Below are 57,671 nucleotides of genomic sequence, written 5' to 3' on the forward strand. Positions count from 1 at the left end.
CCCCACCCGGCTCTAAATAAACCCGCCCCACCCGGTCATTAATTATTCATTATTAATTATTAATTATTAATTGTAGGGAGGGACTGACGCACCTGTGTTAATTAGCTTTTGCTAATCTCAGGGAGAATTAAATTTTCACCCCCCGAATAGAATCATCTAATAACTCCATAGGATGCTTGAGAGTAACCCGCTTTCCTTGTAATTCCAGATGCTTCTTAATTTGCAAAGAACACCCTGGGTTAGCCGAAGCAATTACAGTCGCCCCAGTATTGAGCAGATTTTGTACCTTTTGCTGTCCCAACTCATCCGCCACTTCTGGCTGTAACATATTATAAACCCCGGCGCTACCACAACACAAAGCCGCATCGACAGGTTCTCGCAATTTCACCCCAGGAATTTTGGTTAATAACTCCCTCGGTTGACTGCTAATTTTTTGTCCGTGTAACAGGTGACAAGCATCCTGATATACAATAGTTAAATCCTCCCCTTCCACCAAAGGAGATAAGTGCGCCGTTAACCCCACTTCCGCTAAAAACTCCTGTACATCGCGGACTTTACCTGCAAATTCTTTCGCCTTGTCTCGATATTCGGGATCATCCCTCATAATGTGACCATATTCTTTTAAAGTATGACCACAACCGGCGGCATTAATAATAATAGCATCAACCCCAGTGTCGGCAAAACTATCAATCATTTGTTTAATCAAAACATGGGATTGTTCCGTTTGTCCTTGGTGTTCAGGAAGTGCGGCACAACAGCCTTGAGATTTAGGGATAATCACCTCGCAACCATTAGCCGTTAATACCCTAGCGGTGGCTTCATTTACCGGAGAGAAAAATAGCCTTTGTACACAACCTAAAATCATCCCGACTCGATAGCGTTTTTCCCCTTGTGCGGGAATTACTGTGGGTAAATTGTCCTGAAAAGCACTAGAGTTAATTTCCGGCAAAATTGATTCCATCGCCGCCAGTCTGGGGGAGATTTTGGGCAATAATCCGGTAGACCGCACTAGGTTTTTAATCCCCAATTTTTGATATAAATACAGGGGAACTAACAGGGGACGCAGACGGTCGGGATAGGGAAATAAGCTGAAAATCAATGTGCGAATTAAGCGATCGCCTAAATTTCGGGGAACATTTCTTTCCACCTGGGGACGGGTGGCGGCGATGAGACGGTCATATTGAACCCCAGAAGGACAGGTGGTGACGCAGGCTAAACAACCTAAGCAACTATCAAAATGTTCGCTGGTGGCTTTAGCAAGGGGTGCTTCTCCCTTATTAATAGCATCCATCAGGTAAATTCTACCCCTGGGGGAGTCCATTTCTTTACCTATTACCCGATAACTAGGACAGGTGGCTAAACAAAACCCACAATGAACACAGGTATTAATTAAGTCTGGCGGCGGCGGATTATTCTTGTCAAATCCGGGAAAATTTGCCGAGGGTTCTAGGTGGGGGTTTTGGTCTAAAAAGTTGCTTTCTTTCGCGGGAATTTGATTTAAATTAGCCTCGGAAGACTTATCAAAAGTTTGCATCTTATAAATGGTATGAATGATTAAACTACGGAGTGAATTCGCCTAAACAATCCAGAAGTTAAAGACCAGCAATAAATCGCTGATGATTCAGAAGATTTTGGGGGTCAAATTGCTGCTTAATCTTAGCCATGAGGTCTAAGGCGTTTCCCCGGTATCCCCAAACTTCTATTTGTTGTTTAATGGTTAATGGTGCTTCTAAAACCGACAGGAAACCACCTTGATTATTACACAACTGCCGCAGATTTTGCAACGGCTCTGGTTGAGTCTCATCAAATCGCATTAATCCCAAACCACTGCTACCATGAATGACGGCGGGAGTTTGACATTTCGCCAAAGTGGTGGCTGCGTCCGTGGGAGTGATACCGACTTTACAAATAATGCGATCGCCTTGGGAACCTTGCCAAATTTGCTGTTTTAATTGCTGCCAAAAATCCCCGTCATTTTCCCGAATTATAGTTGAGTTTAAATTGAGTTGATTACCGACTTCTACCAGGCGATCGCCTTGTAGTTCCACACTTTCCCGGATACTTTGAAATCTGACAGCCAAACCCATGGATTTTTCCCCAGAGAGGCGAGCCACTAATTCCGGGGAAATCAAATCCATAGCCACCGGAGTCAAAGCCGAGGCTAAGATAGTTGCAAAACAGGTAGCGATCGCATCTGAATCTCCTGTTAACAGGACCGTATGGGATGCTTCTAAACAGGGATATAAACGCAGGGTAACTTGAGTAATAATGCCCAAAGTTCCGTAGGAACCCGTTAGCAACTTCATCAAGTCATAACCCGCGACATTTTTAACTACCCGACCCCCAGCTTTAGCAATTTTACCATCAGACCGGACAAAAGAAATTCCCAGCAGCATATCGCGGATACCTCGATATCGATGACGCAGAGAACCACTATCTCCAGTAGCAATAATTCCGCCAATAGTAGCATCATCCTGATAGCAGGGGTCAAAGCCTAGGAACTGTCCTTGTTTAGCCAAAATTTGCTGAAGTTCCCGATATTGCATACCAGCTTCTACCGTTACAGTCAGGTCTCCCACCGCGTGTTCAACTAAGCGGTTGATTTTCTGGGTACTAATAGCAATAGAGGGGTTTTTCACCGGGTTTCCCCAGGTAATTTTGCTACCTTTCCCAAAGGGTAAAATTCCTAACTGGTGCCGTGCCGCATAGGTGGTTATTGCAGCTAGTTCCTCCTGAGTGGGGGGATACAGAACGCATTGGATAGCTGAACCTGGGGCGATCGCTGCTTCCAGGTTAGCACGGACAGATTGATCCAGGTCGTCCCAAGTACATAGGTTACTGTTGGCGGCGACGGTGGCTATTTCCTCTAAGTTCAGAGGTTTTGATGTCTGGGATAATTCCTGACTAGCTATAGACATCGCACAGATTGAGTGATTTTACACTTCACTATAGCAGTTTTGCGAAAATCTGCCCCCCTACCTCTTCGACAATAGATAATGGATCTAGCGACGGGTTCCACTGTCAATTACATCTGGCCACGACGGTTTTTCTGGACCCGCCCTAAACCCACCAAACAATCAATCATTGATAATACTGGCGGCGCGGGTTTACCATGACTAGGACCAGGCTATCACCGACCCTACCAACTCTACGGACTCTACCGACGGGGGAGCGATCGCCTTTACCGGATATATGAATAAATATTAAGCATCGTTAAATTTTTATTAAATTTTTGCGGTAGCCAAAGCATCAATTAGCCTTTAGACAGTCGATTTCCAGGAAATTATAACTGTTATCAAAATAGGATAAGATGGATCTGAATACTATGTCAGGTCTACTGATTTTGGGGCAATATCTGGCCATCCGACCAGATAGGTATTTTCTGTGAGTAGATAGGGATCACCGATTATTCAAGCCAAACTTAGGGAAATCAGTATTACTGCTAGGGGTTAATAAGTAGATATCGGGAGGTATATCATAATGGGAAATTGTCGATTTTATGCAGGATTGAAGATTACATAAAATTAGCTATAATTATGAAGTTATGAAAATATCAATTCCGCAGCCTAGACGTTATGCGATCGCTTCACTACCATTGGGGGTGAGTTTAGTAGAACCCCTACACCAACTGATTGTTAACCATCAAGAATGGATGGTAATGCAGTTACTACAGTGTTTCGGTCAGACTACCCAACCTTCCATTATAACTCACTTACGGTCAGTGCAGGGTTTAACTTCCCGCATTTCCCTGCTATTAATTGAGATGACTGCAGATCTCACCCCAGGATATCTAGTTTCTGACATGGAGGAACATTTACAGACCCTGGGGGGAATAAGTGCGATCGCTATTTCGGCGGAAACCCAGACCGATATCTCCGCTGCGGAAATGGTGGAAACTCTCCAACAATATAGACAATGCTATTTAAATCTGATTAAGTTAGGAGAATTTAGCAGTGAACAGGAACACCTATTCTCCCAAGTAGTCGGGGATTTATTTACCGCTATTGAGAGGCAATTTTTTGCCCAAGAAAAACAGCGTCAATATCAGACGATTATTGACCAATATCTTGATGAGCATATCGATGATAGTATTAATCATATTAAAGCCAGCCCAATGGAGATGATTTTTAATGCCATTAATCTCCCCATCTTCATAGTTAATCAAGAACATAAAATTATTTTCGCGAATAGGAAAGCCCATGAAACCTTAGTGGTCAATTCTCAAATTCCCCGAGAAATTTACACCTGGCTAAGAGAGCGATCGCCCCAAATCGCGGACACTAATATCTCAGAAATAGTCGCAGAAATTCCGATTACAAAAGATAATATAACCGAATGGTTTTGCCTGAGACTCTACCCAATTGATAGTCAAGATGGGTCGGATTTCAGAGCGATCGCCATCTGTGAAGATATCACCGATTCCAAGCTGAAAGCCCAACGCCAGCAGCTACAGCAGCAGCACCTAGCCCAAGTGCAAGCCCTGACCAAAACGGGGAGTTGGTGTTTAAATATGAACACGGGAGAAATGATTGTATCAGAGCAATTATATCATATTTTAGGATTAACTCCCCAGCCGACATCCATAAATTTTGAGCAATTGTTGAATCAGATCCATGTCGAGGATCTATATGGTTGGGTGCAAAACTATACGACATCGTTATTTATGAAACAAAATTACAGCCTGAACTATCGAATTATACAACCAGATAGTTCCATGCACTGGGTCAGCCAAGAATCGACCCCAGTAAGCGATCGCCATGGTCAAGTCACCCATATAATCAGCACCATAAAAGCGATCGAGAATCAGGAAATCATTAACTCTTCCATCACAGCCGAAGCCGCGTTAAGGGAAAGCGAAGCACGTCTGAGAACCATTATCAGCACCAGTACCAACGGTTTAGTAGTAGTCAACCGTGAAGGACGCGCCCTATTCATTAACCCCGCCGCCGAGGCTTTATTCGGTCGCCCAGCCAGCCAACTGGAAGGGGAACTGATAGGTATTCCCCTAGTCACCAAAGAATCAACCGAATTAGAAATTTTGAGACAGGATGGACAGCTAAAAATCGTCCGTATGCGAGTAGTAGAAATTTCTTGGGAACAGGAAACAGCCTATCTAGCATCCTTAACAGATATTACCGACTTCAAAAAAACCGAAGATCAGCTGAAAATGTTTTCCCGCGCTTGCGATCAAAGTCCGGTCTCTATTGTGATTACCGACTCCGAGGGAGATATTCAGTATGTGAACCCGAAATTTGAAGAAATCACCGGATATAAAGCAGGAGAGGTAATCGGTCAAAATCCTCGCATCCTGAAATCTGGCTACACCACAGAACCGGAATATGATGTGTTATGGAGACAGATTACATCAGGGAAACAGTGGTCTGGGGAGTTTCACAATAAGAAAAAAAACGGAGAACTCTTCTGGGAACACGCTTCTATATGTCCGATGCGAGATGAAGAAGGTTATATTACCCACTTTATCGCAGTTAAAGAAGATATTACTCAACAGAAACATAACGAGGAAATTTTAGCCCATCAAGCCAACTATGACGCTCTGACCGACCTACCGAACCGAACTTTAATTTTTGATAGACTACGACAAGCAATTACCGAGGCTCAAGTTCATCATAGTAACGTCGCGGTGATGTTTATTGACCTAGACCACTTTAAAAATATTAACGATACCCTAGGTCATGAATTAGGAGATTTTTTGTTAAAAGAAGCCGGGATGAGATTAAGAGGATGTATCCGCAAAACTGATACAGTAGGGCGACTTGGTGGTGATGAGTTTTTATTGATTATCCCCAAGTTAGATGACTTAGTACAGGCTGAATATATTGCTAATCAGGTCTTAGATGTATTGGGTGAACCCTTTAATCTGTGCGGTGAAGAAGCATTTATATCAGCCAGTATTGGTATTGCTAGTTATCCCCAAGATGGCAAGAATGTCAGTACATTGGTGAGAAATGCAGATACGGCTATGTATGCAGCGAAGCAGGAAGGCCGTAATGTTTTCGCATTTTTTACTCAAAATATGAATGATGAGGCTCAAAGTCGGATTATCATTGAAAATCAGCTTCGTCATGCCATAAGCAGAAATGAACTATCTGTGGTGTATCAGCCTTTTATTCATCTGAATACCTCTCAAATTGTTGGGGCTGAGGCTTTGATGCGTTGGTATAATCCCGAACTAGGAAATATTAGACCTGACCAGTTTATTGCTATTGCTGAAGAAAGTCGGTTAATTGTAGATTTGGGAGAGTGGATTTTATCACAAGCCTGTCAAGAGGTGGCTAATTGGCATCAACAGGGAAACAATGGGTTATGGGTGGCGGTGAATATGTCTCCCCGTCAGTTACGGACCCCTAACCTGGTTAATGTGATTATAGAGGCGATCGCTAATAATGGTCTGAGTAGTGATTGCTTAGAGTTAGAAATAACGGAACGTTCCCTGGTGGCAGAAGTTCCGGGAGTGCAAAGTTTAATTAAACAACTGAATCACCTCAAAATCCGTTTGGCGATCGATGATTTTGGCACAGGTTATTCCTCCCTTAGTTATCTAAAGCGATTTCCTTTTAGTGTCTTGAAAATTGATAAATCATTTATTTCGGATCTTCCCGATGATCAAGATGCGATCGCTCTAGTCAAAACCATGATTACTATGGCTCATGGGTTAGGCTTAGTCGTGGTAGCAGAAGGCATTGAAACCACCGCCCAACTCGACTTTCTCTGTAATCAAGGATGTGATTACGGTCAGGGATATCTATTTAGTAAACCTCTACCACCCGCCCAATTTAGGGCTTATCTGCAACGGAACAGTTAACCCCAACCGGTTACACTCCCCTACCTCACCTATTGGCTATAATCTCAAAATATCGTGATTCTAACCAAGCCTACTATTTTTGCTAATCCGCAATATACCCACAACCGATGGTTAAAACATCATCCCTGCTAACTCAACAAAATCTCTATCATGTTCCTATTTACACGATAGCCGATACTGCCCGCTATCTTCATATCCCCCTACCTACCCTCAAAACATGGGTAAATGGACGCAGCTACCCCACCCAAAAAGGAGATCAAGACTTCTTACCCCTCATCCAACGCCCTCAACCGAATATTCCCCAACTCTCCTTTACCAACCTAGTTGAAGCTCACGTCCTCAGAGTCATTCGCACCGTTCATAACGTCCCCCTTCGTCAAGTTAGACTCGCCCTCGACTACATAAGCGAACAATTTAAAACAGAACATCCCCTTGTTCAAAAACAATTTAGCACCGATGGGGTTGACATTTTTATCGAACAATTTGAACGGCTAATTAATGCCTCCCGTTCGGGACAATTAGCCATGAAACAGGTCTTAAATAATCTGTTAACTCGCATAGAATGGGATGAACAAGACATCGCCTCCAGACTCTTCCCTATCATCAACGATCATAGCCACAACTTCCGGGATAAAGTCTTAATCATAGATCCTAATATTTCCTTTGGTAAACCTACCATCACCGGAACAGGCATTCCCACCAAAATTGTCACTCAAGCGGCTTTAGCCGCCAGCACCCCCTTGCGGGGTGGAGGGGTATGGTTGCCCCTCCATGGAGCTATGGTTGGCTCCGACTCCCTTGCGGGGTAATGTTTGCTTCGCCAATGTTCAGAGTCGGTACTATCCAAATCGCACGTCCTTAACCCCTTAGAGATGTTTAACGATTCGGTTCTAGGGCCTGGAACTAGCACGCATTCCAGGGTAGGAACTTTAACTCTTGCTCTGAACGTAGCCAGTTAAGGCTTAGGCTGGTCAGCTACCTGAAAGGGGGGCACGAAGCCCCCGTGCTTCAGCCGGGGGTGCTGACTCAACTGTTTGATGCCGGGGACTCTATCGAGGATATTGCTGATGATTATAACTGCCAACCCTGGCAAATTCAACAAGCCATTTTATTTGAATCTAACTCACAGGCTGCTATGGGTTAATTTTACCATAAATCGTTATCTATTATTCCACTGTCACCGACTTAGCGAGGTTGCGAGGTTGGTCTACATCTAAGCCCCGTCGTGCCGCTATGTGGTAAGCTAACAATTGCAGGGGAATAACTGTGAGAATGGGTGATAATAACTCATCCACTTCCGGGACTGATAATAAATCATCAAAAATCTCCGCTGACTCGCCGCTGGTTTTGGGTGTCACTCCAATTAATCTAGCATCCCTCGCTTTAGCTTCCTGAGCATTAGAAATCACCTTTTCATAAACCATACCAGGCATAGCGATCGCCACTACCGGAACCTTATCATCCAACAGGGCGATCGGACCGTGTTTCATCTCTCCCGCCGGATATCCTTCCGCGTGAATGTAGCTAATTTCCTTGAGTTTTAAAGCACCCTCCAAAGCGATGGGAAAATTAATTCCCCGACCCAAGAAAATAAAATCCTGAGTATCACTAAAATCATGGGAAAGTTCCCCAATATCCTGTTCATGACTGCTCAGAATCAACTCAATTTGAGAAGGAATTTGTCGCAAACCCTTAATAATTTCCTCAAGGCGAGATACCGATATAGTCTGCCGTCGCCAAGCCAAATCCAAAGCCAACAAATAAAAGGCTATCAATTGAGCCAAAAAAGTCTTAGTAGCCGCCACCCCAATTTCAATACCCGCCCTAGTATCAATCAAATGTGGAACCATTTGCCCCAAAGAACTTTCCGGGCGATTAGTAATCCCTAATAAACGGGGAGCAAACGCCGCCCCAGCATTAATTCTGCGTTGCTGTTCCATAGCCAACGCCGCCAAAGTATCAGCAGTTTCTCCCGACTGAGTAACCCCAATAGTCATCGTATTAGGTCGCAGTGGAATCGGGGAATAACGAGCCTCGGAAGCATATTGAACTGTTGTTGGTAAATCCGCCAACTGTTCTAATAGATATTTCCCCACCAAACTGGCGTGCCAACTGGTACCACAAGCCAATATTTGCACCTGTTCCACACCCTCACATAAAGCATTAGGGAGGTTCAAATTAATCGGAGATAAACTCTTATTAACAGTCGCAGATTTGGAAGTTTTGCTAGTTTCTGGAACCTGCCAATCATCATGAATATAGGCATTGAGACAGTCTCGCACGACCCCTGGTTGTTCGTGAATTTCTTTGAGCATAAAATGCTTAAAGACTTGCTTTTCTACCAGAGTCGGACTCCAGTTGAGAATACGGGGCTTTTTATTAAGACGTTCCCCGTCAAAACTGTAAACCTCAACCCCCAAAGGAGTCAACCGAGCCATTTCGCCGTTATCTAAACTGACAACAGCTTGGGTATAGGGAACTAAAGCGGGAGTATCAGAAGCGCAGAAAAATTCCCCTTGTCCTAAGCCAATAGAAAGGGGTGCTTGTTGGCGGGCAACAATTAACTCATTGGGATAGTCTGCACATAAAACAGCGATCGCAAAAGCCCCATCCAAACGCTTAACCGCGAGACGCACCGCCTCAAAAAAAACCGAAGGGGAACCCGGTTCCGGCTTAGATAGATGTGATAAAAACTCAGAAATCAGATGAGGAATTACCTCCGTATCGGTATCAGATTTAAACTCATATCCCTTTCCCTTCAACTCTTCCCGCAGTTCCCGATAATTTTCAATAATGCCATTTTGAACCACCGCCACCCGTCCATAGGGGTCCAATTGTGGGTGAGCGTTATATTCTTCTGGTTTCCCATGGGTAGCCCAGCGGGTGTGACCAATACCAATTTGGGCTGGCATTTCCACCTGGCTTAACTTATCGCGTAGATTATAGAGTTTACCCTTAGCCCGAAGATAATTAATTTGACCTTCCCAGACCGTAGCGAGTCCAGCCGAGTCATAACCCCGATACTCCAGTTTTTCCAGCCCAGACATGAGAACATCTGTAGCGGTTTGAGTGCCGATATAACCAACAATTCCACACATTAGTATTTGGTACTCCTCAAACTTAGATCATTGGGGTTCTGCGCGATTATACCATAATTGTAGTTGTAGGTTGGGTGAAGCGCAGCGAAACCCAACTTTACCCGATGTCGTGTTGCACCCAACCTACTCTCTGTTGGGTTGCACCCAACCTACCCCATGTTGGGTTGCACTACTCTCTGTTGGGTTGCACCCAACCTACCCTCTGTTGGGTTGCACCCAACCTACCCCATGTTGGGTTGCACCCAACCTACCCTCTGTTGGGTTGCACTACTCTCTGTTGGGTTGCACACAACCTACCCCTGTTGGGTTGCACCCAACCTACTCCTGTTGGGTTCACACAACCTACTCCTGTTGGGTTCACACAACCTACTCCTGTTGGGTTCACACAACCTACTCCTGTTGGGTTCACACAACCTACCCTCTGTTGGGTTGCACCCAACCTACTCCTGTTGGGTTCACACAACCTACCCTCTGTTGGGTTGCACCCAACCTACTCCTACTCTCTGTTGGGTTGCACCCAACCTACCCATGTTGGGTTGCACCCAACCTACCTCTGTTGGGTTGCACCCAACCTACTCCTGTTGGGTTGCACCCAACCTACTCCTGTTGGGTTGCACCCAACCTACTCCTGTTGGGTTCACACAACCTACTCCTGTTGGGTTCACACAACCTACTCCTGTTGGGTTCACACAACCTACCCTCTGTTGGGTTGCACCCAACCTACTCCTGTTGGGTTGCACACAACCTACCCCTGTTGGGTTCACACAACCTACCCCTGTTAGGTTGCACACAACCTACTCTCTGTTGGGTTGCACACAACCTACCCTCTGTTGGGTGTGGTACATAATACCAATTTATTAAAATTTATTCCCGTCCCACATTCGCATCAAATACAATCTCCGTTTCTGCACCCCAATTAATATCGTAAATACCCTGACGAACATACCTTAAAAAACTTGAATACTGCCAATCCTTTGGGGCTTTGACTAAACCATGCTTAACCGGGTTATAATGAATGTATTCAACATGATTAATAAAATCGGTTTCATCCACAATGCAATGTTCCCAAAAACGACGTTGCCAAATCGCTTTCTCCTGTTTCTGTTGTTTAGATGCCGAAATTTGACCGTGATATTGTCGATCGCATTTTTGGGTAAAATAGTTTTTCACCAAACGCCACCGATTAGAAAAATCGCGATCGCCTTCTGGTAAAGTCCATACGCAGTGTATATGGTTCGGTAAGATAACGCAGGCATTTATATCGAAAGGATATTCCGCCATCACTTCTCGGACAGCCTGCCTTAATAATAAGATATTTTCGGGAAAGCACAAAAACTCTCGTCTCCTGTCTGTTACCACAGTGAAAAAGTATGTGCCACCTTCTATTTTAGCTCTTCGATATTTCATAATTTTAGTGGGTGCGTGCATGGGTTACAGCCTGTTCAGAAATCATCTGATAACCTCTCAAAGTCCCTCTCCCTCTCTGGGATCCAGATTTAGGGTGAGGGCAATGTATTAAGCTACTGGTGAACAAGCTGTAACTGACGGCTTGGGTTCGACTCTCCTTCCACACAAATACAAACCCTATTTGTTGGGTTACGCTGCCCTTCACCTAACCTACTCTACTACACAGAGGGGCTTTGTTGGGCCCGGCTGCGCTTCACCCAACCTACTCCTTTGTTGGGTTGCACCCAACCTACAACTTCACCCAACCTACTCCTTTGTTGGGTTGCACCCAACCTACAGCTTCACCCAACCTACTCCTTTGTTGGGTTGCACCCAACCTACAGCTTCACCCAACCTACTCCTTTGTTGGGTTGCACCCAACCTACAGGGGGACGGAGACAAAAAAAAGAGGGAACAGAGCCCTCTGTGAGTCATCAAATAAATCCGTGAAACTGTGCGGAGGCAGTTTAACCCTAAAAAGATTTGGGTAACTGCCATCAGATCCACTTTAGTAAGCCAGACCCATACTGCGGGTGGTTTCAGCACCCAGGTAAACCCGAACACTGAGGAAGTCAGTAGGACAAGCAGTCTCACACCGCTTACAACCGATGCAGTCTTCGGTACGGGGAGAGGAAGCAATCTGACCAGCTTTACAGCCGTCCCAGGGAACCATCTCTAGGACATCCAGGGGACAAGCACGAACGCACTGGGTGCAACCAATACAGGTATCGTAAATTTTGACGGAATGAGACATTGAATTAAGTTCTCCCAAAGATATCAGGTTTTGACCGTATCTACATATACATGCAGATTAAACGGTTTGCTCAAAGCAGGATTATCGTATATCTTCGATCACTTTAGCTTAGTGTTTGCCTTTCAGGATACACAAGGCGACAAAACTTTAAACTCTGTAATATTTTGCGGACCTAACAGGGAACTGCCAACTTGCTGAATTTCTCCCTAACACGGGAAAAACTACCCCTCACCCACACCTATCTTAGGGGGAGGCAGAATTCTCAATTGTCAATTGTTCATGATCTTCTCTAATACGGGGGTGGTGGAGACAATGTGGTTGTCTAAACCGAGGGCTTGGGGGCTGATACCTAGCGCGATCGCAATGATTTGGGGAAGGTGAAGGACCGGTAAATTGAACGATCGCCCCATAAATTTCGAGATTTCTGGTTGGCGGGAGTCTAGGTTAAGATGACACAGAGGACAGGGGGTGACCATACAATCAGCCCCAGCGGCGATCGCCTCTTCGATATGATTACCCGCCATTTGGAAAGATTCATTGGTAGCATAACTAGAAATCGGCCAACCGCAGCACTGAGTCCGTCCCCGATAATAAACGGGTGTAGCCCCCAGCGCCCGGAACACATTTTCCATAGACTCGGGTTGATGAGGGTCATCATAGATTAACTGATGTTGGGCGCGCAGGAGATAGCAGCCATAGAAAGCCGCACATTTCAAACCGGATAACTTCCTAGTCACCCGGCGCTCAATTTCCGCTAAACCATAATCAGCCACCAAAGCCCATAATAAGTGTTTAACCTCGGTTGCGCCCTTGTAGGGGGTGCAGCTTTCCTTTTGCAGAAGTTGGTTAACCTTTTCCAGATAAGCCGGATCACTATTCTGATAGTCTTTCAGGCGTTCATCAACCCGACCAATCACGCCCTGACAGGTGCTACAGTGAGTGAGTAGGGGTAAGTTCAACTCCTCGGCTAGGGCAAGATTTCGGGCGTTGACAGTATCTTCGAGGAGTTGAGAATCTTCTTTAAAAGTACCCGAACCGCAACAGGAGGCTTTTTTTAACTCGACTAACTCAATTCCCAGAGTTTCGGTCAGCACTTGGGTTGACTGATAAAGTTCCCGACAAGCACCTTGAGCGACACAACCGGGAAAATAGGCATATCTGAGTTTGACAGAAGATGACATAGCAATATTTTTATGAATTGACTGTGGGGGGGGGAAGCACCCATTGTTAATATATCATCTACCCTAGGGAGCGATCGCAGACCTAAAGAAACCATAAAGGTTGCCTCCGCCCCAGGAGCAGAATCTACCAGAAAAGTAGAAAATGATGATCGCGGGGATTACGCTTTCCGATAATATGGAATACGCGGCATCCTATAGAGGAAAAATTCCATGAGTTCAGATACATTTGAAACAGTTAAGAAAATTGTCGCCGAGCAACTAGAAGTTGATGCGGCACAGGTAACACCAGAAGCGAACTTTGTCAATGACTTGGGCGCAGACTCGTTAGATACAGTAGAACTGGTTATGGCATTGGAAGAGGAATTCGATATCGAGATCCCTGACGAAGCAGCCGAAAAAATTACCACAGTCCAAGACGCGGTGAGTTTTATTGATGCTAAGGTAACAGCCTCCGCCTAGGGAGGATTTGCCTGTGTTCTGCATTCTGGGTGGTTAACTTCTGATAGAAAAGTCATGACTGATATGAACCGCAAGCGCGTTGTTGTTACAGGTCTCGGGGCAATTACTCCCATAGGTAATACCATTACTGAGTATTGGGAGGGGTTGTTAACTGGGCGTAATGGAATCGGCCCTATCACTTTATTCGATGCTTCACGCCATGATTGTCGCATTGCTGGAGAGGTGAAGGGATTTGATCCCTGTGACTACATTTCGCGCAAAGAAGCCAAACGCATGGATCGGTTTGCTCAATTTGCAGTGGCGGCGAGTAAACAGGCGATCGCTGATGCGGAATTAGTAATTGATGACCTGAATGCAGACCAGGTGGGAATCATGATTGGTACAGGCATTGGGGGACTCAAAGTTCTCGAGGATCAGCAGGAAGTTTATTTAACTCGTGGCCCAGACCGATGCAGCCCGTTTATGATTCCCATGATGATCGCTAACATGGCGGCTGGACTCACTGCTATACATACGGGAGCTAAAGGACCTAATAGCTGCCCGGTAACAGCCTGTGCAGCCGGGTCTAATGCGGTGGGAGATGCTTTTAGACTAATTCAACGAGGATACGCTCAGGCGATGATCTGTGGCGGTACAGAAGCGGCTGTCACTCCCCTGTCCGTGGCGGGGTTTGCGGCAGCACGAGCCTTGTCTACTCGCAATGATGACCCTCTCCATGCCTGTCGTCCTTTTGATGTGGGACGAGATGGTTTTGTTATGGGTGAAGGTACCGGAATACTGGTTTTGGAAGAGCTGGAATATGCCCTGAGTCGCGGCGCTCGCATTTATGGCGAAATTGTCGGCTATGGTATGACTTGCGACGCTTATCATATGACTTCCCCGGTTCCGGGTGGTATCGGCGCGGCTAAGGCGATCGCTTTGGCGATGAAAGATGGGGGATTAACTCCTGACCAAATTAGCTATATTAACGCTCATGGAACCAGCACCCCCGCTAATGATCCGACGGAAACAGCAGCCATTAAAACGGCTCTGGGTGAACACGCCCATAAAGTGGCGGTGAGTTCCACTAAATCTATGACGGGACACCTGTTAGGAGGTTCTGGGGGTATTGAAGCAGTGGCGGCGGTATTGGCGATCGCCTATGACCAAATTCCCCCCACCATTAACCTGGAAAATCCCGATCCTGAATGTGATTTAGATTATGTTCCTAACCACAGCCGCAGCCAAACTGTCGAGGTGGCTTTATCTAACTCCTTCGGTTTTGGGGGTCATAACATCACCTTAGCATTCCGCAAGTTTAAGGACAGTTAGAACAGGCTACAACCCCCAAAGAAACCCGGTTTCTCTCAGTCAATTTTCTGGTCAACACCAGATTTTTCTGAGCCACCGGGTTTCTCAACTAAATTATCCCATCCCCCACAGAAATGGCTGTTTCCACCCCCGCAGAGGTAAGGGTTGGTAAGGTAATCGACTCGACCGCAGGTGTATATCCTAGCCATTGTACCGACAGATTAGCAAACTGCTCCGCGCAGCCACTTACACAAAAACGGGTCGGTCGCGGTAGGTCGCTATGGCGTAATCCCAGTAATTCTAACTCCTGGACGACTGCTTCGACTAAATGCACTGCTGGATCAACTAATTTTACCGAAGCTGGTAATAGCGATCGCAACACCGGAGCTAAGTGGGGATAGTGGGTGCAACCATAGATTAGGGTATCAATACGCTGCTGTATTAAAGGGGCTAGATATTCTCGCGCCACCTCTAATGTACAAGGGTCATGGATGCGATTTTGTTCAATCAGCGGAACAAAAGCCGGACAACCAACCTGCCAAACTTGCACAGCCGGGTTGATTTCTTGAATCGCCTGACGATAGGCATTGCTCGCCGCCGTCGCTGGGGTCGCAATTACCCCGATCCGCTCACCCTGACTGATAGCTGCCCTGGATCCGGGTAAAATTAAGCCTAAAATTGGTATATCAAACTCAGACCTAACGACTTCTAAAGCCAAGGCGGAACTGGTGTTACAAGCCATCAGCACCATTTTAACATCCTGAGCGACTGCCCAAGTAATAATTTCGCGGACAAATTGCACAATCTCTTCAGGCGATCGTGTCCCGTAAGGTAATCGTGCCGTATCCGCAAAATACAAAATCGATTCATTGGGAAGTTGCCGATACAATTCCCTTAAAACCGTTAAACCCCCCACACCACTATCAAAAATGGCGATTTTCTGTCCTCGTTTATCCCTTGTCATCGGTTGCCTGGCACTTGTTATTATGTTTGATAGGCTAGATGTGCTGTTGTGGAGCACAACTAAGACATCCGACCTGCCTTAACAGATAAATCTGTTCCACTCAAAAGTACATGATCGGGACTAATACGGCGAACACTGTCGCCAAAATTATCATCCTCATCAAGGGTAGCAACAAAAATACTCCCCATTGTTGTTCACGTAAAACTCCTGGGAGGGTTGGAAGCTCCGTGATTGATCGCGGAGAGGAAAACCGACTCAAGCGGCTGACCGCCGCCAGCACCCCCTTGCGGGGTGGAGGGGTATGGTTGCCCCTCCATGGAGCTATGGTTGGCTCCGACTCCCTTGCGGGGTAATGTTTGCGCTTGCGCTAACGCGCACGCTGCGCGAACGCCAATGTTCAGAGTCGGTACTATCCAAATCGCACGTCCTTAACCCCTTAGAGATGTTTAACGATTCGGTTCTAGGGCCTGGAACTAGCACGCATTCCAGGGTAGGAACTTTAACTCTTGCTCTGAACGTAGCCAGTTAAGGCTATAGCTGGTCAGCTACCTGAAAGGGGGGCACGAAGCCCCTGTGCTTCAGCCGGGGGTGCTGACTTCAGCATATTTGTGGTAAGATTATCCCCAGAGTTGAGCGGATGACATCATCAAACTCTGACTTTAGCAATGAGCTGCCTGGCCCTCCTTCGGTATACCTGGGAGGAGCCTACCTCATGACTGGGCTAGGGGTGGGGTGGTTGCTTTCAGTGGGTAGATGTTGGTCAGAAGTTTCTGGAATGACTGCGGGTGTCCGTTCCCAATCAGTCAGGGATGCTATAAAATCTTGTATTCCCTGGAATTCCCGGTAAACTGAGGCGAAGCGAATATAAGCCACTTCACTTATGGGTTTGAGGCGATCGAGTACAAGCTCACTAATTTCTGGGCTGGAAACCTCGCGGGTGGCACGCTGTTGGAGTTCTGCTTCTATGTCTTCGATCATGGTTTCTAGTTCAGAAGAAGCGATGCCAGTTTTTTCGCAGGCACGAACTAAACCCCGTAACAATTTGGAACCATCGAAAGATTCTCGCCGTCCGTCACGCTTAATCACCGTTAAAGGAACCAACTCGATGCGTTCATAAGTGGTAAAACGGTGTTTACAATTGAGACATTCCCGCCGTCGCCGGATGCTTTTCAGTGATTCAGCCCATCGCGATTCTAACACACGGGTACTGGTATGTTGGCAAACGGGACATTGCATAATATACGTCCTTTAAACTCAGATTTTGCCATGGATGCTGATTGATTTACGAAAGCCATATCCAATCGGGTTCTAAGAAGCATACCCCTTACAACCCAATTGGAATCAGAAAATCAAATGCTGTTGGCGACTTATTTACCAATGCGGGGGGGTTCCCGGAAGGCAATGGCAAAGAACAACACGCCGAGAGCCAGCGTCAAAACTAATATGTATGCAACACTTTCCATGTCAATGTTTCCTCATATCCCGGGTTAACTACCAGTCTATCAGTCTTGATGCCACTCTGAAAAACCTGCCCTAACTTAATCCCCAATTTCCCCAGTCTAGGAGAATAGGGAGGGGTTGGATATTTTTTCGGGAGTTTCACCAAAAAAAGGACAGGTCGGATATCTTCACCAGAGGCGATCGCCAACCATTGAGGAAGGCTGCCACCAGTCTTGATATACCCATGAACCTGTCCTGACAACTACTCAACAACTGCCATTAGACAGTCTTTTGAACACGAGTTGTTTGGTCACCAACTTTCTGGAAGTTACCCCACTCAACTTGTTCTTCCAGGTCAGCTTCAACCCCAGCAAATACATCTCGGAAGATGGTGCGGGAACCGTGCCAAATATGACCAAAGAAGAAAAGCAAAGCAAAGCAAGCGTGACCGAAGGTAAACCAGCCACGGGTACTGGTGCGGAATACCCCATCAGAGCCGAGAGTTTCCCGGTCAAAGGCAAAGGGTTCGCCCTGTTGAGCAAAACGGGCATATTTCTTCACAGAGGCGGGATCGGTGAAGGTTTTACCATTCAGTTCACCACCATAGAAGGAAACAGTCACCCCAGTTTGCTCAAAGCTGTAGCGAGACTCAGCGCGACGGAAAGGAATGTCAGCGCGAATCACTCCATCAGCATCAGTCAGAATGACCGGGAAAGTTTCAAAGAAGTTAGGAAGACGACGAACAGTTAATTCGCGACCTTCTGCATCAGTAAATACTGGATGTCCGAACCAACCTTGAGCAATACCATCGCCCTTGTTCATCGGACCAACGCGGAACAAGCCACCTTTGGCGGGACTGTTACCAACATAGTCATAAAATGCCAGTTTTTCAGGAATCTTAGACCATGCTTCTGAGGGGCTGTCGCCCTGAGCAATGCTTGCTTGTACCCGGCGCTGAATTTCCTGTTGGAAGTATCCCTGATCCCACTGATAGCGGGTAGGTCCAAACAGTTCAATCGGGGTAGCAGCCGAACCATACCACATAGTTCCAGCTACCACAAAAGCCGCAAAGAATACCGCTGCAATACTGCTAGATAGTACAGTTTCGATATTTCCCATACGCAGGGCTTTGTAGAGGCGCTGAGGTGGTCTGACGGACAGGTGGAATAGTCCAGCAATAATGCCAACAATTCCCGCCGCAATATGGTGAGCCGCAATACCGCCAGCATTGAAGGGGTTAAATCCTTCAGGTCCCCAGGAAGGCGCGACAGGTTGTATACTTCCCGTCAATCCATAAGGGTCAGAAACCCACATTCCCGGCCCGAATAGTCCGGTCAGGTGGAAGGCTCCGAAGCCAAAGCAAAGTAAACCAGATAGGAATAAATGAATTCCGAACATTTTGGGCAGGTCTAGGGCTGGTTCACCAGTCCGAGGATCGGTAAACAGTTCCAGGTCCCAGTAAACCCAGTGCCAAACTGCTGCCAGGAATAATAGACCTGACAAGATGATATGGGTAGCGGCTACCCCTTCAAAAGACCAAATTCCGGGGTTATCGGCTACTTCTCCAGTTACACTCCAGCCACCCCAGGATTGAGTTACACCCAAACGAGCCATAAAAGGCATGACAAACATACCTTGACGCCACATGGGATTTAGAACTGGGTCTGATGGGTCAAAAACTGCCAATTCGTACAGGGCCATAGAGCCCGCCCAACCTGCGACAAGAGCAGTGTGCATTAGGTGTACAGAAATCAGCCGTCCTGGATCGTTCAGAACTACTGTATGTACGCGGTACCAGGGTAGTCCCATTGACTACGCTCCTCCTAGAATCAATGAATGTGAATTACAGACGTTTAAATGAGAGATTACAAACCAAGCCCGCTATTTGAACCGCCATAGCCTTCACTAGCATCAATCTAGTATCCGGTATTACGGTCGGGTCAGACAAAAACTCTGCCCTCTATAGGCGGCTTCCGATATCCTCCCATGAGCCATGAGATTCTTCGTTAGTTTGCCTGTTTTTTGATTTTAACGCTCGGTTTTGGCGTTTGCAGTTGGTGTCCTAACTTTGGGATCTATTCTACCAACACTTGTTACCGCAATCTATCCCCTACTTCTATCAAAAACTAGAAGCTGAGAATTTTCGCAGATTTTGTTAAAGAATTGTATAGATTATTAGAACCAATTGCAAGCAAAACCCAAGATCTAAACACTGGGGGGCGGCTTTCCTAAAAAAGACCGCCCTGGACTCGGCACTCGGTTGATGCTGTTCCCAGACGGTCCAGAACCTGGTCAGCAGTAATTAGACGGGTGAGAACTACTTGACCGATACCTGTTGATGGGTATTCTGTCCATTGGGGTTTGACTTCTAGCATCAGAACTTCATCTTCAACTCGGTACAGCCACATTTTTTCAGTGTCTGTATCGTTGGACACACATACATCTAGTTTTTGCAGATCTGGAAGTCGCCGCTGGGTGGCCACATCCCACAGGCCACCGATACCCCAAATCCGTCCAATTGTCCACCCTTCTGAGAGAAAGAAGTATTTCACGTAAAACTCCTGGGAGGGTTGGAAGCTCCGTGATTGATCGCGGAGAGGAAAACCGACTCAAGCGGCTGACCGCCGCCAGCACCCCCTTGCGGGGTGGAGGGGTATGGTTGCCCCTCCATGGAGCTATGGTTGGCTCCGACTCCCTTGCGGGGTAATGTTTGCTTCGCTAATGTTCAGAGTCGGTACTTTCCAAATCGCACTGTCTTAACCCCTTAGGACTGTTTAACGATTTGGTTCTAGAGCCTGGAACTAGCACGCATTCCAGGGTAGGAACTTTAACTCTTGCTCTGAACGTAGCCAGTTAAGGCTATAGCTGGTCAGCTACCTGAAAGCGGGGGGCAGGAAGCCCCCGTGCTTCAGCCGGGGGTGCTGACCGAGCCTTTGTTAAGTATGCAACTGATTGGCAATCTTCCATTAGACATCCCATGGTGAGAATTGTCAAGGGTTTTAAGATGACAATAACACTTCTAATAGGCGATCGCATACTTTCGACCAAGTAAATCTCGCCCTGACAAATTCGCAGCCCGCCGATTTATTCTTATTCCTTAAACCCGGGTTTTTGAGGGCATTTTCCATCAATTCCACCAAATGATTACCGTCAGGCTCTAAGTAAAACTTAGTATCACCTTCGGAATCTTGAAAACATTTAAGCTGACTATTAATATAAAAGCTAAAATCTTCTCTAGTAAACTCATCTGTCGGCCCTCCTTTGGTGCAAATAACCGGAGTTCCACAGGCTACGGCTTCCAAAACTGGGAGATTAAAGCCTTCCGCCGAATAAGGAGAAACATATAAATCAGCCGCCTTGTAGAGTCTGGCGATTTCGGTGGCAGATAAATTATCGCCAATATAACTAATCCGGGGTTTTACTAAATCTATTTGGGAATCATTTAAGACTTGTTTACTGGCGGCTTTAATGGATTCTTTGGACTTAAAAATCGCATCTCTACCTTTTAAAACTAACCTCGCTTCTGGATAACTCTCAGCAATTTGTGCAAAGGCTTTTAAAAGCCTAGCGACCCCCTGACGTTCATTCCACATAATGCCAATATTGAGAATCACAAAATAATCATTCCATCCTAACTCACGGCGGAGACTATTGCGGTCTTCTTCATTGAGGGGATAATGCACCTTTGGGTCAAATCCCAAGGGGACGATCGCCATCCTTTCAGGGACTGCGCCACTATTCAAAAAACCTTGGCGCGACCATTCGGAAGCGGTGATAATAATACTATCAGAATTTAAATGAGCCTCCCTCAAAGACTTAACCCCCATTCCCCGCAAAATAGTTTGTGGCACAATTCCCCACTCTGTACAACCAAAAACAAAGGTTTTTTTACTGTCAGAAGATGCCAAGTTAAACGGACAATACATCCTCAAAGTTACATCGGCTTTCAGGTCTTCTGGGGGTATGGGGATACTGTCCAAAATCGCCTCTTCTTCCTGGGTAAATAAACCTCGGCTAGGCTGCCAATCGGTGGTCACATAGGGCATATCCCGATGGAATAGTTTAAGGGGCGATCGCTGATTAAGTTCTAGGAGTTGATGGCTATTAATCAAAGCATAAGAATGGGGCAACCATCGCCAACCTTCGACCACCAGGTTACGGGGGGGAGAATTGATGTGAGCGCCCCCGATATTTAACCCCAGCGCCGCCGGGGGTTTTGACTGGGGGTTAAGAACTTCTAAAATCCGGTCAACGGTATGTTTCCAGGTGAATTTTTGGGCGACAAACTGGGGGACTAACTCCCGCGCCATAGTTCCGATTTGCGGCTGTTCAATAGCCTGCTGCATTAAAGTCAGTAAATGTTCCCAGTTGGGATGTAGCAAAAACCGAGTTTTATAGTCAATCACAAAGGTTCGGAATTGGCTAGAAATCGCCCAGCCAAAATCAGGATGAGTCCATTCTTGGGCGGGACTACCTTCAGAATAAATCACGGGAAGACCGCAAGCGATCGCTTCCAAAATCGGTAAATTTAACCCCGGTGCGACATCAGGGGACACATAAACATCAGCCGCCTGATACAATTTCGCCACCGACTCCAAAGGTAAATTATCGCCAATGTAGGCTAACCTAGGCTGTACTCGTGTAGCTTCCGCATCAGTTAAAATAGCTTGACTGCTTTCGAGGAGTAATTTTTCCCCCTGTGGGGTGCAGCCTTTCAATACCAGTCTAGCATGGGGGTAAACTTCCACCACCCCCGCAAAGGCTTTGAGGAGAGGGCGAAGACCATCGGTATTTTCGAGGTTGCTAACATGGATAAACACAAAATAATAGTCCCAGTCCAGAGATTTACGCAATTCCTGTCTGTCTGGGGAGGTTAACGGGTGGAAAATTTCCGTGTCAACTCCAGGGGGGATAACAGCGACCTGGTGAGGTGGAATACCGCCGCGAAGTAATCCATCCTTACACCACATTGTCGGGGTAATTAGGGTGATATTAGGGGCTAGTGACACATTTTCGGGACTGATATTCAGGAGAGTTCCCCATTGTGGGGCGGTCAAAATCCCAGTTTTTTGGCTATCAGTGGGGGTAAAATCCACTTCTGGGGAAACCCTTAAACAGATATCTGCTGAGTTACTATCCCTAGGGTGGTCTGGGGTGGGAATTGACAACTGACCCAGTAAGCGATCGAGAATTGGGTTAGAATCATGGGGGGCTGAAGGATTGGCTTGATAGGAAACCTGTAAATCCGATCGCCTCAAAAGTTCTTGCCAGATAAAATAAGTGGCGATCGCATAATAATTAGGCGCAAACGGCCATCCTTCCAAGTGAAATCTCATAGAGCAAAATAGGTTCTCAAATATAATAGTGCTAGTAGATACTATATCGATCATGAATCGATCGTCAAAAGTTCCCGGATTTGGGGCGACTCAAGAATAATCACCTCCGAGGCGGCGTTCTAGTTCAGAAATCGACTAAAATCAAAACACTGTCAACCCCTTATCTGTGATTAACTCACGCAATTAACCGCGAAGATGAGCGACCAAAACTCCCCCAGACAGGAAAGACATATCACCCTGTCAGTTTCCAATGTTCCGTTGATTGTTGGTGCTGTTTTACTATTAGTTTTATTATGGCAACTTCAGGGATTAATTATCCTGATCATGATTTCGGTGGTATTAGCAGCCTCCATCATTCCCTTAGTTAACTGGGCGCAAAGCCTGAAAATTCCCCGCTGGTTAGCGGTGATTGTAGTATATTTAACCCTAATTGGCGGCATTACCGGATTAGGTTTAATCATCGGTCCGAGTGTGGTTGATCAAATCAACCTGTTGGTGCGTCAGTTACCAATTTTCGCTGAACGCAGCCTCGATCTAATCAGTAACATAGCCAGCAGTTTGGGGGAAGATATCCCCGACTTAATCGATCGCCTAGTAGATACCCAATCCCTGACCAACTGGACAATTCGTTCATCTCAGCAATTAATTCTCAGATCCTACGGAATCACCAGAGGTATTGTCGGAGGGGTATTTAGTCTGATTCTATCACTATTCGTCTCCGGCTATATGGTAGCAGATAGCAAAACTCTGGTCAAAAGTTTTGTACAATTGTTCCCATACCCGTGGAACGAACGCCTAGCAGCCCAAGCCCAGCCCGTAGGTCGTCGCATGGGCAGTTATATTAGAGGTAGATTAATTGTATCTGCCATATTAGGGGTGAGTATTACTACCTGCTTAGGGTTTTTAGGGCTAAAGGACTATGCTCTAGGCTTGGGTGCGATCGCTGGGTTTACCAATTTAATCCCCTTCCTGGGTCCAATTTTAGGAGCAATTCCCGCCCTCGTGGTAGCCCTAGCCAAAGGTGGATTTCTATTTTTTTGGGTGTTACTACTGTATGTAATCGTGCAGAACCTGGAAACCTACGTTCTCGATCCCTTATTGGTGGGGTCTTCAGTAGGTGTACATCCCCTATATCAGCTTTTATCAGTTTTAGCAGGGGTGCAGCTTTTAGGGCTAATTGGGGCGTTGATAGTTCCACCTTGGTTTGCAGGAATTGCAGCCTTAGTGGAAAACTTGTATTTAGAACCCAAACGCCTAGCGGAACAAAAACTAGCTTACCCCCATGGGTCTGTCTCTGACCCTCCCTCTGGGGTGATCTTAGATTCCAATTCAGATTCTCTTTGATTTCTCACCTAGCATCAACACTGAGTCCCCATTTTTCAATTATGAACCATGATCCACCCTCTGCTTCAACAACAACTCCAAGAAATCGGCTTTCAAATGGACGCGCCACCATCAGACCCCAAGGCTTGGCGGGAGTTTTTAAAAAAGGTTAGTTCAAGTTATCGCGCCGCCGATCAACAAAGAGATTTAGCGGCGCAAACTCTGACATTTTCCTCCGAGGAAATGATCGAAAAATACGAACGCCAACGCCAAGAGTCGGAAGCGCGGTTAGAAGCAGAACGCGATCGCCTACAGGCGGTAATTGGTTCTCTCGGTGCGGGATTATGTATATTAGATGCTCAGGGGAATCTGTTATCGATGAATCCCAAAGCTGAACAACTTTTGGGCTGGTCAGAGTCAGAAATCGCTGGTCAAGATTTATTCCAACTGATTGCTCCCCATTTACAAGAATTTCCCCAACAATTTCAATCACGGCTGAATAGTTATTCCCACTCCCCTGTCAACCAAGGAACCCAGGAAAAGCTGTTAGAACCGCTGAAATCTGCTCAGGATCATTTAGCCTGTCGTGATGGTCAAGTTTTACCAGTTTCGTACATTCTCAACCCGATTGTAGAAAATGGTTGTTGGGTGGGAACGGTTTTAGTGTTTTTTGATATTAGCGATCGCCAACAAGCCGAACAAGAAGCCGCCCGTTCCCTGTCCATGTTACAAGCCACTTTTGACTCAACGGATGCCGGAATTTTAGCCCTAGATCGCAATGGTCAAGTGTGCCATTTTAATCAAAAATTTGTCCAAATGTGGGAGGTGCCAGAATCATTCCTTGAGCCTAATCAAAATCGCTCAACCCTAGCTTTTGTGATGCGACAATTGAAAAACCCCCCCCAGTTTCTCAAAACTATCATGCAACTGTCCGCCCAACCTTACATACCGACATACGATGTGGTAGAATTCAAGGATGGGCGGATTTTTGAGGTTTACTCTCACCCTTCTAAAGTCGGCAATAAACTGGTGGGTAGGGTTTGGAGTTTCCGGGATATTACCGAGCGCAAAAGAGTAGAAAAAGCTCTGCAAAATCGAGTAGAATTTGAGCAGCTAATTACGAATCTTTCCACCTATTTTATTAGTCTAAGCACCGAGGAAATTGATGCAGGAATTAAAGAAGCTCTGCAAAAAATAAGCAAGTTTATCGGAGTAGATAGAAGCTATATTTATCTATTCGCCGATCCTGAATATCATAGCCAATCTATCTACGACTGGCGCTCGAATTTGATGTCTATTAAAGCCGAGAATAACCTGGTATCGGAGTCGTCAGACAATGAACCATTAGACCTGGTTTCCGTGGTCGCAAATCAAGTAAAAGTCACCTCAAGCCAACTTAACTGTGAGGTAATTACGGGAATTTTTTCATGGTTACAAAAGCATGAAGTTATCCATATTAGATCGGCTAATTTATCTGACCAGATTCTTGAGGAACTGGAAGCCTTAGAAAACTTCCATAAAGAGACCGGATTGGTCGGTTATGAATACCCAGAATATATCCAGCACCAACTGCAATTTCTGACGATGATTCCTCTGGTGTGTCGCAAATCTTTGGTGGGTTTTTTGCGCTTTGATAGTCTCAGTTCTCTTGATACCTTGTCTTCGGATACTATTAGCCTGCTGAAAATGGTGGGAGAAATGTTTTCTAACACTATTGAAAGGCGACGCACGGAAGAAGTGCTACGACAAACAGAGGCTAAATATCGCAGTATCTTTGAAAATGCGGCTGAGGGTATCTGTCAAACTACCCCAGACGGTCGCTATATTAGCGCTAACCCAGCTTTAGCTAGGATTTTGGGTTATGACTCCCCGGAAGACTTAATCGCTAATTTGACCGATGTTAGCACCCAGCTTTATGTTAAACCTACCCGACGGGCGGAATTTGTAGCAGCGATCGCCAAGAGTTCAGTTATATCAGGCTTTGAATCCCAAGTATATCGCCAAGATGGGACAACTATCTGGATTTCGGAAAATGCCAGGGCTGTTTTTGATGCTATGGGGGGACTGGTTTGTTATGAAGGAACTGTCGAAGATATCACCGAAGGAAAAAGAGCAGCAGAAGCCTTAGAACGCGCCAAGGAAGCCGCCGAAACCGCTAACCGGGCTAAAAGTACCTTTTTGGCTAATATGAGCCATGAATTGCGTACTCCCCTCAATGCCATTATCGGCTATAGCGAGATTTTATCCGAGGAAGCGGAAGAATTAGGATATGAAGATATTGTGCCTGACCTGGAACGGATCTATACTGCGGGTAAAAATCTACTGACTCTGATTAATGATATCCTGGATATCTCGAAAATTGAAGCGGGACGGATGGACCTGTTTTTAGAGGCTTTTGATATTTCCAGTCTCTTAGAAAGTGTTATGGGTACGGCTCAACCCCTGATGTCCAAAAATAATAACACCCTCACCGTCGATTGTCCTGACAATATCGGGATTATGTATGCTGATGTGACTAAGGTTAGACAGATTCTACTGAATTTGCTCAGTAATGCTGCGAAATTTACAACTAATGGGAAAATTAAGCTAGAGGTCTCTCGTGTATCCTCCCCACCCTATAGTCAAGAGTCGGGTTCGGTCCTAGAATTTAAAGTTCATGATACGGGAATCGGTATGAGTCAGGAACAACAAGAACAACTGTTTCAGCCATTTACCCAGGGGGATGCCTCGACGACTCGACGCTATGGGGGAACTGGTTTGGGACTGGCTATTAGCGATCGCTTCTGTCAAATGATGGGAGGTAATATTCAAGTAGAGAGTACACTGGGAGAAGGGTCAACCTTTAAGGTGGTCATCCCTACCCGAGTCAAGGTGAAAACCTCAGAGGCGATCGCTACAACCCAAGTCCCCGAAGAGTATTTAGGAGTTGATGCTTATACCGAAGGCTGTTTGAGTGAGAATTAACTAGGTAGTTTCCTGGCTTTTTCAGAAAAGATAACTGGTCAAACCCTCAACCTTAAAATTAGATCATGGCTAAGATTCTATTGGTAGAAGATAATGAAATGAATCGCGATATGCTCAAAAGGCGCTTGAGTCGAAAGGGTTATGATGTCTTAATTGCTGAAGATGGGGCGGAAGGGGTGAATTTAGCCCAAACACAAGCCCCCGATTTGATTTTAATGGATATGAGTCTCCCCATTAAAGATGGGTGGCAAGCGACCCGTGAAATTAAGGCTGATACTAAAACTAAGGAAATTCCAGTGATTGCCCTGACGGCCCATGCTATGGCTGGCGATCGCGAAAAATGTCTCGCTGCTGGCTGTGATGATTATGACACTAAACCAGTGGAGTTCCCACGCCTACTTGAGAAAATTGAGACTCACCTCAAAAATAAGGCGACTTCGTGATATCCATCTGTAAGTTCTAAGTTTAGATGAATGCTCACCCGGATCTTGTGTTGATTGTTGATGATAATGAAATCAATCGTGACCTGTTGGCCCGACGTTTACAAAGACAAGGTTACGATGTACTGGTGGCTTCTAATGGCTTTGAAGCCTTGAAAATTATGCGATCGACAGCGCTGGATCTGGTATTGTTGGATATTATGATGCCACAAATGAACGGCTATCAGGTGCTGGAGTCCCTCAAGGCAGATCTCCAGTTGCGCCACATTCCCGTAATTATGATTTCGGCGGTTAATGATATTGATAGCATTGTCCGGTGTATTGAACTCGGTGCAGAGGATTATCTATCTAAACCTTTTAATCATGTTCTATTGCGGGCTAGAATTAATGCCTGTTTGGAAAAAAAACGCCTGCGAGACCAAGAACAAGCCTATCTGCAAAAGTTGGCGGCGGAACAACAAAAGTCGGAACGGTTATTGCTGAATATCCTCCCCGCACCGATCGCACAACGGTTGAAACAGGGAGAAAGCACCATCGCTGATAGCTTCGCTGATGTGACTGTATTATTTGCTGATATTGTCAATTTTACTAAACTATCCGATAATCTATCCCCGGCTGAATTGGTGGAAATTCTTAATCAAATTTTTTCCGCTTTTGACCAGTTGGCGGAAAATTACGGACTGGAAAAGATTAAAACTATCGGTGATGCTTATATGGTGGTGGGGGGACTCCCTACCCCGAGACCAGACCATGCGGAGGCGATCGCTGATATGGCTTTGGAAATGCAAAAGATTGTGACAAATTTTAGCCTAAAACCCGGAGAAACTTTGACTATGAGAATGGGTATCAATACGGGTCCGGTAGAAGCCGGGGTGATTGGAACTCGCAAATTTGCTTATGATTTGTGGGGGGATACTGTCAACACTGCTAACCGCATGGAGTCTCATGGGTTGGCGGGGAAAATTCAAGTCACTGAAACTACCTATCAACGTCTGCGCCATGGTTATGAATTTCAACCCAGAGGTATCATTGACGTGAAAGGAAAGGGGGAAATGAATACTTATTTTCTGATTATGAAAAAGCCTTGACAGGTGACGGTTGATGATTGACAGTTGATAGGTGACGGTTTATTAATCTTTTGGTCTCAGACAGGACTTACCATGTTGACTACCCCTGAATTACTCGATTTTTCTAAGTGGCTGGGTATCGCTACCCTGGCTTTCGCGGCATTAACTGTTTTGGCTTTTGTGCTAAACTGGGGCATTCGTTTTCGCCTGGTGGGGATAACTGCTTTTACCGGAGTCCTCGCTGGCGGCGTGTTCGCTTTGGGGTTGGGATTATTTCAGCGGGTTGAAATTCCTGGAGCCGTCCGCTATACTAGGGTGTTTGATGATGGCGCTCGTCAAATTGTGATTGCTGTGGCTCCAGATATTACTGAGTCACAACTAGAGGCGACTCTCCAACAGGCTGCTAGTGACCTATATTCACCCGGTCGCGGCGGCGCAGGACAAATGCCTTTAGTTATCCGCGCCAGAACTATTGTTCACCCTCAACCTGGGGTTTCGGAACCGATTTTTTTGGGACGGGTGCAACGAGTATCTGGTTTTGATAATCAGGGAGATGTGGCGATCGCTATTAATCAAGAAAGTCTCAATCACCTTCAAACAGTGCGCGAAGCTACTAACTAATTATCGCCCCCAATTCCCCATCTATCTACATGGTGGGGGAAAAGAAACCCCGTTGCTCACAACCGGGTTTCTTGGGGGTATTAGCCTCGGATGTAAATTTAAACAATTGAGAATGCTGGTTTTGATGGGTCTTTTTTCATCCCAGAAAATTAGTGAATTATAAAAAGCGATCGCCTCAGCAGAAGTGATTATTTCAAATATGGCGATCGCCTCCGGTTCAGTGTCGAAGCCCAAAAAATAAACCGTATCATCAAATAAAACAGGTTTTCCCTTGAGGGGACTTATCAATCGAAACTCTAGTTTTTTGTAAAGACCACAAATCGCTATTTTCCACGGTTTAAAGGTATAGTCTCCCACCCCAAAAATAGAAAAACGGGGATGATTTTGATAAATTTTGCTTTGGCGACCATCTAAATTCGCCGCATTCTGTTCAAGATAATTCCAAGTTTGGGGCGCGTGGTTTTGAATTAAAGTCGTGTCTTCCCCCAGAGATTTTTGAGTAACCAGGACATATTTATCAGTTTGGCTAATCTTCCCATTAGCAATATCTGAGCCTTTCAAAAGTGGAAAAATATAATCATCCTCCAAGTTAACTTTTTCTCCCAAACCATTCACTAAATCATCATTAACTTGACGAAGTTCCATAATTTTGGCACAATCGTGTTTGATTCCCGATCGCCATTTAATCAAGGGCTGAGTTTCGGAATAAAGAAAACTCAGTTTTTGAAAAGTGACCATATCCGCAATCAGCCGATTATGAGAGAAACCAATTCTCTGGAAATCCGCACTTTCCATACTGGGGAATACATCACAAAAATAGCGTTTAAATTTACCTCGAAATTCACAGAATAAAAGACAGGATTCAACTGCCGCCTTAAAATACTTTTTAGCATCAATTCCATAGGTAGAAAATTGGCAGACATTTTTTTGGCGATCGCGCAAATAGTGTAAAATTTTTCTAGCCACAGAGGTTTTACAAACCATCCCCAGATAGCTATGTTCATAATTCTGCAACCATTCAATAATTTGAATAAGCATCCATTCCGACAGGTCAAAATTGCTTTTTCCAGTTAAAGCATCTAAGCCTTTATATCCGAGAAAGTTACTTTTTTGCGGCAAATTTTTACCGGATATTAACCCTTGTTGTGAATTGGTAATCCAAGGAAAATTACCTATAACCAAGATTTCCCCCGACTGTTCCAAGTTTGACAACGGGAAATTTAACAAATCTCCATGGTGAATAATAACTCGCTCATCATGTTTAATAATTGGACTATTTTTAGCTGCTTTAATATAATCAGGGTTAATCTCAATTCCCACAATGTTAGCAGCCAAATTAAACTGTTTAATCGATGCTACAATGAAATTACCGACACCACAGGTCGGTTCAACAATCAAATCTGGATTCACCCCTAAACTTGACAATTTTTGGCAAATTCGTTTCGCCAACTCTATAGGGGTTTGAAAATCTCCATATTCTACTTTTAATTTGTTGTTAATAACGGACATAGCTACTCAAAACGATAAACAGTAATTATACCATCTTCCTGACCCGCACGTTCAATTACTCTTCTATACTGTAATCTCCATTGTAAAGCATTGGAAATTGTCAAAAACCCAAGTTCTGGAGGATTAGCCATGATTTCTTCGGCAATATTGGTAGCTTCAATTTCATCAACGGGGAGATTTCGATCCCACATAAACGCAATTAAATCATCAACATTTCCTTCATTTTGCAAAATTTCACGAATTCCGCGAGTCATTTGAAAATCGGCGGTTTTCTCTGCTTGCACATAGATGACATTCAGAATCTTTAAATTAGCCGTTTGATTATCATGATGATCTAGCTTTTCGTAAACAAACACTAATAGAGAATATCCTAAACCAAAAATTTTTTGTCTAGCTGACTTGAAAGGACAGGATGATTGAGGCTGTTTAATACTCGTCACTTTCATATCAACTTGCAGTTCCGGGAAATCAATACCAATGGCTGAATTTCCTTCCCTAAAGTCATAATTTTTTTTCAGGTAGTTTCTAAATTTTTGCTCTAAGTAAGTACCTACCTTTTTACCATCTGTAATTCCATAAAGTGAAGGTTCTAGATGTTGGGATTCTAAGATTGAAAATTTTTCAGCTTCAGAACACAGAGTTTTTATGGTTAAGGCTTGCATAGCAGATAAGACTGATCACAATAAAAAAGGGTAATATAGTTAAGGGCGAAGAGTCTCCGGGAGGGAACAACACACCCGGAAACCGTAACTGCTGTCTGCCGGGTCAACACAGTCGCGGTAGGCACAACGACAGTAACCTGGAAAGCTGTACCACGAACCGCCGCGCACCACCCTTTTGTCTCTGCATTCCAGAAGATTGACCAAATTTTCAACATAAATATGCAGACCATTCCACACTCGACCATCCGAGGGGGAACCGCCAATATAGTTACTATGCCAGGGGTCAGCACACCACTCGCAAACATTCCCGTGGATATCGTACAAGCCAAAGGCGTTGGCGTGTTGGAACTGACCGACGGGGGTGGTTTTTTTGGGGTAGACTCCCTTGAATCCTGAACCATAAGTCCAGTTGCCATCGTAGTTGGCGAGGTCAGTGGTCAGAGTCTCACCGATGTGAAATGGGGTGGTGGTTCCGGCGCGGGCTGCATATTCCCACTCGGCTTCACTGGGTAATCGGTAGTGTTTGCCAATTCTTTTTGAGAGTCGGACGCACCACTCGATCGCATCGTACCATGAAACACAGTCAACGGGAAGATTTAATCCTTTAAAATGTGATGGGTCTAGGTTAAGGTCTCGTTGGAGTTTTGGGAAACTAGCCACTTGTCGCCATTGTGCTTGGGTAACGGGATATTTCCCCATTAGGAATGGTTGAATTGTGACTCGGTGTTGGGGTTCTTCCCTGCCATCATAACCATCCCATCGCTGTTCAGATGGAGGTGAACCCATGATAAAAGTTCCTCCCGGAATTATTACCATTTCCAAAGTTACACCATTTCCCAGATCTTCGACCATACATTCGGCTTGACCCTGACTGCGGCTAGTTTCTTCTCCCCTTTCATTGACTGTAACAATCTCAAAAATATATTTTCCCTCACCCTGCTGGAGGTTCATTTCCACAGCCTCAGTCGCCTCAATTAACCCGGAAGTTGTGCCAGGGATTTCATCCAACTGGGGTAAATTTAGCAATTGCTGCTGATGGGGTTCTGTGTTCAAACAGTCGATTTTTTCGAGAATGCTATCCAACTGGGATTGAAAATCAGCGTGATGTTGATGTTGCGACTCAGTTAACTCAGTTAAATGGTTAATTTGCTGGGTAATTCCATCCAACTGGGATTGAAACTTAGATATAATCAACTTGGCAGACCGTAGCCGAGATTGGGAGAGTTGCCAAACTCGCTTGGCAGCAGCAATGCGTTTTTTCTCCTTTTCGATAAAACCGGAGGGAATCTCTCCCAGCACAAAGGGATATGGTGTCAGGTCATAACCGCAGACGGTACAGGTTTCGACCTGGTTTTCTGTGTATTGGGTTTCACAGATTGGACATTTAGCCATAATTACCAACCCTGATTGGCAGCTAACTAATTATACAACAGATTGATAACCCTCGGTAATCTAAAGAAACCCCGTTTCTCACTGGGTAAGCTAAAGAAACCCGGTTTCTGTGAGAAACCGGGTTTCTAGTAGGGCTGATTTTAAAGAAAAATATGCAGGTCGAAATAGACGATCGCTAAATAGGAAACTAGCCACACAAATAGGCTGATTTTGATGCTGTTATCTTCGATTAAAATGCGATCGGGTTCTTCTCCGGCTGCTAAAACTGTGACGATGCGTTTGTAGTGCATTACCGCATAATAGACAATGGGAACGGTGATAACTAAGGAAGTATTTTTCCCGGAACTGATGGTAAATAGGGAATAACACATGATGGTCATGGTGGCTGTACTGTTTAGCAAAGAGTCGAGATAGGGTAGGGTATAATGGCATAAAACGGGGCGCTGTTGATTATTTTGACCCCGTTGATAAAAGAGTTGCAGATATGACGGTTTTTCGGTGGAATTAAGAGAGTCTGGGGATAATTCTTCTAGGGATTCGATGGGGTTGTGTTTGTGGAGGAGAGAGAGGAGTTCCGATCGCCTTTTGGCGAAACCTTGAAATAAGGTTAAAAAGAAGGTACAAAGGGTAATCCAGGCGGTGGGTGTGTCTCCCACGGCGTAAATTCCGGCGAGGAGACGGAGGACGAAACCGAAGGCGATACAATTGACATCAAAAAGGGGAATATTTTTGAGTTTTAGGGAATAAGCGACATTGTTAATTCCGTACAACAACAGACAGGAAAAGGTGGGGATTCCTAGATGGTAAGAACCGATGAGAGAAACGGTGATTACAAAAATGCCGATCGCTTTGGCGGTTGTTAATTGTACCCGTCCGCTGGCGAGGGGACGAAATCGCTTTTTGGGATGTTGGCGATCGCGATCAATGTCTTGAATGTCGTTGAAAATATAGACGGCTGATGCCATCATGGAAAATAGGACAACCATTAAAATGCCGTTGGCGATCGCATTAATTTCTCCTAACCTACCCCCAAAAATTACCCCCGCCAAACAGAACAGATTTTTCGTCCACTGGTGGGGACGCAGCAACTTGATTATATCCCCAATTTCTCCCGATTTTTCTGGGGTAACTTCTGCCGAATTGGGATTAGATACCCGGGTAGATTCCGGTTTAATTTTTATACCAAATTTAGGTTTCATCACACCCCTTTGCAGAAAGCAGTCGTGTATCATCATTATAACAGTTAAGACAACTGTTTGAGCAGCCAAAGGATTTTTTCTTTGACGGGTTTACGGTGTGCGGAACCTGCCTTTTCTGCCTGAATTTTATCATAGTTTTTCTGAAACCAATCGTAACTTTCCTGGAACATATCATCATTGGAGTATTTGGGTTGCCATCCCAAATTTAACAGGGGTTCAACATCGAAATAAAACTCTTTATGATAGGTGAGATAATGCCAAGGTGCGAGGGGGCTTAAACCGACAATATCCAAGAGTCTCAAGGTGCCAATTGTCAAAGTGGTGGGGAGACTTTTTACCTGAGAATCAGTCCCCGCATAGCTAATTAAATTTTCCAAACCTTCCCTAAGAGTCCCAAAGCGATCGCTTCCGACATTATAAATTCCTGGTTTTCCTAAATCCAAAGCTAATAGGTAAGCGTCCATTAAATCCAGAGCATGAATAAACTGGAATTTGATATTTCCATCCCCGATAACGTAGACATTTCGCCCTTCTTGAATCCACTCAAATAGAATCTGAAAAATGCCTAACCTTCCCTCCCCCAAAATCGTCCGCGGGCGAATTACTATTAAGGGTAAACCTTGGCGATCGCAAACCTCACGGACTGCTAATTCTCCCGCCAATTTTGCGCGTCCGTAAATCTCCACAGGTTGGGGTTGAGTATCGTTAGTAATGGGACATTTTGGGTCGCCAAATAAGGCACTAGAACTCATGTGAATAAAACTGCTAACCCCGGCTTTAGCAGCTTCCTCAGCTGCGATCCGACTCCCTTCGACATTCACTTCCCAAAACTTATTTCCCGACTTGGTAAGGGGAACTAAAGCGACATTATGATGAACGATATCAACCCCTTTCATGGCGGCGGCGACACCTTGGCGATCGCGAATATCGCAGTTAATATATTCAATATCCTGGGGGCGAGTTGGATCTTCCCAAATATCTAGTATTTTGACTTCTTCTCCCCGTTGCGACAACCGACGGGCGATCAGATTTCCTAAAAAGCCGGAACCCCCTGTTACCAGATGTTTCATGGACTACCGCTAACCTTCCAAATAATGACTCTCCCAGCATCGTAAACCAATGTGGCCAATTCGTAAAGGAATTTTAACAGAAACCTTTGGAGGACAACTACTAATATTGGTAAGCTGAAGTTGCACAAAATTATCAAAATTTGCTAAAATCACAGATTAAGATATAGTCAAAGTTATTTCCACAAGGATTAATATGAAATTAATTATCAAAAATTTTGGGCCGATTAAAAACAATAGTAAAGCCATTGATTTGTCAAAAAATTTGTTAGTTTTTGTAGGATATAACAATAGTGGAAAAAGTTATGTATCTCAATTATTATGGACTATTTTTAATCAACGAATCATCAACAATTTTGCTCAAAATAATTTAGACATTATTGAAGATAATCTTCTGAAAAACGCCAAACACTTTGAAGTTAATCAGGAATTAATTGATAAAATCATCATAAGCTATAGTTCCTTTTTAAGGGATGCTTTAAAGAAGCACACTTTTAAAGATTTACAAGCATCCAAATTATTTGATAATATATCACTTGACTTTGAAGCCAGTATTGATGAAATAAAGCGAGGAGATTTACAAGCAAGTTTTACCATAAAAGCCAGTGATGATAATAAGATTGATTCTAATTATTTAGAGATAAAAAAAGACAATAACTCTTTACGATTCCAAATTGAGGAAAAAAAGATTCCTGAAGATTTTTTGGATTTTGTACCTCGCACAATTGTTGATAGATATTTAATTGCAGGCAAAAAAAGCATATTAATTAAAAGTATAATTTTAATTTTGCTACAATATGAGCATGAAACTTTTTTCTTGCCTGCTAGTCGTAGTTTTTTACCTATATTTTATCGTTATATTTATAAGATTGAAAGAAAAGAACGTGAACAAATTGTGGATAAATTGCTAACTTTAATGGAAACTAAACAGGATGATGAAAGAATTAATTTGTCGGAAATTAAAGACTTAAATATTAGTAATAGACCTTATACAGAACCAATTAATAAAATTATTGAAAGTCTCTATTCTCTTAATGAGAAGTTGCCCATAGTAAAACCAGAATTTTATCTAAATCTTGTTCAAAAATTACAGAAAATTATGGGTGGCGAAATTAATCTGATGAGTCAAGAAGGAATAGCACCAATCGAATTTGCTTTTAAGTTAGATGTCAGTAACCTTGATTTACCAATGTATTTAGCGTCTTCTTCTGTCAATCAATTAACGCTTCTATATTTGTATCTGAAATATTGGGTAAATGAAAAGAATAATTTTCTGATCATGGATGAACCGGAGGAAAATTTACATCCTGAAAATCAAATAAATTTATTAAATATACTACTACAGTTTATTAGTGAAAATGATAATAAGGTGTTAATTACGACACACAGTCCAATTTTAGCTAATGCGATTAATAATTATATCTATTTAGATGTTCTGAAAAATGAATATAAAGTTGATGTTGGACAAATCATCGAAGCTGATCAACTTCAATATGTTGATCTATCTATTTCGGTTTCCCAGGAAAAAGTAGGAGTTTATTTTTTTACGGGAGAAAAAATTGTTGATTATCAAAGTGATGACTATGGCATTTATTTTAGAGATTTCCGAAAAGTTGAAGATAATGTAGATAAATCTCTGCGGATTCTGACTGATTATATTTACCGCCAACAGGATGATTTTTAATTTGCTAGTTTAAAGATGAGTAAAAAATCAAAAAATAGGAAACATTATTATTTAAATAATCCTGGCAATCAGGATATATTATTGCTGAGAGATGAAGTACATAAGGCTGTAACTAATGAACAATTTATAGTTGAAATTCCAGTCCGTGATGATGAAATAATAGAAATCGAAGAAAATAAAAATAAGAACTACTCAAATAATCGTCTAGTCTCAATTAAGATTGACCAATTGGATTATCATAATGATAAATCTACAGTTGAAAAAATTTGGAAAGTTGATTTAGAAAAACCTATACCCGGTATCTCAACCCAAAGTAAAACTCCTGAATGTGCTATTTTAGTATTACAAAAATATCAGGATACAACACAAAATTTGATTGATGAAAAAATTTATAGATTGATGATTATTTTAATTGAATTAAAATCCTCCATAAATGTGAAAAATTATCATGACTCTGTTTTAAAAAATATTGAGGGTAAATTTGCCGATGGTATGAGTAGGATGTATATTTTACTGACTTTAAACAATCACTTAAATCCAATTCAAGGTTATCATCAGGAAACCATATATATAGATTTTAAAGGTATTTTGTTTTATCTCAAAAGCAATTTGATAGATAACAATAGTCAATTGTATTCAATTTTAAATAATCAAACTGATTTGTTAACTTGTCGTACTCTTTTAAGGGAACAAGATAAAATCAAGATTAAACACTTGAAAGTTACCAATCAAATGACTATCAGTTTGGAGACTCTCTTATCAAAATAGAAGTTGTTTACAAGTTTTTATGGACTACCGCTAACCTTCCAAATAATGACTCTCCCAGCATCGTAAACTAATGTGGCTAATTCGTAAAGGAATTGGATCGGCGGGTAATTATAAAACCATAATCGAGGGGCGATCGCCATAGAATTATCAACCTTCTCAGGACGACAACCTACTACTTTTTGCACCGGAAAATCACATGATTTAAACATGATCCTACTTCGGAAACTGTGGGGTTTATTGCAGTATAAAATTACTGAGTATAGGGGCCAATATTTTTCCTGCTTTAACCAATAACGCAATACCCGCGCATTATCAAAGGTATCTAAATAGGTTTTATCTCGGACATTTTGGGGAACTAAAACCTGTAAATCTGGGCGCAATTGCTGGAGAAATTCCCCGGCATAATCTTCCTCAGATTGGGAATGTCCGAAGGGATTACCAGGCGCAACAAACACGCGAGAATTGGGTTCAGCATCGGCGGCTAACTGACAGATTACGGCTTTAAAATAAGGGGATAAGTTATCGACGGCTGCAGTGGCTTCTGTAGCGGTTAATCCCTCGGTTACGATGATATAATCAGCCATTAGTTATCAATTCCTCGGTAATTCTCGAACACCCATTTCAGACTACGACGCATTCCTTCTTCTAGGGAAACTGTAGGAGAATAGCCTAATTCTCGTTGGGCTTTGGCGACGGAACAGGCGATAGTTTTATTCATTTCTGATAATACATGAATTTTCTGCTGATATAATCCTAAACTCTGCAAAGTGCCATCAACTAAGGTGGCAATATCTCCGGTAATTCCGGGTAATTTTAAACGTTTGTGGGCGCAAGTTTGGTTAAATTCGGATTCTAGCAGTTTCTCGACTGTATCGATAATTTCATTCATGGAATAGGGGCGATTATCGGCTATCCAGTAGGTTTCACCGTTGGCTTTTTCGGATTCGGCTGATAGCAAAAGTCCTTGACAGAGATTGTCTATATAAGCCATCGATCGCAAATTATTTCCATCTCCTACAATGGGACCTTTTCCATCCCGAATCATTTGGAAAAATAGGGTTTGTCGGGGGGGTTGGTTTGGCCCGTAAAACCAGGGCGGACGGACGATAACGGTTTCTATTTTTCCTGATTCCTGCATGGACATAACGGCTAACTCCATCAGCATTTTGGATTTGCCATAATTCATATAGGGATGGTAGGGGGATTTTTCATCAAATAAATGATCGGGGTGGGGATTGCAACCACAGGGAGAATTAGAAGAGACAATCACAGCCCTTTTGACGCGATTGGTGACGGCGGAATTTAACAGGTTTTGGGTTCCGTTGACATTTATATGATAAAATTCGGAAACGCGCGGAGGGTGAATGATTCCGGCGGTATGAAATAGAATGGCATGATTCGCATTTTCACAAAAGCGATCGCAGTCTTGGGGATTTCGCAAATCTCCGACAATCACTTCAATTTTATCGGAGAGGTTTTTCAAAATTTCGGGGTCTTGACCGGGTAAAATTAGACAGCGAATAATCTGATTATTTCTGGGTTGGGAAAAAGCCTCAATATCTGGGAGTCCTTTAACTAGGGCTTTGACCAAACTGAATCCCAACCAGCCTAATGCACCTGTAACTAAAACTAGATCACTCATGGTCTCTCTCTGGTCCTCCTAGAATAATTAACGGAATTTCTCGTTGTAGGGTGACAAACTCCCCCCTATCAGGATCATAAACCCAAGCGTGAATAGTGGTTTCTCCGGGGGGAATATCCGGCGCGGAAAGTTCAGCGATCCAACCAGATTTTGAGTAGCGATCGCTATGGAAATATTCGGCCACCTGGGGGGTCTCCAAATCGATCGCAGTGTCGGCGAAGAAAAAGTCCTGGTCGCTATATGAAAAAAAGACGCGATCGGGTTGTTGGTCGCGATCGCCAAACGCCGCCCAACCGTTTAGCATAAAGCGATCGCCTGGGTTTAAAGTTAAGGTGGCGAGGGGGAGGTTAATATAGCCGTAAATGCTTTCAGGTTGGCGGTTAAAGCCGGGGTTAGGGATGCCATCAAGAACTACTTTAATCTGAGTTTCTCCCGCCAAAGGTAGTAATTCTGAGGATTCCCCTATCTTGATCCATGCTTGAATTGATGTATTTTCATACAGATTAAAAACTGCTGTTTCTATGGCAGCCCCAAAAAAATGTTGGTCAATCTCTGGGTAAGAAATTGCTGTGGCTTCTGAAGACCTGGAAAGTATCATCAGCTGATTATTGTCATTAACTAGCTGGGGATTAAGTTGTAATTTTCCGTGCAATATAATCCAGCCATTTTCATGGTTTTGGGAAAACACACCTGGGGAATTGTCCCAGACGATCGCACCATAATTTTCGGAACTCTTGATAAATTGTAGTTGAGGACTGTCAATAAATCCCAAATCATTTAAGACGATCGCTGTTTGTTTAAAGCGATCGCGAGAGGGGATAATTTCAAACCAGTGCCAGCAGTGAGGAGAGCGATCGTCCCAAACTTGGATCACCTTCAGACATCTGGTTATCTGCTGAGAAATTTGCCGATATTCTTGACCTTCGTTAATGGCATATACTGAATTAATTGCGGTTAGAAAAATTATCACGATCGCTACACCAGTTAATCCCCGTTTACCGGGAAGAAGGGGAACCTCTCCATTGGCGAAATATAACCCAATTTGTAACACCGCTACCCACAAAAAGAGGGAATTGCTGATATATCTGGAACTCAAAGCAAAATCTAACCCTAAATCGGTAAATAATGCGGCTTCAACCCTGCCAAAAGTGGTAATGGCTGCAAATAGTAAGGCGAACAATGCTAAACTAATCCAGGGGGCGACAGTTTTTAAAAATTGGAACCCGTTTTTTTGATATCCCCAGGCGATCGCACCCCCAAAGCTGAATAATACCAAAACCCCCAAAATATTGGCTAATGGCACAGAATAGAAACCTAGAGGCGCTCCTAATAGGGTGACAAAAAACCGCACCCAAAACACTGGATGATTGAGCAGATACAACAGGTTAAAGTTGCTGGGATTGTTGCTGTCATATCCCAGCAAATAAACGGCGGTAGTAATGGCAAATAATCCTAGCCATATCAGGCTGTTTTTTAATCCTGATTTGATGGGAGTATGGCTTAAAAAAACTGTGGGTAAAATCGCCAACCATGCTATAATGCCTTGGGCTAATGTGAAGCTGGCAATGAGGATGGGTAGAGTCGCCAAAATTAGGCTATTTTTGGCTGGCGGTGAATTGAGAACCCAGAGAGAAGTTGTCACACACAGATTAACTAGAAATATCCCCAATTGTAATCCCCACAGCCAATTTTGATACTGTCCTAGGGAAAACAGAATCAGACAGGATAGACCATTAATAATGTGGAATTGGCGGGAGTGCGAAATATCTGGATAACATTGGCGAGAAATTTTGACAATTAACATCCCGTTAAGGATGGCAAATAACACCCCGATTAAGATTTCATAAATCTTCTCCCAACCGGAAATAAATGCCAAGGGGACGATAATTAATCTCAGGAAAAAGTAGCGATGATCATTGTACATTTCGGCAAAATCGCTTAACCCAGCTTTTCCCTGGGCTATTTTCTCAAAGATGGTGGCGATCGCCCATTCATCCCAGTGGGGAACTCTCACGCCGTAGATGATCACAAATGCTATTAAAATGACAACCGGAATCAGGTAGAAAGCCGTGGTGGGTCTAATTGTTATTTTCCGGGGAATTAACAACATTATTGATGGCATAAATTAGAACAGTTTTGGCAGTTGGTAATTATTCAACAGCTAAAGTTTGTCTAAAAACTGTAACGCATTCCGTCGAGCGATCGCCATAATCGACCCTTGAGGATTCACGCCGGGGGCGGTACATAACAGACTCCCATCAGCAATATAAAGATTCTCAAAGCCATGAATTTTGCCAAAAGAATCGACCGCACACAGGCGACGATTTTCTCCCATAGGACAGGAGGAAAACAGATGAACCGTCATCAAATTGGTACTCGCCGCCGGGAGAATTTCCGGGATGCGATCGCCATCGTCTCTCTTCAACCGCCCAAAACCGGACAAACTGGGATAAACTGCGATCGCCCCCGCCTCAAATAGCAGTTGAGACAATTTCCGCAAACCTTCACCCAAATTTCGCAAATCCTCACCCGTGAGGCGATAGCGCACCAAAGGATCGCGAAAACCGGGGAGGGTACGCACCGACCCCCGACCGGAGGCGGTAATCATGGCATAATAAATCGCCATATTTTCCCAGTGGCGGTGTACCTCCCCCATATACTCAGGATGATCCACCATTCCCACCGACAGGTAAGGGGGGGAACTAATCGAACAGCCAAAACTGAACCGGGGGGCGAACTCCTTAACTTGATGGACGGGAACCCCCATATCAAGGGCGTTAACAGGTTCGGAAAATTGAGCGATCGCCTTAACCGTCGGATGCAGTTGTAGAGAATTCCCAATATTGTCAGTAATCCCACTGCGCCGCAACAAAGCCGGGGTTTGGATAGCCCCGCCACAGATAAACACCGTTTCCGCCTCAATTTCGCCCGTATTAGCCCACATAGTCCACTTTTGACCTCGGCGACCAATTCGGTTAATTCGCGTCTCTGAGCGCAACCTACACCCCGCCCGTAAAGCGCGAGGTATAAAGGTTTTAGTCATTGACTGGCGGGTTCCCTTGGGTGGTAAATTCGGGTCATCCTGGGTTTCATAGCGAAACCAGCGCGGCACTTCTAGGGACTCCCAGCCCAACTTGATAGCGCCTTCGTGGAGTTTCAGAGAGGCGGCGGGGGGTTTTCCTGGTAGGGAACAGACAGTAACAGCCTCTTCGCAGGCTAGAAAATGGGGTAACAGGTCAGCATCTTCTAAGCCTTCCACCTCAAACTCAGTCCGCCACCTCTCCAATATCTGCGCCGGGGTTCGATGGTACAGCCCGCTGTTGATTTCGCTACCTCCCCCCACACAGCGACCTTCGACATATTGAACTTTGGGGGTTCCTAGGGCTGCTGTTAACCCCCCATTGCGATATTTCTGCACCATTTCCTCCTGGGAAAAGGGCGCACAGGACTCTAGGGGAAGAAAAGCGCCTTCTTCGATAAGTAGCACATCCCGTCCGGCTTCGGCTAATAAACAGGCGGTAATTGCACCCCCAGGACCGGAACCAATGACGGCAATTTCACAGGATTGGGGTTCAAACATGGCGATCGCATTGATTGGAATTAACCAAAGATTGCCAACACAGTACCACTAAACTCTCATAAAAGCGCATCAAATCCCGACAGGGGCTAAAAGGGGAATTTTTCCAGGCTTCGATTTGTTGGCGACGAAGCTGGTGGGGTTGACGATGAAAGGGTGAGGCGTTTAGCCATCCCCAGCAGTCGAAAATAACGGTTAATAGCCAGATGGGAAATTGCAGATAATCGGGCATTCGCCTATGTTGTTCCAGGACAAATCGCACGACATCATTATGATAAAATTCGCGGGTTTCCTCGGTGGGGGTGCGATCGCAAATAATTGAGTAACAGAGGGCGGAGGCGGTACTATTAAATACTTGGGTCATGGCTATCAATGGGATTGACTGATTTTTCAAAGTTAAGTGGCGATCGCCAATTACAGCCTGTTCAGAAATCATCTGATCACCTCTCAAAATCTGGATCCCACTCTGGGATCCAGATTTAGGGTGAGGGCAATGTATTAAGCGACTGGTGAACAAGGTCAGGGCAATGTATTAAGCGACTGGTGAACAAGCTGTAACTCAACAACTGTTTCCTTACCGATATTTAGCACAGAAACCCCGTTTTAGTCGTGGCTCATAGTATCGGGGGGGAAATTGGGGGAGTTTCCCGGAGCGCGAACCTACTACCCATCGATCTGATAACATATAATTTATTGTATAGTCGTGTCGCGACGGGTGGAATTGGTAGAGGCGATAATTTCAATGCAAAAAATTGTTGTTGGTCTTTCAGGAGGGGTTGATAGTTCCGCAGCAGCGGCGATTCTGCATCACCAAGGATATGAGGTGGTGGGGTTAACCCTATGGTTAATGCGGGGTAAGGGTCAATGCTGTTCCGAGGGTATGGTAGATGCAGCCCATATCTGCGAACAGCTTGGCATCCCCCATTATATTGTCGATAGCCGAGATCTGTTCCAAACCCATATTATTGATTATTTGGTGGAAGGATATGGGGCGGGGATTACTCCTTTACCCTGTTCCCAGTGTAATCGTGCGGTTAAGTTTGGCCCGATGCTGGGTTATGCTTCTACGGAGTTAAATATTAACCACATCGCTACCGGTCACTATGCTAGGGTTTCCTATAATTCACAATGCGATCGCCATCAGTTAAAACGAGCCGTCGATCGCACTAAGGATCAGTCTTATTTTCTGTATGATTTAACTCAGGATCTACTCGCGGGTGTGGTTTTTCCCTTGGGAGAAGTCCCGAAATCCGAAACTAGACGCATCGCCGCTCAGTATAACCTGAAAACTGCTGATAAACCCGAAAGCCAAGACCTCTGTTTGGTGGAGGCGAATGGTTCTATGCGCGCCTTTTTAGATAAATATATTACTGGGAAAAAAGGCGAAATTGTCGATACGGAAGGCCGGGTTTTGGGGGAACATGATGGCATCCACCACTATACTATCGGTCAACGCCGAGGCTTGGGAATTTCGGCAGCAGAGCCATTATATGTCCTGAGTATTGACCCCGGACGCAATCGGGTAGTAGTTGGCGATCGCGATCGCATGACTCAAACCGAATGCACTATTAGGCGCGTTAATTGGGTATCCATTGCGCCGCCTTCTGAACCTATCCGCGCCGAGGTACAAATTCGTTATCGCAGTAAGCCATTACCCGTAACCGTGGTTCCTTTATCTTCCGAAGCAGACCCCCAAATTGGTAGCAGAGTCCGACTGATTTTTGATGAGCCTATTTTCGGCATTACCCCCGGTCAGGCGGCTGTATGGTACTCCGAAGATTTACTCCTAGGTGGCGGCGTGATTGAACGTCCGACCAGTTAACCCATAACCCCAAAGTAGAAGAGGCCTGTTCTCCCTATCTTGGGGCTTTCTGGTACGGGGAGGCGATCGCCGAAGCGCTACCAAACCACCTTTCGTGGTATGTTTTCTAAGCAAGTTATCCGATTCAGATAGAATGCCGACAATTTTAGCGATCGCCAATGGGAAAGGTGGAGTTGGTAAAACCACAACCGCTGTCAATCTCGCGGCTATACTTTCCAGCAACTTCTCAACCCTCCTAGTAGATACAGACCCCCAGGGTTCTGCTATGTGGTGGGTTGAACAGGGAGAAATGCCCTTTGATGTCTCAGAAGAAACCAATCCCAGTCTCCTGAAACAGTTAAGGAAAGTTCAACAGGTGCAAATGATTGTCGTCGATACTCCCCCAGCCTTGAAATCCGAATCCCTAGCCGCCGTAGTCCAGGTAGCTGATTATCTAATTTTACCCAGCCAAGCCGCACCCATGGATTTAGTAGCTTTAATGGCTACTGTACGCGATCGCGTCGCCCCCATTAACATTGATTATAAAGTCCTGCTCACCAAAGTTGACCCCCGCAGTATTGGAGATGCTTTTGAGGCTCAAAAGTCCTTGCGGGAATCAGGTATTCCAGTTTTCCAGAATTTTATTCGCTCCTACAAAGCCCATGAACGCTGTCCCCTAGAAGGCGTTTCCATTATTAGGTCTCGCAGCAAAAATGCCAGAGAAGCAGCATCAGACTATCGGCGCGTCGTAGCCGAACTCCTGAGAAGCCTAAAATAAAACCCCAATACAGACAGACATCCCCCGCCGTCCATGGGACTCGAAGGATGTCAGTAGAACCGGAAATTATGGGAACAGCCTAGAGTTGTTTAACCTCAGAAGCCAACTTAGCAACCATATCCTTAGCGCTGCCAAATAGCATCATAGTTTTGTCCTTGTAGAACAAATCATTATCAACCCCAGCAAATCCCGTACTCATACCACGCTTAATCACAATAGTATGCTTGGCTTTGTCAACATCCAGAATCGGCATTCCGTAGATGGGGCTATTTTTATCTTCCCGCGCCGCCGGGTTAACCACATCATTAGCCCCAATCACCAAAGCCACATCAGTCTGTTCAAATTGGGGGTTGATGTCATCCATATCATACAACTGCGGATAGGGAACATTCGCCTCGGCTAACAGAACGTTCATGTGTCCCGGCATTCGTCCCGCCACCGGGTGAATCGCATATTTAACATCCACCCCCAAGGATTCTAGCATATCCACCAGTTCCTTAACCGAGTGCTGTGCCTGAGCTACAGCCATGCCATAACCGGGAACAATCACCACAGACCGAGCATACCCCAACATCATCGCCCCTTCTTCCGGGTCGATATTGCGAACGCTCTTATTGGTTGCACCACCAGAAGCGCTAGGCGCTGCGGCTGTACCTTCACCCGTACCAAACCCAGCAAATAGGACGTTGGTAATCGAGCGGTTCATCGCCTTACACATGATCACCGTAAGGATAATACCAGAAGCACCTACCAAAGCCCCAGCAATGATCAGCAGGTTATTCATCACCACAAAACCCGCCGCACTAGCAGCTAACCCTGAGAAGGAGTTTAACAGGGAAATCACCACAGGCATATCCCCGCCACCGATGGGGATAACAAAAAGCACTCCCAGCACCAGAGAAATGCCCACTAAAGCCAGGAAAACAGGGACGTTGAAGGGTTGTACACAGATATAAACACTTGCGCTTACAAAGCCAATTAACAGGGCTAGGTTAAAGGGTTGTTGCAAGGGAAACAGAATCGGAGAGCCACTCATAATCCCTTGCAGTTTGGCAAAAGCGATGAGGGAGCCTGTGAAGGTGACACCGCCAATTAAAACCCCTAACACCGCTGTAACAGTAGTTGGTAGCGGGGGAGCATCAGCGGTGGCTAAATAGCGCCAGAACTCGCCTACAGCCACCATAGAAGAAGCAGCACCACCGAGACCGTTAAACAAACCGACCATCTGAGGCATATCAGTCATTTCGACTTTATAGGCGGCGATGCCACCAATAGCGGAACCTATGGCGATCGCTATCAGAATTGTGCCGTAGTTGAGAACCTGCTGATTAAGAAGAGTAGCCACGATCGCAATTAACATCCCAATAGATGCCAAGATATTCCCATTGCGAGCCGTTGCTGGAGACCCCAACTTTTTCAGACCAAAGAAAAACAGGGTTACCGCCACCAAATAACTCAACTCGATGCCTGTTGGTAGAAAGTCGATCATGCTTTAACCTCCTTTTTCTTGAACATTTGCAGCATCCGGTCAGTAACCAAAAAGCCACCCACAACATTAATAGTAGCCAACACCACAGCCACAATACCCAGAATCACCGTGATGTTCCAATCCTGTTCTCCGGCAATAATAATCGCCCCTAAAACCGCAATTCCTGAGATGGCATTAGCGCCAGACATTAGGGGAGTGTGTAGGGTTGGTGGCACTTTCGTAATCACCTCAAACCCGGCAAATGATGCCAGGACAAAAACAAATAAAGCCGAAATCAGAGTTTCTGTTGTCATTCAATATCTCCAGTAGCTTGGAAAGCGTCTAGCTGTTCGTCACCGTACTTTTACCCAGTGACCCAGCGGGGGGAGCGGCTCCCCCCTCACAAATAGGGGAGTATAGACCTGATACCCTTGAGGCTAGAGATGCCTGTGGTCTGTACTATTGACCCACAGGAACTCCCAAAGCCTCTTTAACCCGTTGGGAACGAATTTCCCCGCCGTGGGTAACACAGGCTCCATCGAGGATGTCATCTGCGAAGTTTAGATCAAGTTCTCCCTCCTTGGTTACCATCAGCTTTAAGAGGGCTGAGAGGTTTTTAGCATATACCTCGCTGGCATGAACAGGCATCGAGGCTGGCAGGTTAATGGGTCCCATGATGGTGACACCATTTTTCTGGATGTTTTTACCTGGTTCTGAACCTTCGCAATTTCCCCCCTGTTCGGCGGCTAGGTCTACAATCACTGAACCGGGTTTCATTTGAGCCACCATGTTAGCGTTGACTAAAACGGGGGCTTTTTTGCCGGGAACTTGAGCCGTAGTAATCACCACATCAGAGGCAGCCACGTGCTGGGTTAGCACTTCCTGGGTATGTTGTTTGGCTTGCTCTGAGATTTCTTTGGCATAGCCTCCCTCCGCCACCGTATCTTCTTCTAAGGTGACATCTACGAATTTAGCCCCTAAACTTTGGACTTGTTCTTTGACTTCTGGGCGAATGTCAAAGGCTTCTACGATCGCTCCTAAACGCCGTGCTGTGGCGATCGCTTGTAGTCCGGCTACCCCCGCCCCTAGAACTAAGACCTTAGCCGGTCTGATGGTTCCGGCTGCCGTGGTCAGCATCGGGAAGTATTTAGGCAAATTCGCCGCCGCGATCAGAACTGCCTTATATCCGGCAATATTAGCCTGGGAGGATAGGGCATCCATGCTTTGAGCGCGACTGGTGCGGGGGACCATTTCCATACTGAAGGCTGTCACCCGGCGATCGGTTAATTTTTGGATCAGGGTTGGCTCTCCCAAGGGGTTGAGAAATCCGATTAATACTGCCCCCTCAGCCATTTTGCCAACTTCGTCTTCTTGTGGCGGACTCACTTTCAGCAGGATATTGGCTTCTCCCCACAACTTGGCTGAGTCCGTAATCACGTGGGCTCCCGCCTGCTCATACAGAGCATCCGAGAAACAAGACCCTTCTCCTGCTCCGGCTTCCACATAAATCTCTAAGCCTTCTTTCACCAGACGAGATACTACGTCCGGTATCAGGGCCACTCGGCGTTCATTAACATTAAGTTCTTTGGCGATCGCAATTTTCATCAAAAACTCCTATATCTCAAACTCCGTCCCTTTTCGACGGCTTGACCAAAATCTTTTCGCGCTCCTTTCGGGTTTAGCACTGCTATTTGTTTGTGGCAATTGATTAGTGACGAGCGAAACCCGTCCCTACAGGATTCCATGATAGCGATCGAAATTTGATCTGCCTTGGGAAAGCGCGTCATATCAGAACATTTGTCATTTTTTGATGACAACCACTACATCTGACAGCACCCCACCTAGCTGGCCGTCTGGGTTGAAGTAGCTAATCAATCAAAATGTGCAACCTTTGCTACAACAGGCTAATCACTGCTACCACAGCAACTCGACACAATGATGATGATTGTGTCAGAATGAGTGTCTAGTTTGACATCATAATCGTAGTTGTTCCCATTGATTGATATCTTTAGTTTGTCTTTATTTCGAAAATAATCCTTTAACCATAAGTCAAATTGTTACCGCCGTTACACTTATCGCAGGAGTTTGTATCAATGAAAATCCGTTCTCTAGTTTCTGGTTTGACACTGACTGGCTTTTTGTTGGGAGCTTTTCCGACTCTGGTTATGGCGCAATCAGGTCCTGGTGTGACTTTGTTTGGTGGACCGGAAAGGGCGAATTTGCTCAATTTCTTTCTACAAAGTGGCCGCTCTGGTCGCCGGGACCGCTACAGATTAAGAATTCCGTCTAGGAAGTTAAATATGGCTGTGGCTCTGATCTCGATTTCGTATCCTGAGCATTTCGAGGGTAGATTTGACCCAGAGCGCATTGAGGTTCGTATCGGTGATCAGTCAATTCCCCTAGAGGACGTGATCTGGGATGCCGAAAACAATTTTCTTGAAATCTATCCAGAAGAACCCATCCCAGCCGGACAGTCTTTAGAAATTGTGATGTCAAACGTCAGAAATCCTACTTTTGGCGGGATGTTCCACTTTAATGCTAATGTTCGCAGTCCCGGTGATGTGCCTCTGTTGCGCTATGTTGGTACTTGGGTCCTCAGTATTGATTAACAGATGCTGGGGCGGTTGAGTTGATTATCGCTCAACCAACTTGCTGTCAGGTTTTCTGGAGCATGATTTAATCTCAAATTAGGTTAACATTTTACGGCCATACGGTATAATACCAAGTATGGTGCGAGACCTTCGGGTATGAAATCGAGCTGAAATGGGCGTGGGGACTACCCGGTGAGGACTTCAACCCCTTGGTTGATTGGGTCGCATCCCTGGCCATCCCATAACACAGCCTGATTTTTGGGCCCACCTTCGAGACTTCCAATATGGTTGCCAAGGTGAAGCGTCTAATCAGGTCTAAGACTGCCCGCGCCATGCTGAAATGGGCGCATTATCGATTCAAACTAACCCTGAGACATCAAGGGGAAATAACTGAACAGTTGTAGATGTGACCGAAGAATACACCAGCAAAACCTGTACTCACTGTGGTCATGTCCATTCCCAGCTAGGTGGCTCAAAAGTGTTCCGATGTCCGGAGTGCGGGTTCACTCTACCACGGGACTGGAACGGTGCTTTTGGAATCTTTCTAAAAGCTTTGCGGGATACCGCCTCTGTTACCTTAACGGGTAATAGTGCTATCGTTGCATTGTCCGGGAACAACCGGAAAAATGCCGCGTAAATGTATCAGTGTATGTGCTACAATTAGAGATTGTGATTTTAACACTGATTGTGGGAGGATAGGCAAATGGCTCAACAAACACTCAAAGGAACTAGCCGTAAGAAAAAGAGAGTATCTGGGTTTCGGGTACGGATGCGGACGAGAAATGGTCGTGCGGTGATTAGGTCTCGCCGGAAAAAAGGACGGTCACGGTTATCTGTTTAAGGGATATCCGTTTCACTGGTGGCAGACTTTCAATGGATTTGGGGGAGTGTCAAAGCAGTGGTCATAACCCTGATACGCAAGCGATGGGCTCACGCTTGGCGATTGATATGAGCCCTAGCTTCTATTCCCGCCGGGTGATGCGCCCTCGCTGGTCTAGGTATCCACTGCTATAACTGATCAAATCAAAATGTTGCCTCAAGTAAATCGACTGCGCGCTCCCAAAGATTTTAAGGCAGTCTATACTAGGGGACTACATCGTAAAACTGCTCATTTAACCCTGAGAGCATTAAAACGGTTAGTTCCGCCTGAGATGGATGCAGGGGTCCCCGCGAGTAGGTTTGGTATTTCTATCAGTCAGAAGGTTAGCAAGCGTGCGGTGCGACGAAATCTGCTCAAACGACAAATTAGAGCGGGACTGCGACAGTTATTACCAACAATCTCGCCAGGTTGGGATGTGGTGATTGTGGTCAAGCCAACGGCGATCGAGTGCAATTATGCAGAAATTCTGCGAGAATTAGAAAAGTTGTTAGTACAAGCAGAGGTTTTACATGGGCATTCGGGAGGAGAGCTTTTATGAAGGTGGGCCCCATATTGGTGATCTGATTATAAATTTACTGATCGGATTTACGATTATCGGCTTGCCTTTGACTGTGGGAGCAGTGGTCCGCGCACTGTGGCTGCGTTATCGTATTACTAACCGCCGGGTTTCTGTGATTGGAGGATGGATGGGACGCGATCGCACTGATGTGGTGTACTCAGAAATTGTGAGTGTCGCCAAAGTGCCTAGGGGATTCGGAGCCTGGGGAGATATGGTGCTAACCCTGAAAAATGGCAACCGTCTGGAACTAAGAGCTTTACCGAGATTTAGAGAGCTTTACGACTACATTAGTGAAAAAATTGCTCAAAAACAGGGAAGATCGCCGGGTGTGATCGGTCAGTAACTTAAAATTCACCCATAGTGGTTGATTATATTTCCTTGTGGTCATAGACAATCAGGAAATATAGATTCAATCAGATGGCGCAAAAAAGTTCCACCCTGGGAACTTAATTGTTAAAATTTGTATAAAAAATCAAGCAGCTAGGTTAACTCTTGACGCATGGACTTTGGTATTGGGTTTCTTTCCAACAATTTGATGTTACCGATCCTGGATTTTTTCTACGGGATCGTCCCTAGTTACGGTTTGGCGATCGTAGCCTTAACTCTGGTGATTCGTTTTGCACTATATCCGCTGAATGCCGGGTCAATTCGGAATATGCGGCGGATGAAGGTGACACAACCGCTGATGAAAGAGCGAGTGGACAAAATCCAAAAGCTCTATAAAGATGACCCGGTGAAACAACGGGAAGAGATGAGCAGAGTATATAAGGAATTGGGTAATCCTCTGGCGGGTTGCTTTCCACTACTGCTACAGATGCCAATTCTATTTGCTTTGTTTGCTACCCTGCGAGGATCACCCTTCTCGGATGTTAACTACGCCATTGACCTGCAAATTTTTCCCCAAGAACAAATTGAGCAAATTCAACCGCAAATATATAAGAGTAAGGCTCAGAATGTTTATGTAGCAGATGGTGTTCACTCTTCCGTACAGGCTTTGATTGATACTGGCAATAATTTGGCAGTGGGACAAAAAACCCAGGTGAAATTTCAAACAGCACAAGGGGAAAGTCTACAGTCAAAGCTGGATAGTTACGAAAACCCCAAAGTTAAACCCCATTGGATGGTAACTAAAGGGGAAGATAAGGTTCAGATTGATGATGAAGGGAATTTGGTAGCTGTCAAACCGGGTGAAGTGACAATCCAAGCCAGCCTGAAAGGAATTGCTGCTGATAAGGGATTTTTGTTTATTGATGCCTTGGGACGGGTAGGAGCTTTTGATGATGATGGTAATATCCACTGGGATATAGTGGGCATGATTTTGGGATTCGGGATTAGTTTGTATATTAACCAGGTCCTCTCTGGTCAAAATCAAGGTAGTTCGGGTAATCCTCAACAAGATACGGTTAACAAAATCACGCCAGTTTTATTTACGGGGATGTTTTTCTTCTTCCCACTACCGGCTGGTGTTTTACTGTATATGCTGATTGCTAATATTTTCCAAACAGGTCAGGCGTTTATCTTGTCGCGAGAACCTTTACCGGAAAATCTCCAGAAAATTGTGGAGGAGTCGGAGAGACAAACCGGCAAAAAAGACAAAAAAGACAAGAAACCAGGTGAAAGTGGACGTGCTTCACTTCCTTTTGAACCAGGCGGACATTCTAAGAAGAAGGCATAAACTAAGCAATGGACAAGACTCAAATTAGTCGAGGTCAGGAGTGGATAGAGGAACTCCTAAAACTCGGAGATATTTCGGGTAATGTTGTCCCTACAGAGGAGGAAGACTCCTACTGGTTAACCATTCAAAGTCCCAATATATCCCCTGAACAGGCTAAAAATCTGATTGGTGATGGTGGTGAGGGACTCGATTCGATTCAGTATTTGGTTAATACGATTCTGAATTTGGGGAAAGACAACGGTGAAAAAGTGGCTTATACTGTGGAGCTAAATGGGTATCGCGCCCGCCGCTACCAAGAGTTAAGATCTTTGGCGGAAAATGCGGCGAGTCAGGTGCGACAAACGGGGATAGAGTTGGAAATTAAGTCCCTATCTTCGGTGGAACGACGGCTAATCCATAATATTCTCAAGGATAGTGAGGGTGTGGAAACTTATAGTCAGGGGAGTGAACCCGATCGCCGTCTAGTGATTAAAGTGAAAGCCTGACAAACATTTTGGCACAATAAGCGACGACCACAAGATTATGGATGCTATTTACATCCCTCATTTGCTTAATGCACATCAGCGGACGGTGGAGTTCCAGTTTGAGGAGTTTATCCCGGGTTTGGATACCCTGACTCCGGTGCGAGGGTATATGCGAGTTAGTCATAAGACGACATTTTTGGATGTCCAGGGTCGTGCGGAGACGATTGTAACTTTGACTTGCGATCGCTGTCTGAAACAGTACAACCACCGCTTGAAAATTCTGACGAGTGAGGCGATCTGGTTAGAAAAATCATCTGATTACCAGATCGCTGAAGAGGTGGAGGTGGCTTTTGAGGATTTGGTGGAAACCCTAGACCCTCAAGGGCATTTTTCTCCTACGGATTGGTTTTATCAGCAGTTGTGTTTGGAATTACCAGGTCGTCAACTGTGTGACACGATGTGTCAAGTACCTACGGCCCCGACTGAGGTTTCGGAATCAGTAGATTCAGCGATAGATCACCGCTGGGCAGCCTTGGAAGCGTTAAAAAAACAATTATCTGGATAAAAAAGCCATGAGCCAATTTAACCAGGAGTTTGAATTATTACTGCGATCGCGCTATCCGGTGATTTATATTCCCACATTAGAGGAGGAGCGCCTTGAGTTAACTATCAAGCAGGTAGGTTTGAACCAAGGAAATCGAGCAGTTTATGTGTGGGATTTTGTAGAAGGTTACAACGAGGGAAATCCTAATGATATGGGATTTGCAGTTCGTAACCCCCTCCTCGCCTTGGAGTTTGTGGAAAAAGTGCCGGACACGACACCGGCGATTTTTATTTTGCGGGACTTTCATCGGTTTTTAGATGATATTTCCATTTCTCGTAAAATCCGTAATCTGGCGCGTCGCCTCAAGTCTCAACCGAAAAATTTGGTGATTATTTCCCCCCAAGTTACTATTGCTGAAGACCTCAGCGAAGTGATCACGATTCTGGAATTTCCATTGCCCGATCGCCTCACTATTGCTAAATCGGTGGAAAGCCTATTGATGGCAACGGGAAAAACCCCAGAGCCACGTCTGTTAGATGAAATGGTGCGCTCGTTTCAGGGTCTGTCTCTGGAGCGCATTCGCCGGATTTTGGCTAAGGCGATCGCTAATCATGGGGAACTACAACCCAGTGATATAGAGCTGATTTTGGAAGAGAAACGCCAAACTATTCGCCAAACTCAAATTTTGGATTTCTACCCCGCCAAGGAAAATATATCTGATATTGGCGGACTCGATAACCTCAAAGATTGGCTACTGCGGCGGGGCGGCGCTTTTTCGGAACGGGCGCGACAGTATGGATTGCCCTATCCCCGTGGTTTGCTACTGGTGGGGATTCAGGGGACGGGTAAATCTCTGACGGCTAAGGCGATCGCTCACCATTGGCATTTACCCTTATTACGTTTAGATGTGGGGCGGTTGTTTGCGGGACTGGTAGGGGAGTCGGAATCTCGGACTCGCCAAATGATTCAGTTAGCAGAGGCTCTCGCTCCCTGTGTCCTATGGATTGATGAAATAGATAAAGCCTTTGCGGGGGTTGATGGTAAAGGGGATGCCGGTACAACTAGCCGGGTATTTGGCACTGTGATCACTTGGTTGGCTGAAAAAACTTCTCCGGTTTTTGTCGTGGCTACTGCTAATAATATCCAATCTTTACCGCCAGAAGTTCTGCGTAAGGGTAGATTTGATGAGATATTTTTTGTGGGTTTGCCTAACCAAGATGAGCGGAAAGCGATTTTTGAGGTACACCTAACTAAATTGCGCCCCCAAGGTCTCAAAAATTACGATATCGATCGCCTAGCTTATGAAACGCCGGATTTCTCTGGGGCGGAAATTGAGCAAACTTTGATTGAAGCTATGCACATTGGTTTCAGTCAAAATCGTGATTTCACCACTGAGGATATACTGGAAGCCGCCAGTCAAATGATACCTCTGGCTCGTACTGCTCGCGATCAGATTCAATTTTTACAGGATTGGGCGGCGGCGGGTAAGGCTAGATTGGCTTCCCGACAAGATAGCCTCAATAAGCTATTTTAGACGGGGACTAGGTTATTTAATTTGTGGCTCGCCTTGATGTGGTTCCAATGTTCGCTATCATCAGGTTTCATTGAGCCGATTGTTTTTGGCGATCGCGATCAGATAATAAATGTTTCCCAAAATACTATGAGTCTTTATGGCATCTTTAAGTTTTTAGTCGGTGTGTTCCTAGCTATCTTGATTTTGGCGGGCGCAACTCTGGCCGCCGCTTTGTACTTTGCCGCTAGGTTGACGGAACTCCCCCAACGACCGACTTTTGCTACTGATCAACCAGTGGTGGTTGAAACAGCCAGCACCCCTACTCCTGAACCTACTCCTGAGCCTGAGCCTGAACCTGAGCCACAATTAGAGGAGGGGACCTATCGGGCGATCGTGGTTCAACCCATTGGGTTAATTATCAGGGATAGTCCTAGCCTTGATGCTAACCGGGTCGGTGGGGTCGGATATCAGGAAGAGGTTATCGTTTTGGAAGATAGCCAGGATAGACAATGGCAGCGGGTTCGCGCCGCCACTGATGAAGGTCGCACCGGTTGGGTAAGGGGTGGCAATACCGAGCCTATTAACTAAATCCTTGGCTTGACGGAAGATGTGATCTGGAACACAACTTTAACCATGAGGCGATCGCACTTAGGGTATGAAACCCATCACCAATTTCCATCAGTAAATTCACTGATTTATTTGATCGCGATCACTGCCAAATCTGGGAAAACTTGGGATCATATATAACACTTACCTATTTTGAGCATCAAAGCTCACTCATCTTTCGTAGTATCTCACTGGATTAGTGTCTAAAACAAGGCTAACAATTCAGAACGCGGTTTTCATCAGATATAAGCGGCCTCTTGGGTCGCTTTTTTTTGCTCCTGTAGGCGGCCCTCAGAACCAGCCCACAGCAATCTTTCAAATACTAGAGGGAATTTTGACAGAGCGTAAAAATTCGGCGCTTTCTTCGGGAACAGATGTATTAATATACATTCCGCTTCCCAGTTCAAAGCCGGCGGTTAAGGAAACGCGGGGAATGATGGCAATATACCAATGGAAATAATCCGTGCGCTGTTCAGCCGTGGGTATGGAACGAATGGTATAGTTAAAATCGGGGTTGTTTAAACCAAAATAAAATTGAGACATTACTACTTTGAGGGTTTGGGCTAAATCCTCTATTTCTAAATCCGTAATTTCATCAAAGGAAGAAGCATGATTACGGGGAAAAACCCATGTATGAAAGGGGGAAAGCGCCGCGTAGGGAATAAATGCGGCAAAATGCTCCCCTGCGTAAATAATGCGATCGCCTGCTTTGAGTTCGTCTTTTAGGGTGCGACAAAAAAGACATTCTCCCGTATCATCGTAGTAGCGGACTGCTTCTCTAGCGCGATCGCGCCATTGATAGGGAACAATAGGAAGGGCTGCAATTTGGGAGTGAGGATGTTCTAAAGAAGTCCCAGCACTTCCTCCGTGGTTTTTAAAAATAATGATGGTTTCAACTCTAGGGTCTTTTCGTAGTTCGCCATAGCGTTGGCGATAGACCCGGAGAATATTGCTAATGTCTTTAATATCCATCAAAGCAATATTTAAATCGTGGCGAGGGTGTTCGATTACTACTTCATGATATCCCACTCCCGACAGGGATTTAAAGATACCTTCACCATGACGAACTCGTTGACCAACATCAGAGAGAGCCGGATATTTATTCCCTACTACTCTCACTCGCCAACCACCATTATCAGCCAGTCGTAAACACTCTTGAGTTCCGGTTAGATGTTCATTTCCGGGACAAAATGGACAGTCATCTCGGTAGGTAGGTAAGGGTTCTAGTTTAGACAAGGGGGGCGCAAATTCATGGGGTCTTTTAGACCTTTCTGAGGCAATAATTACCCAGTCTCTAGTGATTAAGTTTTGTCGTAGTTCAGTCATTATATTTTCCTAAGTATGAGCATAAATAGGCGGTTTTGAGGGTGGTTAACTACGGTCTATCTGTTGCCTTTCTATCGCTTCAAAAAGAGCCTGAAAATTGCCTTCACCAAATCCTTGTGCTGACTGACGACGTTCTATTAATTCCCAGAAAAAAGTGGGTTGATTAAAAATTGGATGGGTGAAAATTTGCAACAGCATTGATGCTGAATTTGAAGGATGCCAGTCTACTAAAATTTGATTTTTTTTGACGAGTTCCCAATCTTGCTGTAGTCGGCAAGCAGCTCCCCTAGCCTCGATTGTATCATAATAATTTTCGGGAATTGATAAGAATTGTAAACCCTGATTTTTGAGAAAACCAACGGTTTCAATAATGTTGGTTGTCGTCAGTGCAATATGTTGTATTCCTGAACCTCGGTTAAAATTCAAAAATTCTTGAATCTGGGAATTTGGGGAGGCGGGTTCATTGATGGGAAATTTAATTTTTCCTTGGGGGGATGTCATCACCTGACTGTATAAGCCAGAGTAATCAGTTTGAATGTTAAAACTTTGTTCGGGGTTGAGTCCTAAAACAGAATTGTACCAGTTTGCCGCAACATTGAGATCACCTACTTCGACATTTAAGACGACATGATCAATGGCTGTTAAATGAATCGGCGATCGCTTTAGTTTAATTGGGTATTGACAGCCGGGAAGCCATTTATAGGGGGAAATAGCCTTAACTTCAATCAGGGAATGTTGCAAGGAACCCCAACCGGAAATA

The 57,671-nt window shown here is 45.0% G+C and carries 52 protein-coding genes and 3 pseudogenes (1 of these 55 running past the window's edge); 26 read left to right on the forward strand and 29 right to left on the reverse strand.

The annotated features are described in order from the left end of the window. Nucleotides 1-127: 127 nt before the first annotated feature. Together XZ46_RS01010 and XZ46_RS01015 are read right to left on the reverse strand one after the other, a co-directional pair. The gene (locus tag XZ46_RS01010) at nucleotides 128-1,534 is read right to left on the reverse strand and encodes a (Fe-S)-binding protein (RefSeq protein WP_006622073.1); all 1,407 of its coding nucleotides are present in this window, start codon (nucleotides 1,532-1,534) and stop codon (nucleotides 128-130) included. 58 nt (nucleotides 1,535-1,592) lie between these two features. Next, nucleotides 1,593-2,918, reverse strand: coding sequence for an FAD-binding oxidoreductase (locus XZ46_RS01015; protein WP_006668663.1), 1,326 nt, complete (start codon nucleotides 2,916-2,918; stop codon nucleotides 1,593-1,595). 626 nt (nucleotides 2,919-3,544) lie between these two features. Here XZ46_RS01015 and XZ46_RS01020 point away from each other — a divergent pair. The 3 genes and pseudogenes from XZ46_RS01020 (at nucleotide 3,545) to XZ46_RS33690 (ending at nucleotide 7,967) form a co-directional block, all read left to right on the forward strand. Further along, a complete protein-coding gene (locus XZ46_RS01020) occupies nucleotides 3,545-6,823 on the forward strand; it encodes an EAL domain-containing protein (RefSeq protein ID WP_008051900.1) in 3,279 nt (1,092 codons plus the stop codon). Nucleotides 6,824-6,930: 107 nt separating this feature from the next. Continuing rightward, nucleotides 6,931-7,206 (forward strand): annotated as a pseudogene (locus tag XZ46_RS37910) (hypothetical protein); the annotation flags it as partial. A gap of 635 nt (nucleotides 7,207-7,841) precedes the next feature. After that, entirely contained in the window at nucleotides 7,842-7,967 is a 126-nt protein-coding gene (locus XZ46_RS33690) for a DUF433 domain-containing protein (RefSeq protein WP_228116447.1), read from the forward strand. A 22-nt stretch (nucleotides 7,968-7,989) separates the two neighbouring features. On the opposite strand, the gene glmS is transcribed toward XZ46_RS33690, so the two are convergent. The 4 genes from glmS to XZ46_RS01050 form a co-directional block, all read right to left on the reverse strand. After that, nucleotides 7,990-9,921 carry a glutamine--fructose-6-phosphate transaminase (isomerizing) gene (gene glmS / locus XZ46_RS01030; protein ID WP_008051903.1) on the reverse strand — a complete coding sequence of 644 codons (1,932 nt, stop codon included), beginning with the start codon at nucleotides 9,919-9,921 and terminating at the stop codon, nucleotides 7,990-7,992. A gap of 864 nt (nucleotides 9,922-10,785) precedes the next feature. Continuing rightward, nucleotides 10,786-11,328 (reverse strand): REP-associated tyrosine transposase, encoded by a 543-nt coding sequence (locus tag XZ46_RS01040; RefSeq protein ID WP_035759917.1) that lies wholly within the window; start codon nucleotides 11,326-11,328, stop codon nucleotides 10,786-10,788. 547 nt (nucleotides 11,329-11,875) lie between these two features. Then, entirely contained in the window at nucleotides 11,876-12,121 is a 246-nt protein-coding gene (gene psaC, locus XZ46_RS01045) for a photosystem I iron-sulfur center protein PsaC (protein ID WP_006616272.1), read from the reverse strand. A gap of 269 nt (nucleotides 12,122-12,390) precedes the next feature. Continuing rightward, nucleotides 12,391-13,302: a CoB--CoM heterodisulfide reductase iron-sulfur subunit B family protein gene (locus XZ46_RS01050; protein WP_008051915.1), complete on the reverse strand. Its 912-nt coding sequence runs from the start codon at nucleotides 13,300-13,302 to the stop codon at nucleotides 12,391-12,393. Between the two features lie 210 nt (nucleotides 13,303-13,512). Here XZ46_RS01050 and acpP point away from each other — a divergent pair, with 210 nt between their 5' ends. Beyond that, nucleotides 13,513-13,761 (forward strand): acyl carrier protein, encoded by a 249-nt coding sequence (acpP, locus tag XZ46_RS01055; protein ID WP_008051917.1) that lies wholly within the window; start codon nucleotides 13,513-13,515, stop codon nucleotides 13,759-13,761. 54 nt (nucleotides 13,762-13,815) lie between these two features. Continuing rightward, a complete protein-coding gene (gene fabF / locus XZ46_RS01060; RefSeq protein WP_006622056.1) occupies nucleotides 13,816-15,072 on the forward strand; it encodes a beta-ketoacyl-ACP synthase II in 1,257 nt (418 codons plus the stop codon). 88 nt (nucleotides 15,073-15,160) lie between these two features. Here fabF and murI read toward each other — a convergent pair whose 3' ends face one another. Both murI and XZ46_RS37420 read right to left on the reverse strand, forming a co-directional pair. After that, nucleotides 15,161-16,015: a glutamate racemase gene (gene murI / locus XZ46_RS01065; protein WP_006622054.1), complete on the reverse strand. Its 855-nt coding sequence runs from the start codon at nucleotides 16,013-16,015 to the stop codon at nucleotides 15,161-15,163. Between the two features lie 59 nt (nucleotides 16,016-16,074). Next, nucleotides 16,075-16,203, reverse strand: coding sequence for a hypothetical protein (locus XZ46_RS37420; RefSeq protein WP_006622053.1), 129 nt, complete (start codon nucleotides 16,201-16,203; stop codon nucleotides 16,075-16,077). On the opposite strand from XZ46_RS37420, the gene XZ46_RS36180 reads away from it, so the two are divergent. Further along, the gene (locus tag XZ46_RS36180) at nucleotides 16,162-16,368 is read left to right on the forward strand and encodes a hypothetical protein (protein WP_039932516.1); all 207 of its coding nucleotides are present in this window, start codon (nucleotides 16,162-16,164) and stop codon (nucleotides 16,366-16,368) included. The genes XZ46_RS37420 and XZ46_RS36180 overlap by 42 nt on opposite strands. A gap of 352 nt (nucleotides 16,369-16,720) precedes the next feature. Here XZ46_RS36180 and nrdR read toward each other — a convergent pair whose 3' ends face one another. The 5 genes from nrdR to XZ46_RS01090 all read right to left on the reverse strand — a co-directional run bounded on the left by nrdR (nucleotide 16,721) and on the right by XZ46_RS01090 (nucleotide 20,007). Further along, nucleotides 16,721-17,251, reverse strand: a complete 531-nt coding sequence (gene nrdR / locus XZ46_RS01075) for a transcriptional regulator NrdR (protein WP_006668667.1) — start codon at nucleotides 17,249-17,251, stop codon at nucleotides 16,721-16,723. Nucleotides 17,252-17,382: 131 nt separating this feature from the next. Then, nucleotides 17,383-17,478 (reverse strand): photosystem II reaction center protein T, encoded by a 96-nt coding sequence (locus XZ46_RS27850; protein WP_006619121.1) that lies wholly within the window; start codon nucleotides 17,476-17,478, stop codon nucleotides 17,383-17,385. Next, nucleotides 17,454-17,717: a hypothetical protein gene (locus tag XZ46_RS33695; RefSeq protein WP_006622051.1), complete on the reverse strand. Its 264-nt coding sequence runs from the start codon at nucleotides 17,715-17,717 to the stop codon at nucleotides 17,454-17,456. The genes XZ46_RS27850 and XZ46_RS33695 overlap by 25 nt, the downstream gene beginning before the upstream one ends. 17 nt (nucleotides 17,718-17,734) lie before the next feature. Beyond that, nucleotides 17,735-19,264: a photosystem II chlorophyll-binding protein CP47 gene (psbB, locus tag XZ46_RS01085; protein WP_008051921.1), complete on the reverse strand. Its 1,530-nt coding sequence runs from the start codon at nucleotides 19,262-19,264 to the stop codon at nucleotides 17,735-17,737. Between the two features lie 419 nt (nucleotides 19,265-19,683). Continuing rightward, the gene (locus XZ46_RS01090) at nucleotides 19,684-20,007 is read right to left on the reverse strand and encodes a hypothetical protein (protein ID WP_008051923.1); all 324 of its coding nucleotides are present in this window, start codon (nucleotides 20,005-20,007) and stop codon (nucleotides 19,684-19,686) included. Between XZ46_RS01090 and XZ46_RS38180 the strand changes: the two genes are divergently transcribed. Beyond that, nucleotides 19,974-20,162 (forward strand): hypothetical protein, encoded by a 189-nt coding sequence (locus XZ46_RS38180; RefSeq protein ID WP_008051924.1) that lies wholly within the window; start codon nucleotides 19,974-19,976, stop codon nucleotides 20,160-20,162. The two genes, XZ46_RS01090 and XZ46_RS38180, sit on opposite strands and share 34 nt — an antisense overlap. Nucleotides 20,163-20,454: 292 nt before the next feature. Here the strand turns inward: XZ46_RS38180 and XZ46_RS01095 are convergent, their stop codons facing one another. Further along, nucleotides 20,455-22,791, reverse strand: coding sequence for a glycosyltransferase (locus XZ46_RS01095; protein ID WP_228116448.1), 2,337 nt, complete (start codon nucleotides 22,789-22,791; stop codon nucleotides 20,455-20,457). Nucleotides 22,792-22,986: 195 nt separating this feature from the next. On the opposite strand from XZ46_RS01095, the gene XZ46_RS01100 reads away from it, so the two are divergent. The 5 genes from XZ46_RS01100 (at nucleotide 22,987) to XZ46_RS01120 (ending at nucleotide 29,206) form a co-directional block, all read left to right on the forward strand. Continuing rightward, a complete protein-coding gene (locus tag XZ46_RS01100) occupies nucleotides 22,987-24,135 on the forward strand; it encodes an AI-2E family transporter (RefSeq protein ID WP_006622046.1) in 1,149 nt (382 codons plus the stop codon). Nucleotides 24,136-24,183: 48 nt separating this feature from the next. Further along, the gene (locus tag XZ46_RS01105) at nucleotides 24,184-27,078 is read left to right on the forward strand and encodes a PAS domain-containing sensor histidine kinase (RefSeq protein ID WP_008051926.1); all 2,895 of its coding nucleotides are present in this window, start codon (nucleotides 24,184-24,186) and stop codon (nucleotides 27,076-27,078) included. Nucleotides 27,079-27,143: 65 nt separating this feature from the next. Then, nucleotides 27,144-27,521: a response regulator gene (locus XZ46_RS01110; RefSeq protein WP_006619127.1), complete on the forward strand. Its 378-nt coding sequence runs from the start codon at nucleotides 27,144-27,146 to the stop codon at nucleotides 27,519-27,521. A 26-nt stretch (nucleotides 27,522-27,547) separates the two neighbouring features. Beyond that, nucleotides 27,548-28,606 (forward strand): adenylate/guanylate cyclase domain-containing protein, encoded by a 1,059-nt coding sequence (locus XZ46_RS01115; protein WP_008051927.1) that lies wholly within the window; start codon nucleotides 27,548-27,550, stop codon nucleotides 28,604-28,606. A 72-nt stretch (nucleotides 28,607-28,678) separates the two neighbouring features. Then, a complete protein-coding gene (locus tag XZ46_RS01120) occupies nucleotides 28,679-29,206 on the forward strand; it encodes a Ycf51 family protein (RefSeq protein WP_008051928.1) in 528 nt (175 codons plus the stop codon). A gap of 21 nt (nucleotides 29,207-29,227) precedes the next feature. Here the strand turns inward: XZ46_RS01120 and XZ46_RS01125 are convergent, their stop codons facing one another. The 5 genes and pseudogenes from XZ46_RS01125 to XZ46_RS01145 form a co-directional block, all read right to left on the reverse strand. Continuing rightward, complete coding sequence (locus XZ46_RS01125) at nucleotides 29,228-30,715, reverse strand: class I SAM-dependent methyltransferase (RefSeq protein WP_008051929.1); 1,488 nt, start codon at nucleotides 30,713-30,715, stop codon at nucleotides 29,228-29,230. Between the two features lie 2 nt (nucleotides 30,716-30,717). Next, nucleotides 30,718-31,377 carry a type II restriction-modification system restriction endonuclease gene (locus XZ46_RS01130; protein ID WP_008051930.1) on the reverse strand — a complete coding sequence of 220 codons (660 nt, stop codon included), beginning with the start codon at nucleotides 31,375-31,377 and terminating at the stop codon, nucleotides 30,718-30,720. 39 nt (nucleotides 31,378-31,416) lie between these two features. Then, a pseudogene (locus XZ46_RS01135) lies at nucleotides 31,417-32,304 on the reverse strand (formylglycine-generating enzyme family protein); the annotation flags it as partial. 605 nt (nucleotides 32,305-32,909) lie between these two features. Beyond that, nucleotides 32,910-33,968, reverse strand: a complete 1,059-nt coding sequence (locus XZ46_RS01140) for a UbiA prenyltransferase family protein (RefSeq protein ID WP_008051932.1) — start codon at nucleotides 33,966-33,968, stop codon at nucleotides 32,910-32,912. Between the two features lie 44 nt (nucleotides 33,969-34,012). After that, entirely contained in the window at nucleotides 34,013-35,038 is a 1,026-nt protein-coding gene (locus XZ46_RS01145) for an NAD-dependent epimerase/dehydratase family protein (RefSeq protein WP_008051933.1), read from the reverse strand. A gap of 193 nt (nucleotides 35,039-35,231) precedes the next feature. Here XZ46_RS01145 and XZ46_RS01150 point away from each other — a divergent pair, with 193 nt between their 5' ends. Together XZ46_RS01150 and XZ46_RS01155 are read left to right on the forward strand one after the other, a co-directional pair. Then, nucleotides 35,232-36,719 carry an AAA family ATPase gene (locus XZ46_RS01150; RefSeq protein WP_008051934.1) on the forward strand — a complete coding sequence of 496 codons (1,488 nt, stop codon included), beginning with the start codon at nucleotides 35,232-35,234 and terminating at the stop codon, nucleotides 36,717-36,719. 15 nt (nucleotides 36,720-36,734) lie between these two features. Then, complete coding sequence (locus tag XZ46_RS01155) at nucleotides 36,735-37,487, forward strand: hypothetical protein (protein ID WP_008051935.1); 753 nt, start codon at nucleotides 36,735-36,737, stop codon at nucleotides 37,485-37,487. A gap of 17 nt (nucleotides 37,488-37,504) precedes the next feature. Here XZ46_RS01155 and XZ46_RS01160 read toward each other — a convergent pair whose 3' ends face one another. Genes XZ46_RS01160 through XZ46_RS01180 form a run of 5 tightly spaced genes read right to left on the reverse strand, consistent with a single transcriptional unit; the run spans nucleotide 37,505 to nucleotide 43,142 of the window. Next, a complete protein-coding gene (locus tag XZ46_RS01160; protein ID WP_006622036.1) occupies nucleotides 37,505-38,071 on the reverse strand; it encodes a YdcF family protein in 567 nt (188 codons plus the stop codon). Continuing rightward, a complete protein-coding gene (locus tag XZ46_RS01165) occupies nucleotides 38,071-39,129 on the reverse strand; it encodes an NAD-dependent epimerase/dehydratase family protein (protein ID WP_006622035.1) in 1,059 nt (352 codons plus the stop codon). The genes XZ46_RS01160 and XZ46_RS01165 overlap by 1 nt, the downstream gene beginning before the upstream one ends. Next, nucleotides 39,122-41,251: a hypothetical protein gene (locus tag XZ46_RS01170; protein ID WP_008051936.1), complete on the reverse strand. Its 2,130-nt coding sequence runs from the start codon at nucleotides 41,249-41,251 to the stop codon at nucleotides 39,122-39,124. The genes XZ46_RS01165 and XZ46_RS01170 overlap by 8 nt, the downstream gene beginning before the upstream one ends. 39 nt (nucleotides 41,252-41,290) lie before the next feature. Then, nucleotides 41,291-42,709: a GMC family oxidoreductase N-terminal domain-containing protein gene (locus XZ46_RS01175; protein ID WP_006622033.1), complete on the reverse strand. Its 1,419-nt coding sequence runs from the start codon at nucleotides 42,707-42,709 to the stop codon at nucleotides 41,291-41,293. After that, nucleotides 42,702-43,142: a hypothetical protein gene (locus XZ46_RS01180; protein WP_006622032.1), complete on the reverse strand. Its 441-nt coding sequence runs from the start codon at nucleotides 43,140-43,142 to the stop codon at nucleotides 42,702-42,704. Before XZ46_RS01180 ends, XZ46_RS01175 begins: the two co-directional genes overlap by 8 nt. Before the next feature lie 306 nt (nucleotides 43,143-43,448). Between XZ46_RS01180 and mnmA the strand changes: the two genes are divergently transcribed. Together mnmA and XZ46_RS01190 are read left to right on the forward strand one after the other, a co-directional pair. Continuing rightward, on the forward strand, nucleotides 43,449-44,528 hold the full coding sequence (gene mnmA / locus XZ46_RS01185) for a tRNA 2-thiouridine(34) synthase MnmA (RefSeq protein WP_006670839.1): 1,080 nt from the start codon (nucleotides 43,449-43,451) through the stop codon (nucleotides 44,526-44,528). 133 nt (nucleotides 44,529-44,661) lie between these two features. Further along, entirely contained in the window at nucleotides 44,662-45,285 is a 624-nt protein-coding gene (locus XZ46_RS01190; protein ID WP_006622030.1) for a ParA family protein, read from the forward strand. 79 nt (nucleotides 45,286-45,364) lie between these two features. Here the strand turns inward: XZ46_RS01190 and XZ46_RS01195 are convergent, their stop codons facing one another. The 3 genes from XZ46_RS01195 to XZ46_RS01205 all read right to left on the reverse strand — a co-directional run bounded on the left by XZ46_RS01195 (nucleotide 45,365) and on the right by XZ46_RS01205 (nucleotide 48,358). After that, the gene (locus tag XZ46_RS01195; protein ID WP_006622029.1) at nucleotides 45,365-46,774 is read right to left on the reverse strand and encodes an NAD(P)(+) transhydrogenase (Re/Si-specific) subunit beta; all 1,410 of its coding nucleotides are present in this window, start codon (nucleotides 46,772-46,774) and stop codon (nucleotides 45,365-45,367) included. Continuing rightward, nucleotides 46,771-47,067: an NAD(P) transhydrogenase subunit alpha part 2 gene (locus XZ46_RS01200; protein WP_006617139.1), complete on the reverse strand. Its 297-nt coding sequence runs from the start codon at nucleotides 47,065-47,067 to the stop codon at nucleotides 46,771-46,773. The genes XZ46_RS01195 and XZ46_RS01200 overlap by 4 nt, the downstream gene beginning before the upstream one ends. Nucleotides 47,068-47,212: 145 nt before the next feature. Then, nucleotides 47,213-48,358 carry a Re/Si-specific NAD(P)(+) transhydrogenase subunit alpha gene (locus XZ46_RS01205; RefSeq protein ID WP_008051937.1) on the reverse strand — a complete coding sequence of 382 codons (1,146 nt, stop codon included), beginning with the start codon at nucleotides 48,356-48,358 and terminating at the stop codon, nucleotides 47,213-47,215. A 488-nt stretch (nucleotides 48,359-48,846) separates the two neighbouring features. Here XZ46_RS01205 and XZ46_RS01210 point away from each other — a divergent pair, with 488 nt between their 5' ends. The 10 genes and pseudogenes from XZ46_RS01210 (at nucleotide 48,847) to XZ46_RS01245 (ending at nucleotide 55,567) form a co-directional block, all read left to right on the forward strand. After that, the gene (locus XZ46_RS01210; RefSeq protein WP_008051938.1) at nucleotides 48,847-49,362 is read left to right on the forward strand and encodes a DUF2808 domain-containing protein; all 516 of its coding nucleotides are present in this window, start codon (nucleotides 48,847-48,849) and stop codon (nucleotides 49,360-49,362) included. A 227-nt stretch (nucleotides 49,363-49,589) separates the two neighbouring features. After that, a pseudogene (locus tag XZ46_RS27860) lies at nucleotides 49,590-49,981 on the forward strand (zinc ribbon domain-containing protein); the annotation flags it as partial. A gap of 66 nt (nucleotides 49,982-50,047) precedes the next feature. Continuing rightward, nucleotides 50,048-50,185 (forward strand): 50S ribosomal protein L34, encoded by a 138-nt coding sequence (rpmH, locus tag XZ46_RS27865; RefSeq protein ID WP_071533534.1) that lies wholly within the window; start codon nucleotides 50,048-50,050, stop codon nucleotides 50,183-50,185. Nucleotides 50,186-50,372: 187 nt separating this feature from the next. Next, complete coding sequence (gene rnpA, locus XZ46_RS01215) at nucleotides 50,373-50,762, forward strand: ribonuclease P protein component (protein ID WP_006622024.1); 390 nt, start codon at nucleotides 50,373-50,375, stop codon at nucleotides 50,760-50,762. Further along, nucleotides 50,734-51,126 carry a PH domain-containing protein gene (locus XZ46_RS01220; protein ID WP_006622023.1) on the forward strand — a complete coding sequence of 131 codons (393 nt, stop codon included), beginning with the start codon at nucleotides 50,734-50,736 and terminating at the stop codon, nucleotides 51,124-51,126. The genes rnpA and XZ46_RS01220 overlap by 29 nt, the downstream gene beginning before the upstream one ends. Before the next feature lie 156 nt (nucleotides 51,127-51,282). Beyond that, nucleotides 51,283-52,458: a membrane protein insertase YidC gene (yidC, locus tag XZ46_RS01225; RefSeq protein WP_006622022.1), complete on the forward strand. Its 1,176-nt coding sequence runs from the start codon at nucleotides 51,283-51,285 to the stop codon at nucleotides 52,456-52,458. An 8-nt stretch (nucleotides 52,459-52,466) separates the two neighbouring features. Further along, the gene (locus XZ46_RS01230) at nucleotides 52,467-52,943 is read left to right on the forward strand and encodes a Jag family protein (protein WP_006622021.1); all 477 of its coding nucleotides are present in this window, start codon (nucleotides 52,467-52,469) and stop codon (nucleotides 52,941-52,943) included. 37 nt (nucleotides 52,944-52,980) lie between these two features. After that, a complete protein-coding gene (locus XZ46_RS01235) occupies nucleotides 52,981-53,487 on the forward strand; it encodes a YceD family protein (protein WP_006622020.1) in 507 nt (168 codons plus the stop codon). Between the two features lie 7 nt (nucleotides 53,488-53,494). Further along, nucleotides 53,495-55,000 carry a Ycf46 family AAA ATPase gene (locus tag XZ46_RS01240; RefSeq protein ID WP_006622019.1) on the forward strand — a complete coding sequence of 502 codons (1,506 nt, stop codon included), beginning with the start codon at nucleotides 53,495-53,497 and terminating at the stop codon, nucleotides 54,998-55,000. Nucleotides 55,001-55,126: 126 nt separating this feature from the next. Beyond that, entirely contained in the window at nucleotides 55,127-55,567 is a 441-nt protein-coding gene (locus XZ46_RS01245; RefSeq protein ID WP_008051939.1) for an SH3 domain-containing protein, read from the forward strand. 333 nt (nucleotides 55,568-55,900) lie between these two features. On the opposite strand, the gene galT is transcribed toward XZ46_RS01245, so the two are convergent. Next, nucleotides 55,901-56,911 (reverse strand): galactose-1-phosphate uridylyltransferase, encoded by a 1,011-nt coding sequence (gene galT / locus XZ46_RS01250; RefSeq protein WP_006622015.1) that lies wholly within the window; start codon nucleotides 56,909-56,911, stop codon nucleotides 55,901-55,903. A 45-nt stretch (nucleotides 56,912-56,956) separates the two neighbouring features. After that, nucleotides 56,957-57,671, reverse strand: the 3' portion of a protein-coding gene (hppD, locus tag XZ46_RS01255; RefSeq protein WP_006622014.1) for a 4-hydroxyphenylpyruvate dioxygenase. The gene runs 341 nt beyond the window's last position; the window shows 715 of its 1,056 coding nt (coding positions 342-1,056); the start codon falls outside the window, past its right edge; the stop codon is at nucleotides 56,957-56,959.

Source organism: Limnospira indica PCC 8005 (genome assembly GCF_000973065.1).
GTDB lineage: Bacteria > Cyanobacteriota > Cyanobacteriia > Cyanobacteriales > Microcoleaceae > Limnospira > Limnospira fusiformis.

Bases quoted from the DNA above. Each gene is read 5' to 3' on its own strand.
- XZ46_RS01010 (WP_006622073.1), bottom strand. From the start codon at position 1,534: ATGCAAACTTTTGATAAGTCTTCCGAGGCTAATTTAAATCAAATTCCC.
- XZ46_RS01015 (WP_006668663.1), bottom strand. From the start codon at position 2,918: ATGTCTATAGCTAGTCAGGAATTATCCCAGACATCAAAACCTCTGAAC.
- XZ46_RS01020 (WP_008051900.1), top strand. From the start codon at position 3,545: ATGAAAATATCAATTCCGCAGCCTAGACGTTATGCGATCGCTTCACTA.
- glmS (WP_008051903.1), bottom strand. From the start codon at position 9,921: ATGTGTGGAATTGTTGGTTATATCGGCACTCAAACCGCTACAGATGTT.
- XZ46_RS01040 (WP_035759917.1), bottom strand. From the start codon at position 11,328: ATGAAATATCGAAGAGCTAAAATAGAAGGTGGCACATACTTTTTCACT.
- psaC (WP_006616272.1), bottom strand. From the start codon at position 12,121: ATGTCTCATTCCGTCAAAATTTACGATACCTGTATTGGTTGCACCCAG.
- XZ46_RS01050 (WP_008051915.1), bottom strand. From the start codon at position 13,302: ATGTCATCTTCTGTCAAACTCAGATATGCCTATTTTCCCGGTTGTGTC.
- acpP (WP_008051917.1), top strand. From the start codon at position 13,513: ATGAGTTCAGATACATTTGAAACAGTTAAGAAAATTGTCGCCGAGCAA.
- fabF (WP_006622056.1), top strand. From the start codon at position 13,816: ATGACTGATATGAACCGCAAGCGCGTTGTTGTTACAGGTCTCGGGGCA.
- murI (WP_006622054.1), bottom strand. From the start codon at position 16,015: ATGACAAGGGATAAACGAGGACAGAAAATCGCCATTTTTGATAGTGGT.
- XZ46_RS37420 (WP_006622053.1), bottom strand. From the start codon at position 16,203: ATGGGGAGTATTTTTGTTGCTACCCTTGATGAGGATGATAATTTTGGC.
- nrdR (WP_006668667.1), bottom strand. From the start codon at position 17,251: ATGCAATGTCCCGTTTGCCAACATACCAGTACCCGTGTGTTAGAATCG.
- XZ46_RS27850 (WP_006619121.1), bottom strand. From the start codon at position 17,478: ATGGAAAGTGTTGCATACATATTAGTTTTGACGCTGGCTCTCGGCGTG.
- psbB (WP_008051921.1), bottom strand. From the start codon at position 19,264: ATGGGACTACCCTGGTACCGCGTACATACAGTAGTTCTGAACGATCCA.
- XZ46_RS01095 (WP_228116448.1), bottom strand. From the start codon at position 22,791: ATGAGATTTCACTTGGAAGGATGGCCGTTTGCGCCTAATTATTATGCG.
- XZ46_RS01100 (WP_006622046.1), top strand. From the start codon at position 22,987: ATGAGCGACCAAAACTCCCCCAGACAGGAAAGACATATCACCCTGTCA.
- XZ46_RS01105 (WP_008051926.1), top strand. From the start codon at position 24,184: ATGATCCACCCTCTGCTTCAACAACAACTCCAAGAAATCGGCTTTCAA.
- XZ46_RS01110 (WP_006619127.1), top strand. From the start codon at position 27,144: ATGGCTAAGATTCTATTGGTAGAAGATAATGAAATGAATCGCGATATG.
- XZ46_RS01115 (WP_008051927.1), top strand. From the start codon at position 27,548: ATGAATGCTCACCCGGATCTTGTGTTGATTGTTGATGATAATGAAATC.
- XZ46_RS01120 (WP_008051928.1), top strand. From the start codon at position 28,679: ATGTTGACTACCCCTGAATTACTCGATTTTTCTAAGTGGCTGGGTATC.
- XZ46_RS01125 (WP_008051929.1), bottom strand. From the start codon at position 30,715: ATGTCCGTTATTAACAACAAATTAAAAGTAGAATATGGAGATTTTCAA.
- XZ46_RS01130 (WP_008051930.1), bottom strand. From the start codon at position 31,377: ATGCAAGCCTTAACCATAAAAACTCTGTGTTCTGAAGCTGAAAAATTT.
- XZ46_RS01140 (WP_008051932.1), bottom strand. From the start codon at position 33,968: ATGAAACCTAAATTTGGTATAAAAATTAAACCGGAATCTACCCGGGTA.
- XZ46_RS01145 (WP_008051933.1), bottom strand. From the start codon at position 35,038: ATGAAACATCTGGTAACAGGGGGTTCCGGCTTTTTAGGAAATCTGATC.
- XZ46_RS01150 (WP_008051934.1), top strand. From the start codon at position 35,232: ATGAAATTAATTATCAAAAATTTTGGGCCGATTAAAAACAATAGTAAA.
- XZ46_RS01155 (WP_008051935.1), top strand. From the start codon at position 36,735: ATGAGTAAAAAATCAAAAAATAGGAAACATTATTATTTAAATAATCCT.
- XZ46_RS01160 (WP_006622036.1), bottom strand. From the start codon at position 38,071: ATGGCTGATTATATCATCGTAACCGAGGGATTAACCGCTACAGAAGCC.
- XZ46_RS01165 (WP_006622035.1), bottom strand. From the start codon at position 39,129: ATGAGTGATCTAGTTTTAGTTACAGGTGCATTAGGCTGGTTGGGATTC.
- XZ46_RS01170 (WP_008051936.1), bottom strand. From the start codon at position 41,251: ATGCCATCAATAATGTTGTTAATTCCCCGGAAAATAACAATTAGACCC.
- XZ46_RS01175 (WP_006622033.1), bottom strand. From the start codon at position 42,709: ATGTTTGAACCCCAATCCTGTGAAATTGCCGTCATTGGTTCCGGTCCT.
- XZ46_RS01180 (WP_006622032.1), bottom strand. From the start codon at position 43,142: ATGATTTCTGAACAGGCTGTAATTGGCGATCGCCACTTAACTTTGAAA.
- mnmA (WP_006670839.1), top strand. From the start codon at position 43,449: ATGCAAAAAATTGTTGTTGGTCTTTCAGGAGGGGTTGATAGTTCCGCA.
- XZ46_RS01190 (WP_006622030.1), top strand. From the start codon at position 44,662: ATGCCGACAATTTTAGCGATCGCCAATGGGAAAGGTGGAGTTGGTAAA.
- XZ46_RS01195 (WP_006622029.1), bottom strand. From the start codon at position 46,774: ATGATCGACTTTCTACCAACAGGCATCGAGTTGAGTTATTTGGTGGCG.
- XZ46_RS01200 (WP_006617139.1), bottom strand. From the start codon at position 47,067: ATGACAACAGAAACTCTGATTTCGGCTTTATTTGTTTTTGTCCTGGCA.
- XZ46_RS01205 (WP_008051937.1), bottom strand. From the start codon at position 48,358: ATGAAAATTGCGATCGCCAAAGAACTTAATGTTAATGAACGCCGAGTG.
- XZ46_RS01210 (WP_008051938.1), top strand. From the start codon at position 48,847: ATGAAAATCCGTTCTCTAGTTTCTGGTTTGACACTGACTGGCTTTTTG.
- rpmH (WP_071533534.1), top strand. From the start codon at position 50,048: ATGGCTCAACAAACACTCAAAGGAACTAGCCGTAAGAAAAAGAGAGTA.
- rnpA (WP_006622024.1), top strand. From the start codon at position 50,373: ATGTTGCCTCAAGTAAATCGACTGCGCGCTCCCAAAGATTTTAAGGCA.
- XZ46_RS01220 (WP_006622023.1), top strand. From the start codon at position 50,734: ATGGGCATTCGGGAGGAGAGCTTTTATGAAGGTGGGCCCCATATTGGT.
- yidC (WP_006622022.1), top strand. From the start codon at position 51,283: ATGGACTTTGGTATTGGGTTTCTTTCCAACAATTTGATGTTACCGATC.
- XZ46_RS01230 (WP_006622021.1), top strand. From the start codon at position 52,467: ATGGACAAGACTCAAATTAGTCGAGGTCAGGAGTGGATAGAGGAACTC.
- XZ46_RS01235 (WP_006622020.1), top strand. From the start codon at position 52,981: ATGGATGCTATTTACATCCCTCATTTGCTTAATGCACATCAGCGGACG.
- XZ46_RS01240 (WP_006622019.1), top strand. From the start codon at position 53,495: ATGAGCCAATTTAACCAGGAGTTTGAATTATTACTGCGATCGCGCTAT.
- XZ46_RS01245 (WP_008051939.1), top strand. From the start codon at position 55,127: ATGAGTCTTTATGGCATCTTTAAGTTTTTAGTCGGTGTGTTCCTAGCT.
- galT (WP_006622015.1), bottom strand. From the start codon at position 56,911: ATGACTGAACTACGACAAAACTTAATCACTAGAGACTGGGTAATTATT.